Origin of the sequence: Rhizobium sp. Rhizsp82, assembly GCF_047325115.1 — a bacterium.
GTDB lineage: Bacteria > Pseudomonadota > Alphaproteobacteria > Rhizobiales > Rhizobiaceae > Rhizobium.
Map to the genome: position 1 here is coordinate 2,114,181 of NZ_CP168570.1, position 54,937 is coordinate 2,169,117.

Here is a 54,937-nt window from a genome sequence, read left to right on the forward strand (position 1 = left end):
AGACCTTCATGATCTCGGCCGAAAACGGCTCGGGCTGCGACGATGTCATGGACTATCTCGCCAAGACGCTTCCTGAAGGCCCGTGGTACTATCCGGAAGACCAGATCTCCGATCTGCCGATGCGCCAGCTCGCCGCCGAAATCACCCGCGAAAAGCTCTTCCTGCGCCTGCACCAGGAACTTCCCTATTCGTCTCACGTCGAGACCGAGAAGTGGGAAGAGCGCAAGGACGGCTCGGTACGCATCGAGCAGGTCATCTATGTCGAGCGCGACAGCCAGAAGAAGATCGCGCTTGGCAAGGGCGGCGAAACCATCAAGGCGATCTCGTCGGCATCGCGCCGCGAGCTCTCCGAAATCCTCGAGCAGAACGTCCATCTCTTCCTGTTCGTCAAGGTACGCGAGAACTGGGGCGACGACCCCGAGCGCTTCCGCGAAATGGGACTGGATTTCCCGCACTGACGGGGGTGGGGCGGTGCAAGAACTTTGATTGCAGCGCCCGTAGCCCCCTCATCCGCCTGCCGGCACCTTCTCCCCAAGGGGAGAAGGGACTAGCCGCAACGTTCCCGTTCCCTTCTCCCCTTGGGGAGAAGGTGGCCCGATAGGTTTCAGGCGCAACTTGTTGCGCCGGGGATGAGGGGGCTCCAAGAACCCAGCGGCAAGAAATCCCGCTCGCTCTCCTCACGCCATTGTTTTTCAATAAAAAATCCCGGCCGTTCGCGGAACAAAATCCCCGCCGTCGCATTTCCAGCATCGAACGGCGCTGCGGACCGGCGGCGCCGATTTTTGCGGGCTCGGGCAGGGATGGCAACGGCAAAACCAGCGCATTCGTTCAAGACACCATGCGAGCAATGTCCCTTGCGGCCATTGCCGCATTTCAGGGAATTCAGCGGTGACGAACTGGATTTCGTCAGCCGTTTCAAGAAGGGCGAGCTTGCCGCCGATGCGGGGGCGACGATCCTCGTCGAGGGTGCCAACAGCGCCCATCTCTTCACCGTGCTCTCCGGCTGGGGCTTTCGCTACAAGACACTGGAAGACGGCCGCCGCCAGATCCTGAACTATGTGATGCCCGGAGACCTGATCGGCCTGCAGGGCACGATCATGGACGAGATGCAGCATTCGGTCGAGGCGCTGTCACCCGTCTCGCTCTGCGTCTTCGAGCGCGACAAGCTGATGACGCTTTATAACAAGCATGCGTCGCTCGCCTTCGATATCACCTGGATCGCCGCGCAGGAGGAGCGAATCCTCGACGAGCATCTGCTGAGTATCGGCCGCCGCACCGCGCTGGAGCGCGCCGCCTATCTCGTCGCTTTCCTTTACGAGCGTGGCAAGCGGCTCAACCTGTTCAACGGCAGAAAATTCATCCCGATCACCCAGCAGCACATTGCCGATACGCTCGGCCTGTCGATCGTCCACACCAACAAGACGCTGAAGAAACTGGCCGAGCGCGGGCTGATCCGCTGGCAGGAGCGCGGCTGCGAGGTGCTGAACGGCGAGGGCCTCTTGGAGATCGCCGGCTGGGAAGGGCTTGCGGAGGGCCGGCGCCCTTTTATATGAGCGTTTCAACAACTATGTCTTTTTTAAATGCAAATCGGTGATATGGAAAATAAGGTGCGGACATGCCACTTTTCCTCCCGGTTTGCTTTCTATCGAGCAGGTGGGGAAGTTAGGGTGTGGACCGCGAGATTTTGCAATCGCGGCGGCCAAGAGGGGCATCAGAGGTAGAAATGCGGTTTGAGAAGACGGTGCGCGCCGTCAGCGGCGCACAGCGAGGGGCATAAATCATGAACGCAACCCGTGTTCTGGTTCTGGAAGACAGTCTCATCATTGCGATGGAAGCGGAAGATATCCTGCGCGCCGTCGGCCTTGAGACGATCGACATTGCCAACAGCCTGGATCAGGCGATGGAGGCCGTCAGCGCCGAGACCTATGATTTCGCGCTGCTCGACGTCAATCTCGGCGAGTCGATGAGCTTCGGCTTTGCCCGTCATCTCAAGGAGCGTTCGATCCCCTTCGGCTTCGTCAGCGGCTATTCCGACACCACGGATTTTCCCGCCGACCTGCAGCAGGTGCCGCTTCTCGTGAAGCCTTTCGACGAAGGCGCCATGCGCGATTTCCTCGCCAAGCTCTTCCCGGGCGAATAACGCCATTCAATGACTTTTGCGGGCGGTTGCTCTAGGATCGATTCCTGAAGTTTTTGGGATTTTGCCGATGCAGTGGCAAGGCAATGCAATCGTTCTGGGCGTGAAGCGTCACGGCGAGACAAGCGTCATCGCCGAAGTGATGACGCGCGACCGCGGCCGCCATCTCGGCCTCGTGCGCTCCGGCCGTTCGCGCAGCATGCAGCCGGTGCTGCAGCCCGGCAACGAGGTCGATGTCATCTGGCGCGCCCGCCTCGACGAGCATCTCGGCGAATTTCGCATCGAGCCGCTGCAACTGCGCGCCGCGAGATTGATGGAGAGCGCCACCGCCGTCTACGGCGTGCAGGCGATGGGCGCGCTGCTGCGGCTGCTGCCGGAGCGCGACCCGCATCCGCATCTCTACGACGCGCTCGAAGTCATCCTCGACAATCTCCACAATCCGACCGATGCCGGCGAGCTCTTCGTCCGCTTCGAGCTCGCGGTGCTGAACGACCTCGGCTACGGCATCGATCTGACCGAATGTGCCGCCACCGGCGTTCGCAACGATCTAGCCTATGTCTCGCCGAAATCCGGCCGCGCCGTCTGCCGCGCGGCGGGCAAGCCCTATGCCGACAAGATGCTGGTCCTGCCGACCTTCCTGTCGGAGGAGGGCAATCACGCCGCCGATTACGACAGCCTGCTCGCCGGTTTCCGGCTCACCAGCTTCTTCCTGCACCGCCATGTCTACGAGCCGCGCGGCATCGATGCCGTCTCGGCCCGCGATGGCTTTATCCAGGCGGCCCTGAAGGCACTCGACCCCTCCCTCAGGGCGCTGCCACCCGGTGCGGCGCATCCCCTCGCGGCAGGCGGCAAGCTGCCGGCCTGAATAGCGGTTTTTCACCCGTGAAAGATATCCTGCAGCCGTGGCGGTTTACGCCGCACTCGGCGCTGCCTATCTCTGCCTGCAACGGCAGATGATCGAGGAGGATGACATGCTGACGAAACCCGATAACGCGACGACGATCACGCTATGGAACGGCCGCGAGATCCCGCGCCTCGGCATGGGGTGCTGGGCGATCGGCGGTCCATTCTACGCCGGCGATGTGCCGCTCGGCTGGGGCGAGGTCGATGACGCCGAATCGCTCCGCGCCATCGCGCGCGCCGTCGATCTCGGCATCCGCTTCTTCGATACCGCATCGAATTACGGGGCAGGGCATTCCGAGGAGATCGTCGGCCGTGCCATCGGCAACCGCGACGACATCGTCGTCGCCACCAAGTTCGGCCACGCGACCGACGAGAAGACCAGGCAGGCGACCGGCGCCTTTGCCGATCCGGCCTTCATCCGTGCTTCTGCCGAGACATCGCTCCGCCGCCTGCGCCGCGAGCGGCTGGATCTCCTGCAGTTCCATCTCAACGATTTCCCGCTGGAAGCATCCGATGAGGTCTTCGAGACGCTGGAGCGATTGAAGGCGGAGGGCAAGGTCGACGCTTTCGGCTGGAGCACCGACTACACGGACCGTGCCGCCCGCCATGTCCATCGCAATGGTTTCGTCTCGATCCAGCATACGATGAACGTCTTCGAGCCGGCGCCCGATATGATCGATGTCATCGAGAAGAACGGCCTGATCTCGATCAATCGCGGCCCGCTCGCCATGGGTCTGCTCAGCGGCAAGTTCACGCCGGGCAAGACGGTTGGCGAGAAGGATGTCCGCGGCGCCAGCCTCGACTGGATGGTCTATTTCAAGGATGGCAAGATCGCGCCGGAATTCGCGGCCCGCCTGGAGGCCGTCCGCAACCTGCTGACCGATGGCGGCCGCACGCTGACGCAGGGCGCGCTCGCCTGGCTCTGGGCGCGCTCGCCGCGCACGCTGCCGATCCCCGGCTTCCGCACGGTGGCGCAGGTCGAGGAAAATGCCGGTGCGCTGGCGAAAGGGCCGCTGCCCGTAGATGTGATGAACGAGATCGACCGGGCGCTTGCTGGCCTTTAGGCGCGGTTGCGCACCTTCAGCGGCCAGCCCTCGGTGCGTTCTTCTATCACCTTGACGGTGTCGCCGACGGCGATCTTGCCGCTGCCGCGCGGCGTCACGTTCCAGCCGAAGAGCGGGCCGGGCACGCGCCGGTCCGCCGACATGCGCAGGCGCCCCATGGCGGGCATCGGGTTTGGCACGTCGCGCGAGCCCGTCTGCTGGTCCTGCGTGGTCATGATGCAGCGGGCGCAGGGTTTGACGAGATCGAAGCGGATGCCGTTGATCTCGATCGCCGCCCAGCGATCCTCCGGCCAGGGCTCGTCGATGTCGACGACGATATTCGGACGGAACCGCTCCATGCCGACGGCGCCTTCGCCGTGGGCCGCAAGATCGGCATTCAGCGCCTTCAGCGAACCGGTTGTCGTCACCAGGATCTGATAGCCGTCGGCAAAGGTAACAGGCGTCTCACCGCCCGCCCATTCGGTGCTGGCGATGCGCTTTGCCTCGCCGTCGAAGAACACCAGCTTCACTTCGCGCCCCAGCCATTCGGAGAGACGGCGGTTGCTGTCGTCGTCGGCAACGGCGGCGTTCACCGGCTCTTTCCAGACCGACACATCCATGCGCCGGCCAGGCTGTAGCGGCGGCACGGCGATCTCGCCCTTGCCATCCATCAACAGGCGGAAGGCGGACGCTTCGGGGCGCACCTCGATGCGCGCCAGATCCTGCAATTCGCGCTGGGTGATGAAATGCCCCTGAGCATCGGTGATCATCGCCCGGCGGTCGCCCGGCAGGCCGAAAGCGTCGATATCGGAGAAGGGGATGGCAATGCCGCGTGCGCTCTTGAGCGGATAGATGAAAAGATCGCTGATGCGCATGCCCGTCTCCTAAATCTCGTCCATGAAATCCGCGAGGAAATCGCGAAGCCGCTTGTCGCGCTCGGCTGCAAGCGTACGGCCTGCTTCCGTCTGGAAGCCGTCAGCCAGTTTGAACAGCTTTGTCTGGAAGTGGTCAATGGCATAGCGCTTGTCGTCGAGCGGGCGCTCCCTGGCATCGGGATCGAAGGGATCGTAAAGCCCCGAGACCATGCGTCCGGCAATGTAGAAACAGCGCGCCGCGCCGACAGCGCCGATCGCGTCCAGCCGGTCGGCATCCTGCAGCATCTTCGCCTCGAGCGTCTCGGGCGTCACATTGGCCGAGAAGCTGTGCGCGGTGATCGCATGGGCGACGGCGGCGATATCCTCTGCCGTCCAGCCCATCTTCTGCAGGATCCCCGATGCCTTCTGGGCGGCGAGCGCCGATGCCTTGGAGCGCAGCGGCGAGCTCTTCTCGACGGCGACGCAATCGTGCAGCAGCACGGCGGCTGCCAGGATCCGGGCGTCGCCGCCCTCGTTCTTCTGGATACGCATGGCGTTCTTGAAGACGCGCAGCACATGCGCCAGATCGTGCGAACCGTCGTCGCCTTCCGTGGCGAATGGAATAAGCTCTGCCGCAAGGCTTTCGAAGGGGGCAAAGGCTTCGGCCTGATGCATTCTCGTCACCGCAATTGTTGGTATGGACGCCCGAGATAAGGCCTCGCGCCGCCAGTTGCAATGAGGCTTTTGGCGAAGGCGGGAAGCCGTGGAAAACGGCGCCCGGGCCACAGGTGAAAACTCTTTGTCAACCTTCCTTAATGCGAAGTTAACAGCTTATTGACCCGACTCACTAAGCACGGTATTCACCGAGTCAGTTTTGATCGTCCAACATTTTGTATTGCGTACAGCCATCACCGGACAGAGACGGTGAACGGAGGTTTGCATGAGCAATGTTTCATCAGTTTCAGACACGGCCTATGCCTATTTGGCAACGCTTTCGCGGCTCGACACCAATGGCGACGGCGTATTGAGCCGTGGCGAGCGTGCTGCCGATGAAAAGCCTGGAATTCTCGCTCAGCTGAGCGAAGACGAACCGCAGTCCGAGCCGCGCTCGACGGCGACCGACAATGTTCTCGCCCTGATGATGGGCCTTCGCGGTGGCGTAAGCGACATGGCGATCAGCGCATCCAATGACGACGGCCTTCCGGATGTTTACCGCAACACCTACGGCCAGTACGATCTCGATATCGCCTCCTGAGGCGCCGGGAATGGCGATTGTACGAAGCCGGTCCTCGTGGCCGGCTTTTGTTTTGCAGGAACCCCTTCCGGCTTGAGACGTTGGACAACGAACAGCCAAGCGGAAGGAAACCCTCATGAAAAAGACAATCGCGCTCGCGGCCTTCGCCTTCGCCGCGGCGGCCTTTGCCGTCAATGCGCAGGACAAGCAGACGGCGACCGCCAATTTCGTCGATGCCAAGGGCAAGGAAACCGGCCGGGCGACGCTGACGGCAGCCGCCAATGGCGGCGTCTTCATCGAGGCCGAGATTGCAGGTCTCCCGGCCAACAAATGGGTCGCCTTCCACGTTCACGAAACCGGCAAATGCGATCCGGCAACGCATCACGAATCGGCCGGCAAGCACTTCAACCCCACCAAGGCCGAGCACGGCTTCCTGGCGGCCAAAGGCCCGCATGCCGGCGACCTGCCGAACCAGTATGTCGGTCAGGACGGCATTCTGCGCGCCCAGGTCTTCGACAGCATGGTGACGCTTGACGGCAAGGAAGACGGCATCCGCGGCCGGGCGCTGATGATCCATGCCAATTCCGACGACTACCGCAGCCAGCCGGCGGGTGATGCGGGCGAGAGGTTGGCTTGTGGAGTGATTGAGTAGGGCTGGGCTGTGGGGTGATTGATTTGCCCTCCGGCGCGCGGGGCCCCCTCATCTGCGCTCCGGGCAGGGCTTGGCCCAACGCTCAGCTGTAATAATACCGCTCGGCATACCATTCCGTCGATGCCATTGGCTTCTCCTGCGCCACCCAGCGGGCGATGTCGCTTTCCTCCAGCAGGTCGGCGGTCATCTGGTCTTCCAGTCCGACGAAGATCAGATTGGTGTTTTCGCGAAGCCGGGGATCGCGAGCAAATCCCATCTTGCTGTCGCTTGCGGTGTGCAGCAGGTTCATCCGCACGTAGAAGAACTCGGGATGGTAATCCATCTCGCTCGCCTCGTTGAAGGCATGGGCTACCTCGATCACTGATTTTTGCGGGCCGCTATAGGCAGTAATCGCTTCGTTCAGCCCGAAGGTCGCGCCATAAAGCCCGACGGAGCGGGCGGGGATGATGCTGACCTCGCCATTCGTCAGGTCGATCTGCTGGCCGGAAAAGCCGATGCTGGCGCCATCGAGCGCACCGCGGAAGAAATAGGAGAACCGGCCGCGGGTCAGATAGATCGCCTGCCAGCGAAACCGGACATACTCCTCCGATTGCGCCGTGAGCCCTTTCAGCGTCGTCAGGCATTGGAGGAATGTGTCCCGGTAGTTCGGCAGCGGCATGGTCAATCTCCTTGAGAGATTAACCGGCAGGGAGTCAAAACGTTCCGCCCTGCGTCACTGACGCGTCGTCTGGTCCTTGGAGGAGGCCCTGCGGCGGGCCGGTTTCTGCGCTTCCTCCGGCTCGGGTTCCGGAACCGCATTGCCATTGGCGGCCGAGACCGGGATCAGGTGGCCGCCTTCGTCGAAGCTCAGCTTGACGCGTTTGACCATGTCGCGGCTCAGCGCCCACCAGTCACCGGTCTTCGCCCAGTAACGCAGCGTCAGCCCGAGCGTCGCGCCGCCGAGCGTATCGATGAACACCGCCGGCGCCGGCGATTTCAGCACGCGCGAATCCTGCCTGGCGATCGACAGCAGCCGGTCCATCGCCGCGTCGATGTCGTCGGCATAGGCGACCGTCACCTTCAGCTCGTTCTGCCGGGTCGGTTCGCGGCTGTAATTGGTGATCGGTGTGTTCCAGAGGATCGAGTTCGGCGCCAGCCGGTATAGACCGTCGCCGGTCTTGAACTCGGTGGCGAAGAGGCCGATCTCGCGCACAGTGCCCGAAATACTGCTGGTCTCGATATATTCGCCGACCCGGAAAGGCCGAAGAATCAGCAGCATGATGCCGGCCGCGATATTCTGCAGCGTCCCCTGCAGCGCCAGGCCGATCGCCAGGCCGGCAGCGCCGAGAGCGGCGATGATCGAGGCCGTCTGCACCCCGAACTGGCCGAGCACGGTGATGAAGACGAGGATGAGGAGTGCGTAGCGCAGGACATTGGTGAAGAAGCGCGCCAGCGTTTCGTCGATGCCGCGCACCCGCGAAATCCCTTCATAGGCCCAGCGGCTGACGAAGCTCGCCATCGCCCATCCGACGATGAGAAGAATGATCGCGCCAAGGATCGAGAAGGAATACTGGACGGCAAGCGCGCTTGCCTGGCTGAGTGCTGTCCGGGTTGCTACGATGACGTCTGTTGCCTGTTCCATGCCTGTTGCCACACCTCGAATTTCCATTGCACTTGGCTAGATGGGGCAGGGTGTGGGAGCGTCAACCGGCTTTTTCGGGCGCGATCGCAAACATGAAAGGCGCATTGCCGTCGGCTTCGGCGCCTCGCCCGATGGCGCGCACGGCATCGACAAGCCTGCCCTTGCGATCGAGCAGCGCATCGCCGATCTCGATGATCCGGGTGTTCGGCGTGGCATAGGGGGAGGCGGCGCGCAGCCGCTCTGCAAGCGCCGTCTCATCCTGATCGGGCACCAGCGAAAGGGCTGCGACAAGGGCAGCCGCCGGTGATCGAGACACGCCCATCCAGCAATGAACGAGCAGCGGCGCGCTCTGGTCCCAAGCGGCGGCAAAGCCGATGATCTCGCGCACATGCGCTTCGCCGGGCGCTACCAGGTTGCCGGTACCCTTGACGGCGATGTCGTTCATATGCAGCAGCAGATGGCGGCTGGCGGAAATGACGCCCGGGCGGTGGAACGCCTGTTCCTTGGCCATCAGGCTCACCATTTCGCGGGCGCCGTGGCGCACGGCCATCTCGGCGATGCGGGCAAGCGGCGAGACGACGATCCGCGTCACGGCTTGGCGCTCCTGAGGGCCTCGATCGCCGCAAAGCGATCGCAGAACAGCTGCTGCGCCTCGGTGGCCGGCAGCGGCTCGATCAGCAGCATTTCCTTGGTGATGCCGCGCGGCTGGCCGAAGAACTTCTGCGCTTCGACGGAGGTAAAACCGGCAAGGCAGGTCGCCTCGAAATAGGCGGCGATGGTGTCGGCCTTCTTGATCTTGTCCTTGAGCTCGCGCGAGGCATGCGGCGGCAGGCCGAAGCGCAGATGCACCGCCGCCTCCAGCCGCTTCTCGACGGTCTTATAGCCGCCGCCGACGACGGATTTGAACGGCGAGATCATGTCGCCGATCACATATTCCGGGGCGTCATGCAGCAGCGCCATCAGGCAGTCGCTGGCGCTCGCCTCGTTGAGGCGGCGGAAGATGTCCTCGACGACGAGGCTGTGCTGCGCAACCGAGAAGGCGTGATTTCCCGAGGTCTGGCCGTTCCAGCGCGCCACACGGGCAAGACCGTGGGCGATATCGCTGAGCTCGACATCGAGCGGCGACGGATCGAGAAGATCGAGCCGCCTGCCGGAGAGCATGCGCTGCCAGGCGCGGGGCGGCTTCGTCACGCGCTGGCCTCGTCGGATGTGGACGGGAAGGCAAGGCCGCTCCAGCCGGGCAGGGCGAGCGTGACAGGCACGTCACCGGCAAGCAGCGGCGTTTCCGCCGCCATCGCTTCGCCGGCGCGGTCGATGCGCACGATCGCCAGTCCGCTCTTGCCGCTGACCGTGCCGAGCGTGCCGACCGGCTTGCCGCCGGCGGTGATCTCGGTGCCCGGCGCGGGCAGTTCCGTGCCAGCGGAAACCGTCACCACGCGCCGCCGCGCTGTGCCGCGATGCTGCATGCGGGAGACGACTTCCTGGCCGACATAGCACCCCTTCTTGAAGGAGAGCCCGCCGTTCAGATCCATCAGCACGTCATGCGGGAAGGCGTCCTGCAGCGCGAAGTCGGCGCCCGAGGTGACGATACCATGCGCCGCGCGCAGGCCGTCATAGAGCGCCACATCGTCAGTGCCGTGCTTTCCGGCCTGGCGTCGAAGTGTGATTCCCGCCCTGGCAAAGCGGCTATCGGCAGCGCCATCGGCCGCATCGCTGTCCCAGGAAACGGTCACGCCCTCGGCGTCCACCGGCGCAAGCGTCACGGCGGCGCGCAGCTTGTACATGGTCAGCCGCTTCGTCAGCGCTTCGAACTGCTCGCGCTCGGTCTCGATGACGAAATCCGTGCCATCGCGCCAGATCATGAAATCGAAGAGAATCTTGCCCTGCGGCGTCAGTAGCGCGCCCGGGCGTGCCTCATCCAGCGCCATCGAGACGATATCGGTGGTGATGAGGTTCTGCAGGAAGGACTCGGCGTCCGCGCCACCGATCCTGAGAAGGGTGCGGTGCGGAAGAAAGACGGAGGGCATGGCGAAACCTGTCGCGTTCGTGATCGCTCAGAGTTAAGTCTTCCGCGCCGCCGCTGCAAGCGGCGGGCAGGGGCGATCAATCGCCGGCGGTGAAGAACTTCCACTTGCCGTCGGGCGCAATGCCGAGGCGGTAAAAATTGTAGCCGCCGAATTCCTGCATGTCGGAAAGATCGCCTGCGGTGACGATGCGCAGCAGCTCGACGCGCTCCGGCGGCGTCAGCGCCTTCAGGTCCTTCTCGGCGAAATAGGGCCAGACATAGGCCTCATCGGCAGTACCGGCGCCGACATGCACGAAACCGGTGGAGATGACGTCGAGGATGATCGCCAGGATCTCGTCGCCATCAGGATCACCGGAAAGGTCCTTCAGCGTGCCGATCGGATCGTCGGTCGGCTGGCCGACGCTGACCTGCGTCTGCTGTGCGCCGGTGCCCATCAGCGGGCGGAGACGCTCGAGGTCGCCGGAAGCCGCCGCTTCGACGATCTGTTCGCGCATCTTGCGCACGGGTTCGGGAACCTTGGTGATGTCGTAGATCACGTCGACGGGCTTGCCGCTGTCGGATGCGCCTGGCGTCTTGTCGGTGCTCTGCGCCGCATGATCCTTGGTCACCAGCGGATCGGGCATCGGCACGCCGGGCGTCGCGGCCGGCGGTGTCTGCGTCTGCTGGGTGTTCTTCTGGTCGGTCGCCTGCGGATCAGGCTGTCCGGGTGCCTTGTGCAGCTCTGAAAGCGCAAAGGCTGCGGGTGCCGCGAAAATGCCGGCGCCAGCGCATAGAGCAACGAGAAGCGGCGCGATCAGCCGCCGCGGGGCCTTGTCCTTACCGGTGTGCATCCGACTCTCTAATTTTTACTGCAGTCTGCGGTTCGGAGAAAACTCGCCAGCAAGCATACGTTCACGCAGCGAATCGAGCAGGGCTTCCGCGCTGTTTTCGCCATGCAGGCGGATCGTTTCGCGAAGGGCGTGAATGATGGCGGTGTCGGCGATGATCTCAGGCTCGATGCCGTCGGCCATGCCGTCAGCCCAAGCTTCGTTGTGGTACTCCAAAGCCGCCTGCATCTTTTCATGGACGATCATGTCGTCGATGTCGTTGAGGCTCGGTTCCATTTTCTTTTCCTCGAACTGCATGCCTTACTGCCTGGTTAACAATTCTATCAGCCTTTTCCCAAAACGACACGCGCGGGAGTGAAAACAGGTTAATTAAACGTCAATTTCCAAACCGCGAAGTAATTTCTGTGGCAAGTGTTGCACCTTCGTTACGGTAGCGCTCTTCTGCCACGATCGCCGATGCGGTGCAATCGGTATAGACGGATGCGAAGGCACGGTATCCACGGTTGAAAGCAGCGGTCAGCTTCTCTTTGCGCTGAGGCTCGTCTTTCGCTTCGGAATCAAGTAGTTGCTGCATGCTGTTGCGCCACTCGTCGCCGCCTGGCGCCTTGCAGAGCGTGCGCAGGTAATGCACCGAACCGATCACTTCCGCAAACCGCAAAAGCTTGTCGTCGTAGGGTACGGCAGCCGGTGGAGGCGGGGGTGCCTCGGGTGCCGCAGGCGCTGCCGCATTCTTGCCCTGTGCCCAGACGGGCGCGCTCATCGCTGCACCGGCGCACAAGAACAGGGACAAAACAACGCGTCGTACGGGAATCATGTGAACAGTTGATACGCAAGCCGTGTCGGGAACAAGGCGCGTGGCGGAGTTTCCACGCCGTTATTGTCGAAGCGCCAGCCGCTCGGCGCATTCGAGAACGGATTGCGGCACCGGCATCCGGCGGATCTCCTCGACGCTGTACCAGCCGAGATCGGCGGCGTCATCGGCAGCTTCCGCAACGGCATCGGCATCCGCCTCGACGGTGAAGACCGACAGGAAGAAATGGCTGGTGACGCTGCCATCAGGCGCATGGGTCTTCAGATCGTAGACCGAAAAGAGTTCAGGGTTGCGCGCCGCAATGCCGGTCTCTTCCCGGAATTCCCGCAGCGCGGTCTCAGCGGGCGTCTCACCCTCTTCGGCACGTCCGCCCGGAAAGGCATACATGTCGGCGGATGGCGGATTGCGGCGCAGCACCAGCAGATATTTGCCGTCGCGTTCGAGGATGGCGGAGGATGCTGCCTTGGCCGTCGAAGTCATTTCTGCCGTTTCCGTGGCTCTGCCGGTTGCGAATTGCTGGCCGATCGCCGAGCGTATCGATGAACCTGACTAACGCAGCATCGATTCGAAGAGAAGCCCGCTGACCTATCTGATCTATGCCTTTGCCGCGCTCTTCGAGATTGCCGGCTGCTTCGCCTTCTGGGTCTGGCTGAAGATGGGCAAGTCCGTCTGGTGGCTGGCGCCGGGCATGGTGTCGCTGGCGCTCTTCGCCTGGCTGCTGACCTTCGTGCCGAGCGAGGCTGCGGGGCGCACATTCGCCGCTTACGGCGGCATCTATATCGTCGCCTCGCTCCTCTGGCTGTGGCTCGTGGAAAACCGCATTCCCGACCGCTGGGACATCGGCGGCGCCGCGATCTGCCTTGCCGGAACAGCGATCATCCTCTTTGCGCCACGCAGTTGAGCCCACCCTTGACCGTTGCCCGGCAGGGTGCAAAGACAGGGGCATGTGCGGACGCTACGCCCTGACGATATCTCCGGAAGAGCTGCAGGATCTGCTCGGGCTTTTTGAGCTCGAGGACTTTCCGGCGCGTTACAATATTGCGCCGACGCAGCCGATCCTCGTCGTCGTCTCCGGAGAAACGCCGGAGAAGGGCAGCAACCTTCCGGATCGCCGCGCCGTCCTGGTGCGCTGGGGCTTCACGCCCTCCTGGGTCAAGGATCCCAAGGAATTTCCGCTGCTGATCAATGCGCGGGCCGAAACGGCGATCGGCAAGGCGTCCTTCCGCGCCGCCATGCGCCACCGCCGCGTCCTGATCCCGGCAAGCGGCTTCTACGAATGGCACCGCCCGTCAAAGGAAAGTGGCGAGAAATCGCAGGCCTACTGGATCAAGCCGAAGCATGGCGGCATCGTTGCCTTTGCCGGGCTGATGGAGACATGGTCGTCGGCCGATGGCTCGGAAGTCGATACCGGCGCGATCCTGACGACGGCGGCCAATGCTGCGATCGCACCGATCCACGACCGGATGCCAGTCGTCATCAAGCCCGAGGACTATACCCGCTGGCTCGACTGCAAGACGCAGGAGCCGCGTGAGGTTGCCGACCTGATGAAGCCGGTCGAGGAAGACTTCTTCGAAGCCATCCCTGTTTCCGACAAGGTCAACAAGGTGGCGAATATGGGCGAGGACCTGCAGACGCCCGTCGTTCTCGAAAAGCCCCCGAAGGCACCTGCCAAGAAGCCCGGCGACGGGCAGCTCAGCTTCTTCTGATTTCCAATCTTCTCATTCCCGGACCATCTTCATGATCTCGATTTCGGCTGCCCTTTCGGGCTTCTTCCTTGGCGCATCCCTGATTATCGCCATCGGCGCTCAGAATGCCTTCATTCTCCGCCAGGGCCTGCTGCGCTCGCATGTCTTCATTCTTTGCCTGATCTGCGCGCTGTCGGATGCGCTGCTGATCGCCGCCGGTGTCGGCGGTCTCGGCACGCTGGTATCGCAGTCGCCGGTGCTGATCTCGGTGGTAACGCTCGGCGGCGCCGTCTTCCTCGGCTCCTATGCCTTCATGGCCTTTCGCCGCGCGCTGCATCCGGGCGCCATGCAGGCCGGGGCGCCGCAGGCGCTGGGATTGAAGGCGGCGGTCGCCACGTGCCTGGCCTTCACCTTCCTCAATCCGCATGTCTATCTGGATACGGTGGTGCTGCTCGGCAGCCTGTCGGCGGCCTATCAGGGCGCAGATCGCCTCGCTTACGGCATCGGTGCTGCCGTTGCGTCATTCGTCTGGTTTTTCGGGCTGGGATATGGAGCGCGGCTGCTTCAGCCGGTCTTCGCGAAACCCGCCGCCTGGCGGGTTCTCGACGTCATCATCGGTGTCGTCATGAGCCTGCTGGCGATCAGCCTGCTCATCCGCTTTTTCGCGGCCGCTTAGGCGGGCTTCTTGATGAGGGCGGGCTTCTTCAGCATCAGTGCTGCTGCCAGAACGGCCTTCAGGCCGAGCGGGCGGTAGTGGGTGCTGAGGTCATGCTTGGCCGGCTGTTCCGCGGAGCCAGTCTTCTTCGAGGTCACGATACTCTCCTTACGTGTTCCCTGGACATGTTCTGATTTGCTCATTCGTCGGCAATAGCGACAAAATAGAGGCGTCGGTTATCAGGAAGTGTGTAAGGCGAAAACTTTGCGCGAGGCTTGATGCAGAAAAGCACGCATGAGTAGCGTGCTAATCAAATCAGATATGGCGGCCCATGTCGTCTTCGCCGACGCCGGGTTCCTCGATCGTCAGCGTCCCGTACTTCTTCTTCCAGCGCCGCGCGCCGAAGGGCAGCGATATCAGATAGATGACCACGGTGAAGACCATGATCTCCCAGGTGTAGCTCATCAGCAGCGCGACATAGAGAACGACACCGAGCATCAGCGGCAGCACCAGATCGCGGCGCAGCTTGCTGCCCTCCTGCTTGCCCGACCAGACCGGCAGGCGGCTGATCAGCAGGAAGGCGATGAGAACGGTGTAGGCGGACGACAGGAGCGCGAAGAGGCGGTCCGTCTCCAGGCCGAGGAAACCGAGATAGACGGGCGCCAGCACCAGCATGGCGCCTGCAGGCGCGGGCACGCCGACGAAATATTCCGACTGCCAGGGCGCCCGGTTCTCGCGCTCCGACATGACGTTGAAGCGGGCAAGGCGCAGGCCGGCGGCGATCGCATAGATCAGCGCCGCGATCCAGCCGATCGAGCGGGCCTGGTCGAGCGCATATACATAGCCGACGAGGGCAGGGGCCACGCCGAAATTGACGATGTCGGCGAGCGAATCCATCTGCGCGCCGAACTTCGACGTCGCCTTCATCAGCCGCGCGATACGGCCGTCGATGCCGTCGAGGAAGGCGGCGAGCAGCACCATCATCACGGCAAGCTCGTAGCGGCCCTCGAAGGCGAGGCGGATGCCGGTCAGGCCCGCGCAGATGGCAAGAATGGTGATGAGATTGGGAACGACCAGCCGGAGCGGGATTTCACGCAGTCGCGGACCACGCGCCGAATCGTTCGGTCCGTTGGGCTCGAAAGGTGGGAAAGGCGTCTCCATCTGTCGCTCCTGATCGTCTTAGCTGCGGCGGCTGATGACCGGACCCTTGGCGGAGGCGAATTCGGCAAGCACCGTCTCGCCGGCAATCGCCGTCTGGCCGAGCGCGACGCGGGGCGCAGCACCGGCAGGCAGGAAGACATCGAGGCGCGAACCGAAGCGGATCAGGCCGAAGCGTTCACCGGCATCGAGAGGCTCGTTGGTATTGGCCCAGCAGAGAATGCGCCGGGCAACGAGACCGGCGATCTGCACGACGCCGATATTGCCATGCGCGGTCTCGATGACGAGGCCGTTGCGCTCGTTGTCTTCGCTGGCCTTGTCGAGCTCGGCATTCACGAAGCTGCCGGAGCGGTAGTTGATGCTGACGATGCGGCCGCGCACCGGCGAACGGTTCACATGGCAGTTGAAGACGTTCATGAACACGGAGATGCGCAGCATCGGCTCGCTGCCAAGATTGAGCTCGGCCGGCGGCGTCACCATCTGGATCGACGAGACCTTGCCGTCTGCAGGCGAGATGACGAGATCGTCGTCCTGTGGCGTCATGCGCTCCGGATCACGGAAGAAATAGGCGCACCACAGCGTCAGGATCAGGCCGACCCAGAACAGCGGCTTGAACAGCCAGCCGAGCAGCAGCGACGCGACGAAGAAGGCGGCGACGAAAGGATAGCCTTCCTTATGGACCGGAACGATGGTGTTTCGAACGGTATCAAGCAGGCTCATATGCGCCGGTCTCCTCGGTTTTTTCGTTACCGCTGGTTATAGAAAAACTCCGGCCGCGGCAATGCCGTGGCCGCTGCGGCGGCCTTTGTGTCAAGGTTCTAAACAGCAAAACGGCAAATCGGCCGTTTTGTTCAGATGGTCAGGTGGCGGGCGCAAGGCGCGTGACAACGCCCATTTCGTCGCTCTCGCGCACCTGCTTCAGGTGTTCTTCGGCCGCGGTTGCCTCGCGCTGGCGGTTCCACATCGAGGCGTAGAGGCCGTTCCTGGCAAGCAGTTCGCCATGCGTGCCGCGCTCGGCGATCTCGCCGCTCTTCAGCACGATGATCTCGTCGGCGCCGATGACGGTCGACAGCCGGTGGGCGATGACCAGCGTGGTGCGGTTCTTCGACACGGCATCGAGAGCGGCCTGGATTTCGCCTTCGGTCGTGGTGTCGAGCGCCGATGTCGCCTCGTCGAGGATCAGGATCGGCGGCGCCTTCAGGATGGTCCGGGCGATCGCCACGCGCTGCTTCTCGCCGCCAGAGAGCTTCAGGCCGCGTTCGCCCACCTTGGTGTCGAAACCTTCCGGCAGCAGCTCGATGAAATGGGCGATCTGGGCGATTTCGGCGGCCGTCTTCACGTCTGCCTCGCTGGCCGACGGGCGGCCGTAGCGGATGTTATAGGCGACGGTGTCGTTGAAGAGCACGGTATCCTGCGGCACCATCCCGATCGCCGTTCGCAGGCTCTTCTGCGTGAGGCCGCGGATATCCTGGCCATCGACGGTGATCGCCCCGCTCTGGATATCATAAAAGCGGTAGAGCAGACGCGACAGCGTCGACTTGCCGGCCCCGGACGGGCCGACGACGGCGACCGTCTTGCCGGCGGGCACGTCGAAGGAAATCCCCTTCAGGATCGGGCGGGCCGGGTCGTAAGAGAAATGCACGTCCTTGAAGCTGATCGCGCCCTGGCCGATCGCCAGCGGCTTGGCATCGGGTGCGTCGGTCACCTCGGCCTTCACTTCCAGAAGATCGAACATCTGCTCGATGTCAGTCAGGCCCTGGCGGATTTCGCGATAGACGAAGCCGATGAAATTCAGCGGCACGGCAAGCTGCAGGAGCATGGAATTGACGAAGACGAAATCGCCGACCGTCTGTTCGCCGCGCTGGACGGCAAGACCGGAGAGCACGAGCATGATCGTCGTTCCGATGCCGAAGATCACGCCCTGGCCGAAGTTCAGCCAGCCGAGCGAGGTCCAGACGTCGGTTGCCGCCTTCTCGTACTTCTCCATCGACTTGTCGAAGCGCTTGGCCTCCATCTCCTCGTTGCCGAAATATTTGACGGTTTCGAAGTTGAGGAGCGAATCGATCGCCTTGGTATTGGCGTCCGTGTCGCTGTCGTTCATCGAGCGGCGGATGGCGATGCGCCAGTCGCTGGCGCGGATCGTGAACCAGATATAGGCCCAGACGGTGAAGGCGGTGACGGCGAGATAGGAGAAGCCGTAGCCCCACCAGAAGATGAAGGCCGTCAGCAGGAATTCGATGACCGTCGGTACCGAATTCAGGATCGTGAAGCGGACGATCGTTTCGATGCCCTTGGTGCCGCGCTCGATAATGCGCGACAGGCCGCCGGTCTTGCGCTCCAGATGGAAACGCAGCGACAGCTCGTGCATGTGCACGAAGGTCTTGTAGGCGAGCTTGCGCACCGCATATTGGCCGACGCTGGCAAACAGCGCATCGCGCAGCTGGTTGAGCGCCAGCTGGATCAGGCGGGTCAGGTTATAGGCGATGATCAGCGCGATGGCACCGGTCAGCAGCGGCGGAAGGCTGGTGTGGAGATCGGTCTTGCCGTTCAGCGCATCGGTCGACCACTTGAAGAAGTAGGGGACGAGCAGCAGCACGAATTTCGAGACCAGCAGATAGACCGAGGCCCAGACGACGCGCATCTTCAGGTCGGGCCGCTCGTTCGGCCACATATAGGGCCAGAGATTGAACAGCGTGCGCATCAGGTTGGAATCAGAGACCGTCTTGTTTGCCATGTCTATCTCCAAGCCCGGGGGCAGGGCTTTGATCGTTTTCGATAGCGGCAAATTGCAAAAGGCGGATCGGCTCTTTTCAAGCCTCCGCCAGACAGTCTCGCCGTTTCCCGGCACATAGGATTTGCAGCGCCCGAATGCAACGGCAAACCGCCAAAGCAAAAGGCCGGGCGAGAGGTTCGCCCGGCCTTTTCGTCATAATGACATAAAGCCTAGAGGTGCTCGCCGGCTTTCAGCTTGCGATGCAGCTCTTCCGAGTTCGGCAGCGCGTCCTTCGGAACGCCGAAGATCTGGCCCGGCAGGATGCGGTCCGGGTTTTTGATCTCGTCCTCGTTGGCCATGTAGATCGTCGTGTAGCGGACACCGGCGCCATAGACGCGGCGCGAAATCTGCCAGAGCGTATCGCCACGGCGGATGATGACGGTGTTGTTGCTCGTCGTCAGCGGCGCCTGCTCGATCGTCTTCGGCTCGCTGCTGTTGCCCGAAGCGACTTCGTTGGTCGCCGGTGCGGGTGCAGCCGGAGCGGCCGGTGCCTCGGGTGCAGCCGGAACGGTCGTCAGCCCGTCGATGATTGAGGCGAGCTTGTCGATCGCCGCACCAACGGACTTGGCATCACGCGGCAGCGCCTGCAGCGTCGTCAGCGCGCTTGCTGCCGACTGCGAGGACTTGGCAGCGGTTTCCTTGAACTCGGCGCGGGCATCCACCGACGGGCGGAATTCCGAGATCGAGCGCAGAGCAAACTCGGTCGCCGAACGGGCGGCGGCGAGCTGTTCGTTGCCGGGAAGCTGGCCGTTGACGAACAGGCCCTTCAGCAGCGCGAAAGCCTTGCCGGCATCCGTCTTCAGCTTGGCGAGTTCGCCTTCCTCAAGCGGAAGCATCGAGGGCGTTGCCGCGGCCGGCGCAGCAGTCGGCGCAGAGGTCTGTGCAGCGACGGTGACCTGATCGCCTTCCGGACGGTTGAAGTTGACGGCGGCGCGCACGAGAACCTTGCCGGCGCCATCGACGACATCGACGCGGATCTTGTGGTCGCCGACGGCCAGATCCATGGCGCCGTCGATGACGAAATGGCCGTCGCCACCGGCGCGTGCCTTGCCGATCAGCTTGTCGTCGGCATAGGCGAGCACGTTGGCATTGGCCTTGGCCGTACCGGCAACGAAGATCTTGTTGCCTTCGATTTCGACGGCATTGACCATGACCTCAGCCGGCGCCGCGGGAACGGCCGGTGCGGTGTTGGCGATATCGGTGGAGGCTGCGGGCAGGGCGGGCGTCGCACCGTTCGCGGCAGGCGTTGCCGCGGCAGTCTGCTGCTCGGCCTTCGGAGCGGTGATGATGCGGCTTGCTTCACCCGGCTTGGAAACCATGGCGAGGAGTTCGGCGCCGCTGCCGTCCTTCGGCACGGAAACGGTCGCGACTTCTTCCGAGGTCTGAACCTTGCCGTCCTTGCCGGTAACCTTCAGCACCAGCTGGTGATCGCCGGGGCCGAGCGGATTGTCGAGCACGGCTGCAAAGTCGCCGGAGGGGCCGACATCGGTGGTGGTGACGACGGTGTCGCCGTCCATCACTTCGAGCTTGCCGTTCGGCTCTGCAGAGCCGGCGATAACGGTGGAGCCATCGGGCTCGACGCGCAGGACGTCGAAGGCCGGAAGCTTCGGACCGGCATTTGCCTGGTCGGCGGCGGGCGCCGTTGCGGCCGGAGCGGTGGCATCGGCTGCTGCCGGCGCCTGGGCCGTCGTGTCAGCCTGCGGCTGGGGAGCCGTGCCGGGCTGAGCTGCCGGTGCGCCGGTCAGTTCGGATTCTGCCTTGAGGAGCGCGGCCAGCGCATCGGCGGCATTTTCAGGAAGCGCCTGGATGGTGGCGAGCGCCTTCGAAGCGCCGCCCTTGGCCTTGGTGATGATAGCAGCCGTCGCCGGGTCGATGCCGTCAGGTGCTGCAAAATCGGCAATCGCCTGCAGCGCGCCGGTCGCCTTCGTCTTGGCAGTCGCAAGGGCATCTGCAGCCGGGGTCTTGCCGTCGGCGAAGAGCGCCTTAAGTTCGGTGAGAGACTGTCCGGCGTCAGCCGTCAGGCGGCCGACCTTCTCTGTGGTGGCGGCAGCATCGGCAACGGCGTTGCGGGCGGTCTTGCCTGCTTCTTCGACCGTATTTTTGACTTCGTTGCTTGCCTGGTTGATCGCATCGCCGACCTTGGACGCGTCTCCGCCGATCCGGGGCATGACCACGAAGACCATAAGAAGGATTGCAATTGCAAGCACTGCGAGGGCCAGCAAGCCGGCGCGGTTTCTCATCATTCATTCTCCCCAGGCGGCAAATGTGCCGTAGTATCAGAAATTGCTAGCGATTCCCGTCGCTCTTCACAAGCATCCAAGGCGATCACCTACGCTTAAGACGTAGGTTTTGCCTCATTTTTCTTGACTGCCCAGCCCCGGAATAGTTGTTTGGCCCCATGACTGATCAATCGCACTCGATAAAATCCATCTGCGTCTACTGCGGCTCCAGGCCGGGACGCGACGCTGCATACATGACTGCCGGCCGCACGCTCGGCAAGGAAATTGCCGAATATGGGTTAAGGCTCATCTACGGCGGTGGCACGAAAGGCATCATGGGGGCGGTTGCCAGCGGTGTGCTTTCGGCGGGCGGCCAGGTCACCGGCATCATCCCGGAATTCCTGATCGACATGGAAGCGACGCGTCACTCGCTCGGCCAGCTCAACGAGCTAATTGTAACGCCTGATATGCATGCGCGCAAACACATGATGTTCGAGCGTTCGGACGCTTTCGTGGCGCTGCCGGGCGGCATCGGCACGCTGGAAGAGATCGTCGAGATCATGACCTGGGCACAGCTCGCCCGTCACGAAAAGCCGATGGTTTTCGCCAATATCAATGGCTTCTGGGATCCGATGATGGAGCTGATGAAGCACATGACGGAAGAAGGCTTCATCCACACCGCCCACCGGGTCCAGCCACTCGTCATCGACGACGTCTCCGGCATCATTCCGGCGATCATGGCGCAGGCAGCCGAAATCGCCGCCGATCGCGGCGGCGAGGACGAAGTTCTCTCCAAGATGTAAGACGTGAGGCGGGCGCCTAAAGCATGTCGCGCAAAAGTGTGCAGCGGTTTTGCGACAACGACATGCGAAAGGACAAAAAGCTAAAGCGCAGAAAGCGATCTGAAAGATCGCGATACGCTTTAGCGCCCGCGCGTCGCCTTCAGCATCGACAGCGTATAGAGCACCAGACCTGCCCAGATGAGCGGGAAGGCGATCATGCGCGCCGTGCCGAGCGGCTCGTGGAAGGCGAAGATGGCGATCAGGAAGATCATCGTCGGCGCGATATACTGCATGATGCCGATGGTCGAGAGCTTCAGGAGCTTGGCGCCATTGGCATAGATCATCAGCGGCAGGGCGGTGACGAGGCCGCAGCCGAGCAGGAGGGCGGTATCGCTCCAGCCGGTCTCGATGAAATGGCCTTCGCCGGTCACGAGTTCCAGGTAGAGGATGTAGAGGATCGCCGGCACGCTGAGGATCAGTACCTCGAGCAGAAAACCCTGGTTCGGCCCGAGCGGTAGCGTCTTGCGGAAGAAGGCGTAGAAGGCCCAGCTGAAGGCGAGCGTCAGCGCAATCCACGGCATGCCGCCGCCATCGACGATCAGCACGACGACCGCAATCGCCGCCAGCCCGATCGCCGCCATCTGCATCGGCCGCAGCTTTTCCTTGAGCAGTACGGAGCCCATGAAGATGCTGATCAGCGGATTGATGAAATAGCCGATCGCCGCATCGAGCGAATGCCCGGCGCCGATCGCCCAGACATAGGTGCCCCAGTTGACGGTGATCAGCGCTGCCGTCAGCGTCGCCATGGCGATCATCCGCGGTGAACGCAGCGCATCGCGGATTTCCTGCGTGCGGCCGAGCACCAGAAGCACGAGCCCCGCGATCGGAACCGACCAGAGAACACGGTGCGCGATAACCTCTGCCGGCGAGATATGCGCCAGCGCCTTCATGTAGATCGGCAGAAAGCCCCAGAGCAGATAGGCGGTCAGCGCGAAGGCAAATCCTCGCGGACTATCCTCGTTCTTGATGATCGGCGCGGTCGCATCGACGGACATGGGGGCGTTTCCATATTTTATCTTTATGGAACCCGCTCTAACCTAACGCATATGAATAGGCCAATTCATTTCCGTGAATGGATGTGAAGGACTTTTGATTTGCCAGATGTGGAATTCCACATCCGCTCACTCCGCCGCGATCTTCCCCGCCAGCTGCCGGTTCTTCATCAGCTTGTAGATAACCGAATCCATCAGTGCCTGGAAAGAGGCGTCGATGATGTTTTCGGAGACCCCGACCGTCCACCAGCGCACGCCGCTGGAATCGATCGATTCGATCAGGACGCGGGTGATGGCCTCGGTGCCGCCGTTGAGGATACGCACCTTGAAGTCGGCGAGCACGAGGTCGTCGATCTCGTGCTGGTACTTGCCGAAATCCTTGCGCAGCGCCAGGTCGAGCGCGTTGACCGGGCCTTCTGCCTCGGCGACCGACATCAGCGTCTGGCCGTCGATGGTGATCTTCACCACGGCTTCCGAAACGATCTTGACGCGGCCGAGACTGTCGAACCGGCGCTCGATCATCACGCGGAAACCGTCGATGCCGAAGAATTCCGGGATGGTGCCGAGCGTGCGGCGGGCGAGCAGCTCGAAGCTCGCATCGGCGCCCTCATAGGCATAGCCCGAAGCCTCGCGCTCCTTGACGATGGAGATCAGGAGGTCGAGCTTCGGATCGTCCTTGCCGACCTCGATGCCGCGGCGCTTCAGGGCATTGATGAAATTCGCCTTGCCGCCCTGGTCAGAGACCATGATCTTGCGGAAATTGCCGACACTTTCCGGCTTCACATGCTCATAGGTGCGCGGATCCTTGAGCAGCGCCGAGGCGTGGATGCCTGCTTTCGTCGCAAAGGCGGAGGCGCCGACATAAGGCATCTGGTGATCGGGCGAGCGGTTGAGGAGCTCGTCGAAGGCATGCGACAGGCGGGTGAGATTGACGAGCCGCTCCTCGTCGATCGCCGTCTCGAAACGGGTCGAATAGGCATCCTTCAGCGCCAGCGTCGGGATCAGCGTCACTAGATTGGCATTGCCGCAGCGCTCGCCGATGCCGTTGAGCGTGCCCTGGATCTGCCGCACGCCAGCCTCGACGGCGGCGAGCGAATTGGCGACCGCCTGGCCGGTATCGTTATGGGCGTGGATGCCGAGACAGTCGCCGGGAACGCCGGCCGAAATCAGCGCCTCGACGATCGCGCGGATCTCCGGCGGCTGCGTGCCGCCATTGGTGTCGCAGAGCACCACCCAGCGCGCGCCGGCATCATAGGCGGCCTTGGCGCAGGCGGTGGCATATTCCGGATTGGCCTTGTAGCCATCGAAGAAATGCTCGCAATCGACCATCGCCTCCTTGCCGGCAGCAACCGCGGCCTTGACGCTTTCGGAGATGGATTCGAGGTTTTCCTCGTTGGTGCAGCCGAGGGCCACCTTCACATGGTAGTCCCAGCTCTTGGCGACGAAACAGATCGCATCGCTCTTGGCCTGCAGCAGCGTGGCGAGGCCCGGATCGTTGGAGGTCGAGATCCCCGGCCGCTTGGTCATGCCGAAGGCGACGAAGCGGGCGGCCGTCGTGCGCTTCTCGCTGAAGAAGGCGGTGTCGGTCGGGTTGGCGCCGGGATAGCCGCCCTCGACATAATCGAGACCGAAATCATCCAGCATCGCCGCAATCGCAATCTTGTCCTCGACCGAAAAATCGATCCCGGGCGTCTGCTGCCCGTCCCGGAGCGTCGTGTCGAAGAGGTAGATGCGTTCTCTGGTCATTGCGATGCCTCCAAGGCGGTCACTGCTTCATGCGTTGTGTTCGGGGAGGCGCCTCCCCTCTGCCCTGCCGGGCATCTCCCCCACAAGGGGGGAGATCGACTTGCGGCTCGCATCTCCCGAAACAATTCAGGTTGGAGCGAGCGGCTGCGCCCAGCGGATCTCCCCACCTGTGGGGGAGATGCCCGGCAGGGCAGAGGGGGGCTGGCACCCACTGGGCCAGCCTATTTCCCCGCAAACTTATCCGTAGCCCGGATCAGCTGATCCAGTATCCCCGGCTCCGAAAACGCATGCCCCGCGCCCTCGATCAGATGGAACTCCGCCTTGGGCCAGGCCTTGTGCAGCTGCCAGGCATATTTGGCGGGGCAGGGCATGTCGTAGCGGCCGTGGACGATGACGCCCGGAATGTCCTTCAGCTTGTGCGCGTCGCGCAGCAGCTGTCCCTCATCCATCCAGCCGGCATTGACGAAGAAATGGTTCTCGATGCGGGCGAAGGCATAGGCGAACTCGGCTTCCTCGAACTTGCCGCTGGTGGATTTCTCCGGCAGCAGCGTGATCGTCTCGCCTTCCCAGATGCTCCAGGCATGCGCTGCCTCAAGCGCCGCCGCCCGGTCGGGGCCGGTGAGGCGGCGGTTATAGGCCTGCATCATCTCATGGCGTTCTTCCGGCGGGATGGGTGCGATGAAGCGCTCCCACTTGTCCGGGAACATCTCGGAGACGCCGAACTGATAGTACCAGTCGAGCTCGGCCTTGGTGAGCGTATAGATGCCGCGCACGATCAGTTCGGAGACCCGTTCCGGGTGCTTTTCGGCATAGGCAAGCGCCAGCGTCGAGCCCCAGGAGCCGCCGAAGACCTGCCATGTCTCGACGCCCGCCATTTCGCGCAGGCGCTCGATATCGGCAACCAGATCCCAGGTCGTGTTGGCCTCGAGATTGGCATGCGGCGTGGACTTGCCGCAGCCGCGCTGGTCGAACAGCATGACGTCGTAGAGCTTGGGATCGAAGAGACGGCGATGAACCGGCGAGAAGCCGCCGCCCGGTCCGCCATGCAGGAAGACGGCCGGCTTGGCGCCCGGCGTGCCAGAGCGTTCCCAATAGATCCGGTGGCCGTCGCCGACATCGAGATGGCCGGAGGCATAGGCCTCGATTTCGGGATAGAGCGTGCGCAACACTTCGGTCATGCCCTGAAGCCTTTCGCGGGCCATGTTTCGGTATCGTGATCGGGATGCTGGAAGGAGATGATCGCTTCCTGGCGCGAATAGAAATCCGGGTCGGTATGCACAGGGGCGTCAAAGATCTTCTCGACCCAGGGCAGGCGTGCCTCATGGTTCACCTGGATCTGCGGCTGCAGGTCGATGCGGTCGTCGAATGTGCCGATCGCCAGCTCCAGTCCGCCGGGATGCCGGTAGGTCATCGGCGTGCCGCAATTGCTGCAGAAGCCGCGGTCGATATTGATCGACGACTGGAAATAGCTGAGCTCGCCGCGCGTCCATTCCATGCCGTCTTCAGGGGCCGTCACCAGCGCCGAGAAGAAGCCGCCGAACTGCTTCTGGCACATCCGGCAATGGCAGATCGACGGGCGGCCGATCTTTCCCGAGATGCGGAAGCGGATCGCGCCGCACTGGCAGCCGCCTGTTCGAATGGGTTCACTCATCTTGCTGCTCCATGGGGCCACTGAATGGTATCGTGATCGGGATGCTGGTGGTTGCTGGATGCGATCGCGTCTTCGCGCTCGCTGCTTTCTGGCTCCGGCTCGACGGGCAGGGCGTCGAGATCATGGAACCAGCGCATGCGGCTGCCCATGTTCGACTGCGCGACGGGCTTGACGGACTGCGGATCGTCGAGCGAACCGAGCGTGATGTTGATGAAATCGGCTTCCGGGATATCGTAAAAGAGCGGCGTGCCGCATTCGGCGCAGAAGCCGCGGCGCACGAGATCGGAAGAGCCGAACCACTTCGGCTCGCCGCGCGTCAGCGTAAAATCGGCGCGCGCTACACCGGCAAGCGGCAGGAAATAATTGCCTGCCGCCTTCTGGCACATGCGGCAATGGCAGAGATGCGGATAGCCGAGCTCGCCCGAGGCCCGGTAACGCACCGCGCCGCATTGGCAACCGCCGCTTCTATCCGCGCTTGCGCTCACGCCTTCTCCTCCGGCGGCCAGGCCGCGGTGTCGTGATCGGGGTGCTGGTAGGAGACGATGTCGTTGATGAACTCCGCCGCCTCGACATCATCCTCGGTTCGGATGCCCGGCAGCGCATGCAGCCGGTCGGTGAACGGCAGCTTCGCCTCGATGCCATACTGGATCGTCGGCGGCAGTGCTGCGGGATCGTCGAAGGCACCAGCCGCAATCGCCAGCCCATCCGGCGCCTCATAGGTCAGCGGCGTACCGCAATCGCCGCAGAAGCCGCGGAAGGCGAAGTTCGAGGACTTGAAACGCTTGCGCTCGCCGCGCGTCCACGCAAGCTCCGCGCCGCGGACGGACACCAGCGGCGCATAGTATCCTCCAGACGCCTTCTGGCACATCCGGCAATGACAGATCGACGAATGCGTCAGCTCGCCTTCCACCCGGAAGCGAACGGCACCGCACTGGCATCCGCCGGTGTAAACAGTCATTGGGCCTTCCTCCGTGATCCCGGGTCTTGGAAAAAGACCCCTCCCAACCCTCCCCACAAGGGGGAGGGCTTACCCGTGGCACCGCTTGCCGACACTGTCGACGCGTCGGCGCAAACTGCAAGGTCCAAAGCAGGCAAGGCGGCCGCTAAGCCCCTCCCCCTTGTGGGGAGGGGTTGGGGAGGGGACTTGGTCAAGACCCGTAGGCTCACCGCTTCAACTCCCAGGTCGTCACGCGTTCCCCGGTCGCCGCATCCTTGCCGTCCTTCAGCTGCACGCTTTCGGAAAGCAGTTCATCACGCAGCTTGTCCGCCTCGGCAAAGTTCTTCGCCTTCAGCAATTCAAGCCGCGCCGCAACGCGCCGGTTGATCTCAAGCGCCACGGCCTCGTCGACCTCCGTCTTCTCCGGCAGCACGCCGAGCAGCGCCGCGCTTGCCGCAAACACCGCGGCATCGCCGGACTGCGCCAGCGCATGCAGCGCCTGCACGGCGGCGACCGTGTTGAGGTCGTCTGCCAGTGCCGCAAGCACTGCGGCATCCGGTGCCGCATCGCCGGCTTCGGCTGCCGGCCACTTGGCGAGTAGGCGTTCAGCCTCCTCGAGTCGCTTGATCGAGAAATCGATCGGCTCGCGGTAATGCGTCATCAGCATCGCCACGCGCAACACTTCGCCCGGCCACTTCCGGCCGCCGAATTTCTCGGTGTGCAGCAACTCGTAGATGGTGACGAAATTGCCTTCGGACTTCGACATCTTGCGGCCTTCGACCTGCAGGAAGCCGTTATGCATCCAGACATTCGCCATCACCTCGGTGCCGTGGGCGCAGCGCGACTGGGCGATCTCGTTTTCATGGTGCGGGAAGATCAGGTCCAGCCCGCCGCCGTGAATGTCGAAGACCTCGCCGACATAGCGCTGGCTCATCGCCGAGCACTCGATATGCCAGCCCGGACGGCCGCGGCCCCAGGGGCTCTCCCAGCCGGGTTCGTTATGCGAGGAGAGCTTCCAGAGCACGAAATCGCCGGGGTTCTTCTTGTGCGCATCGACGGCGATGCGGGCACCCGCCTGCTGTTCATCGAGATTGCGCTTCGAGAGCTGACCGTAATCGGCCATCGAGCGCGTATCGAAAAGCACTTCGCCTTCGGCCTGATAGGCATGACCGTTCGCCAGCAGCTTTTCGATGATCTCGATCATCCCGGCGATGTTCTCGGTCGCCCGCGGCTGGTGCGTCGGCTCCAGGCAGCCGAGCGACTTGGCGTCGTCGAGAAACTGCGTCTCGGTCTTCTCGGTGACGCGGCGGATCGCCTCGTTCAGCGGCAGCCCGGGATAGTCGCGCAGCGCCCGGGCGTTGATCTTGTCGTCGACGTCGGTGATGTTGCGCGCATAGGTGACCTTGTCTGCGCCATAGACATGGCGAAGCAGCCGGAACAGCACGTCGAAGACGATGACCGGGCGGGCATTGCCGATATGGGCGAAATCGTAAACGGTCGGGCCGCAGACATACATGCGGACATTGTCGCGATCGATCGGTTCGAAAGCCGTCTTTTCGCGCGTCAGCGTGTTGTAAAGCTTGAGTTCAGCCGGGCCGGCCATGTCCTGTTCTCCCAATGCAATGATCCGAAAAATACTGCCACCGGCGGGCCGGGGCGTTTCTCATCTTTGCGTATTTGGGAGACGAAAACGGCCAGGCCAGCGAGCGCGCTAGCGAATAATCTTCCGGCAGTTAATGCAGATAACCGTTTTCATGGCGCGTTTTATGGCGCGGGAACGGCCATCGGTCAAGTGGGGGTGAGGCCCGATGCGGCAAAGCCGCAGCAATCGATCCGGTGAATCGATCGCAGGGCCGAACGCCCGCAGCGAAAGCAAAGGGCCGGGCGTCAAAGTTACGGTATTTCCATGCTATCACCACAGCCGAAACAGATGAGATCAACCCCGTGCGCCGCGTCCTCCTCCTGCTCATCACCGCCATCATCCTGACGGTTGTCGCCTGCGGCGCCTATCTGGCATACGATCGCGCCATGACGCCGTTCTCTCCGCCATCCCTCGCAGATTATCCGATCCAGGGCATAGACATCAGCCATCACCAGGGCGACATCGACTGGGCGCGCCTCAAGGGCCAGCCCAAAGTCCGCTTCGCCATCATGAAGGCGACCGAGGGCGGTGATCACCGCGACCGGAAATTCGCCGAGAACTGGCAGGCAGCAAAGCAGGCCGGGATCGTCCGCGGCGCCTATCACTTCTTCACCTTCTGCCGCCCCGGCGCCGAGCAGGCCGATAACGTCATCGCCACCATCCCCGCCGAAGCCGACGCCCTGCCGCTGGCGCTCGACCTCGAATTCACCGGCAATTGCGGCAAGGTGCCGACATTGGACGAGCTCAGCGCCGAGATCGCGGCTTTCTACGCACGGCTGAACGGCCGCTATCCCGGCCAGCCGGTCTTCTACATGAACGAGAGCTTCTTCGAGCAGTATTTCAAGGGCAACGAAACCCGCTTCCCGCCCCACACCCTCTGGATCCGCAGCATCGCGCAGCGCCCGAATTGCCAGAACTGGTCGCTCTGGCAATTCGCTGACGACGGCTCGGTGGAGGGCATCGAAGGCCCTGTCGATCTCAACGCGCTCTGCCCGGGAAGCGCGCTCGAGTCGTATTTTGCGGAAACCTTGAGCTAGCTTACGCCGGCAGGTGGTAATCCACCAGCTTGTTTTCGCGCACGATGAACAGCTTGCCGGTTTCGGTGACGCCGGGGCCGAGGAGGGGGAGGATCGCCTTGGCGACTTCGGAGGGGTGCGGCAGCGAGGCCGGGTCTTCGCCGGGGACGGCCTGGGCGCGCATCGCGGTGCGCGTGGCGCCCGGATCGACGCTGGTGATGCGCAGCGGCGTCGACTGGCTTTCGCCGGCCCAGGTGCGGGCCAGCGCCTCGACGGCGGCCTTGGAGGCGGAGTAGGGGCCCCAGAACGGACGGCATTTGTGCGCGGCAGCCGACGAGAGGATGACGGCGCGGCCGGCTTCGGCGCGGGTCAGCAGCGGATCGACCGAACGGATCAGCCGCCAGGTGGCGTTGACATTGATGTTCATCACCTTCTCGAAGGTCTTCGCCTCGACATGGCCGATCGGCGAGATGACGCCGAGCACGCCGGCATTGGCGACGAGAATGTCGAGCTTGCCCCAGCGTTCGAAAATCGAGCCGCCGAGACGGTCGATGGCTTCCATGTCGGCGAGATCGAAGGGAACCAGCGTGGCGCTGCCGCCGACGGCCTTGATCGCATCATCGAGGTCTTCGAGGCCGCCGACGGTGCGGGCGCAGGCGATGACGTGCGCGCCGGCCTTTGCGAGTTCGAGCGCGGTGAAATAGCCGATGCCGCGGGAAGCGCCGGTCACGAGCGCGATCTTGCCTTCAAGATTGATGTTCATACTGCCGTCCTGATGCCGCGCCGGGCTGGTCTTTGAGTTCTTTGTGGGAACGATTGAATGGTCGCTTTTGGCGAGCCGCCAACCTCGCCTTCCTCATCCCTGTGCTTGTCACAGGGATCCAGCGCGCGCAAGTCTTTGCGCGCAGGAGAGTCTTTCTTGATGCAAGAGGGAGAGGTCTGCGGTTGCGGCCCCCTCATCCGCCCTTCGGGCACCTTCTCCCCGCTGGGGAGAAGGGACGACTGTGGCATCCGGTTGCGCTGACTTCCCCTCTCCCTTCGGGGGTCCGAAGGACGGGTCGAGACTGTCGGCTCGACCCCGGTGGGCAGGATGAGGGGCTCCGGGTGCCGGAAGGAATTACCCGTTCGTCGCCAACAGTGAGACCTTGCGGCCCATCTTCTCGCCGTCCTTGTCGAGGAGGCGGGTCGGGTAGTCGCCGGTGAAGTAGTGGTCGGTGAATTGCGGGCGGGCGTCGTTGCGGTCTTCGCCGCCGACGGCGCGGTAGAGGCCGTTGATCGACAGGAATTCCAGCGAATCGGCGCCGATATATTTGCACATCGCTTCCAGGCTTTCGTACTGGTTGGCGAGCAGCTTTTCACGATCAGGCGTGTCGATGCCGTAGAAGTCAGGGTAGTAGATCATCGGGCTGGCGACGCGCAGGTGCACTTCCTTGGCGCCGGCATCGCGGATCATCTGCACGATCTTCAGCGAGGTGGTGCCACGCACGACGGAATCGTCGACCAGCACGACGCGCTTGCCTTCGATCATCGCCCGGTTGGCGGAATGCTTGAGCTTCACGCCGAAGGCGCGGATCTGCTGCGTCGGCTCGATGAAGGTGCGGCCGACATAGTGGTTGCGGATGATGCCGTATTCGAACGGGATGCCGCTTTCCTGCGCGTAGCCGAGTGCAGCAGGCGTGCCACCATCGGGAACGGGAACGACGACGTCGGCTTCGACGGGCGCTTCTTTGGCAAGGTTGATGCCCATGTTCTTGCGGGCAACGTAGACGCTGCGGCCGCCGACGACGGAATCAGGACGGGCGAAATAGACATATTCGAACAGGCAGAGGCGTTCCGGCTGGCCATTGCCGGCCTTGCGCGCGTCGATGGTGATCGAGCCGTCGGACTGGATTTCGCAGATGATGACTTCGCCATTTTCGACATCGCGGATAAACTTGGCGCCGATGATGTCGAGCGCGCAGGTTTCGGATGCGAAGATCGGCTTGCCGTCGAGCTCACCCATAACAAGCGGGCGGATACCGGTGGGGTCGCGGGCGGCGATCAGCTTGGTGCGGGTGATTGCCACCATCGAGTAGCCGCCTTCCATCTGGCGGATGGCGTCGATGAAGCGGTCGGCGGTCGAGGCGTAGCGCGAGCGGGCGATCAGGTGGAGGACGACTTCGGTGTCCGACGTCGACTGACAGATGGCGCCACCGGCGATCAGCTGGCGGCGAAGGGTCAGGCCGTTGGTGAAGTTGCCGTTGTGGGCGATGGCGATGCCGCCGACTTCAAGTTCGGCAAACAGCGGCTGAACGTTGCGCAGCGCCACTTCGCCCGTCGTCGAATACCGGTTATGGCCGATCGAGATATTGCCGGGCAGGCGGGCCAGCGTCGTCGGGTTGGTATAGTGGTCGCCGACCAGGCCCATATGGCGCTCGGAATGGAACCGCGATCCGTCGAAGGAGACGATACCGGCGGCTTCCTGGCCGCGGTGCTGCAGGGCGTGAAGCCCGAGCGCCGTCAGCGTTGCCGCATCGTCATGGCCGAGAATACCAAAGACGCCGCACTCTTCATGGAGCGTATCCCCATCGAGTTCGTCATTGAGCGTCAGGGAATAGGACTGGTTCATCGATGCGGGCCTTTGCTCTCACAAGAATGGATCGGCTTTCCATAGCATGACGCCGTCATCATGCGTTTTAAACGGCTGAGGCCCGGCAGAGCGGATGCCCGGCCGGACCTTTACTGTACGTCCCGCTCAAATGGCAATTGCCATCGTGCAGGTCAAGCTGTTGAACACTGTGTCAATTCGACTGCGGTTGCGCGCCGCCTGCAGGGGCGGCCGGTGCTGCATCGTCTGCCGGCGCCTGGTCTGCTGCCGGCGCATTGGCATTGCCCGTATTCTCGCCCTGCGGCTGAATTTTGTCCATCACGCTGGTGCGTATCATTTGGGCGAACTCTTCCGGCAGGACCGACTGCAGTTTCACGACCATCGAGTCGAGGAACGGCTTGGATTTGGCGTTGTTGACCCATGCCGGACGGTGATCGGCATCGACCAGCCAGTTCCAGAATGCGACGGCCACGACCAGCAGAAGGATGCCGCGTGCGGCGCCGAACAGGAAGCCGAGCGTGCGGTCGAGCGCGCCGATGCGGCTGTCGATGATGAAATCGGCGATCTTCATGGTGATGAAGGAGATGACGATCAGCGCGATCAGGAAGACGACGGCGGCCGAGCCGACGATCGCGATGCGGTCGTCGTCGGTGTACTTCTTCGCGTAGGGCACCAGGTAGTGGTAGAGGTAGTAGGCTGCGGCAGCCGAGCCGCCCCAGCTTGCGATCGACAGGACCTCACGGGAAAAGCCGCGGACCATCGCCAATACGGCGGAGAAGAGCACGACGCCGATGACAATACCGTCGAAAATCGTAATGGGCATATAAATTCAACTCCAGGGCTGCTGCGTTTCCGCAAGCGGGCCGCGCCTCATTCGTGTGCATCCTATATCACTACCGTTTACGGCAATGAAAGGATCAACCGTCGTCTTCCACACGTCGTAGCGCACCCTTCGATCCGGCGATGCGCGCCACCAGGTCCGGCAGGCTCTCTATCTCGTTCCAGCGTCCCCCGGTGCCCTTCGGCAGATCGGCGGTCGCTGTTGGAAGCAGCGCTGCAGAAAATCCCAGCTTCTCGGCTTCTTTGAGGCGCTGGGCGGTGTGCGCAACCGGTCGGACGGCCCCCGACAGGCTGACTTCGCCGAAATAGACGCAATCGGCCGGGAGAGCAATACCGGCAAGCGAGGAAACAAGGGCCGAAGCGACGGCCAGATCGGCTGCCGGCTCGGAGATCCGGTAGCCGCCGGCGATGTTGAGATAGACGTCGTGCTGGCCGAGCTTCACGCCGCAATGGGCCTCGAGCACGGCAAGGATCATCGAAAGCCGCGCCGAGTCCCAGCCGACGATGGCGCGCCGCGGCGTACCGAGCGAGGTCGGCGCCACCAGCGCCTGCACTTCGACGAGGATCGGCCGCGTGCCCTCCATGCCCGCAAACACCGCAGCCCCCGGGGATTTCTCGTTGCGCTCGCCGAGGAACAGCTCGGAAGGGTTGGCGACTTCGCGCAGCCCCTTGTCGGACATTTCGAACACGCCGATCTCGTCGGTTGGTCCGAAGCGGTTCTTGACGGTGCGCAGGATGCGATAGTGGTGGCCGCGGTCGCCTTCGAAATAGAGCACGGCATCGACCATGTGCTCGACGACGCGCGGACCGGCGATCTGGCCGTCCTTGGTGACGTGGCCGACGAGCACCATGGCAGCACCCGTCTGCTTGGCAAAACGGATCATCGCCTGCACGCCGGTCCTGACCTGGGTGACGGTACCCGGCGCCGATTCCGCCAGATCGCTCCACAGCGTCTGGATGGAATCGATGATGACGAGATCGGGGCGTTTTCCCTCGGCAAGCGTCGCGAGGATGTCCTCGACATTGGTTTCGGCAGCCAGCATCACGTCGGTATCGGCCGCACTCAGCCGCTGCGCGCGCAGGCGAACCTGAGCAACGGCCTCTTCACCCGAGACATAGATGATCTTGTGGCCGCGGCGCGAGAGCGCGGCGGCGGCCTGCATCAAGAGCGTCGACTTGCCGATGCCGGGATCGCCGCCGACGAGCACGGCGGAACCGCGCACGAAGCCGCCGCCGAGCGCCCGGTCGAGCTCGGAAATGCCGGTATGGATGCGCGGCGCTTCCTCGATCTCGCCCGAGAGCGCGGTCAGGGCAACGGGACGTCCCTTCTTCGGCGTCTTGGCCGGTCCGCCGCCGATGCCGCCCATCGGATCTTCCTCGACGATGGTGTTCCACTCGCCGCAGCCTTCGCACTTCCCGGCCCAGCGGTTATGAACCGTGCCGCAGTTCTGGCAGGTGAATTGAGTTCTGGCCTTCGCCATCAGGTTGGACTTTCGATGCTGGAGTTGGCGGCATCATCCGGTCGCGGATGATTCGCTCTTTCATCCATATGTCGGTCCGTTCGGGCGCCGACGCAACAGGGGATAGGCACACGGCGCAAGCAGCACACGCGCATGCGACTTTAGTTTCATGATCTGCTGATTTATTGGCAAATTCTTAATGAGAGAGGGCCATTTATGACACGCGGAGACGGCATAGGCCGGCTCGCATCTACGGTGGAGATTGACTTGAGAAATGCCTACCTTGCTGTTCGCGCGCTGGTCATTGCCGCGAACATCGCTTCGCCGCTCGCAATATATCCCGCAGCCGCTGCAACGCCCCCTGCAGACGGAATGCCGGCACCTTCCATTTCCAAGGCTCTGGATGCGCTTCTGCTGCCGGTCAACAAGGCCGTCGCCAGGAAGTTCAAGCTCGCCAAGGGAGAGCATGGTGTGCTGGTTCTTTCCGTCAAGCCGGGTGGTGTTGCCGACAAGCAAGGGATCAAGCCGGGCGACGTTCTCTCCGAGGTTCATGGCCATGAGGTTCATAAACCTGTCGACGTCGATGTCGCGGTCCGACGCGACCTGAAGGCCGGTCATTCGGATATCGCGCTTTCCCTTCAGCGGGACGGTACGCCGGTGGCTGTTGCCGCCGTCATCACGATGGAATCCTACAGCGAAGCCGTCTCGGTGACCGAGGTGGCGACGTGGGAAAGCGACACGTCGGATGCCTCGTTCTCCTACTCGGAATATGTCTCCGAGGAAACGGAGACCATCGAGTCGTCCTACGAGAGCGAAGAGACCACCGTCGAGGAAGCGATGACGCAGGAGGAATCGGCGACCGACGAAGAGACCAGCGCCGATGAAGCCGAGGACAGCGACGATAGCGCTGATGACGGCGACGGAGACGGCGGCTCCGACGAAGATTAACCGAATTGGGGTGGCCGCTCGTCATAGCGGCCGCCCGTCCATTGCGCCTGGGCGCATCAATCAAAACTAGTGATTTTCCTATCATCAGCCGCAGTGGCAGGCTGCGTTGTATATTCATAGGAACATTGCCCATGCTCGATTATTCGCTTGCCCACTGGATCACCTTCCTGACCGCCGCCGTGCTTCTGAACCTGTCGCCGGGTCCGGATATGGCGTTCATTCTCGGCCATACGATCAAGAGCGGCACGCGGGCCGGGTTTTCGGCGGTCTTCGGCGTCTGGACCGGCGCCTGCCTGCATGTACTCTTCGCAGCCTTCGGCCTGTCGGCAGTGCTGGCCGCCTCTGCCTTCGCTTTCTCGGCGGTGAAGTGGGCGGGTGCCGCCTATCTGGTCTGGCTCGGCATCCAGGCTCTGCGGTCGGGCGGCGAGGGCGGTTTCATCAAGGCTGCGGCGGAGACGATGAGCTGGCGCCGGATCTACCGGCAGGGCGTGCTCGTCTCGCTGCTCAATCCGAAGGTGGCGATCTTCTTCCTCGCCTTCCTGCCGCAATTCGTCGTCGAGGGTGCAGGCGCGGTCTGGCTGCAGCTTGCCGTGCACGGCCTGCTGATCGTCGTGGTCGCCGTCTTCATCGAACCGCCGTTGATCCTGGCGGGCGGCAAGCTCGCCGAACTCGTCAAGGGCAACCGCAAGATCGGTCTGTGGCTCGATCGCGGTCTCGGCGCGCTGCTCGTTGCGCTCGGCGTTCGCCTGGCGCTGACGACGCGCTGAGACCTATTCCTCGTCGACCACGTATTTCCGCTCGTGGCGCAGCCCGATGCTCGTCAGCATCTCGTAGCCGATCGTGCCGGCGGCGCGTGCCGCGTCGTCGACAAGAATGTTCTTGCCGAAGAGCTCGATGTAATCGCCGGCGCGGATCAGGTTCTCGGGCAGGTCGGTGACGTCGAAGATCGTCAGGTCCATGGTGATGCGGCCGGCGACCGGCACATGATATCCCTCGAAGAAGCCCTGACCGCCCTGCGGCAGCGCATTGCGCAGCGGCACCCCGCCGCTCGACTGGCTGCGCATGTAGCCATCGGCATAACCGGCCGCAACGATCGCCAGGCGGCTGTCGCGCGTCAGCTTCAGTGCCCGCCCGTAGCTGACGGATTCGCCGGCGCGCACCGTCTTGACCTGGATCACCCGGGCTTCGGCGGTGGCGACAGGGCGCATCGGGTTCTTCATGCCGTGGACGGCCTCGGCGCCATAGATGGCGATGCCCGGACGCGTCAGGTCGAAATGATAATTTTCGCCGAGAAACACACCGGCGGAGGCCGCAAGGCTTGATTCGATACCTTCATAGGCGGCGGTAACCCTGCGGAATGATTCAAGCTGCTGCTTGTTCATCGGCGACAGCTGGTCGTCGCCGCAGGCAAGATGGCTCATCACGAGTACAGGCGCAAAGCTTGCCGGGCGCGAGACGTCATCGGCGAGTGCGAGTGCCTCGTCGATGTGAAGACCGAGCCGGTTGAAGCCGGTATCGACATGCAGCGCACAGGGGTAGTCGCCATAGTCCGAAAGCACCGCCATCCAGAAGGCGAGCTGCTCCTCGGACGAGATGACGGGCACCAGATCGTTCTCGAAGAAACGCCGCTCGGTTCCGGGCCAGATACCCGACAGCACGAAGATCCGCGCATCGGGCGCATAGAGCCGCAGCGTCACGCCCTCATCGACGGTCGCGACGAAGAAGTCGCGCGCCCCCGCCAGATACAGCGCCTCGCCGGAATCCTCGATCCCCATGCCATAGGCATCCGCCTTGACGACGGCAGACGCCCGCGCCTTTCCAGAACGCCGCGCCATGTCCTGCCAGTTCTGGGCGAGGGCGGAGAGATCCACCGTCAGCCGCAGTCCCGCGGATTCAAAATGATCGTCTTCGAAGGCGTCGGAAATATCGGTCATCGCACACATCAAAAATAAAGGCCGGAGAGGAGTCTCCGGCCAGTCTAAAGCTCATGACCTGCGAGGGGAAGCCCGTCGCTGCATTGCAGCAATGCCATTCTTGTCAGGCAACACAAGATCCCATTCGATGAGCGGCACGGTGTCCTCGTGTATTCTCTGCATTTCTCAAAAAATCATGGCTCAGTTTGTTGACTGTCGTGAGTTGGTAGGACTCTTCCCGCTCATCGAAGTGGCGTTCACATCGCGGCTACAGCGGATACCCTGGCTTCCGGAGAGTTGCGGGCATGATTGTGACGGCGGCGAACATTGCTGTCATCAGAGAATGCTTCTCAGTAGGAGGAAGTTTACTACGCCAGCAAAGACCGATTGCATGGGCGGCCGGAAAGCCTTTAGTTGTGTTTGCTCCAGAGTTAATCCTCGAGTTGCGAAATGATCGCCAACAAGATCAGAAATGTCATCAGTGGCAGCCTGGCAGGCTACGGAATCGCGTCTTTTATCTGCTTGCTATTCTTGCAATCACGATGGGTCGATCTCGCCCCGCGATCTCCCGACCTCGCTTTGAACTTGTATTTAAAACACAACGAACACGGTTCGACCGTCTTTTTCTCGCCGTTCCAAGCCACAAGTTGCGCACTTATGTTTGCGACTTCTATTCCGTTGTTCTTTTTGAGTGGCGTGGTCGCGCCGAAGAAAAATACCAAGTTTGAGGCAAATTATATCGCGGCCAGAGCAATATGGGAGGAAGACGACCCCTCGCACATCCGCAAGCCGGCATTCATTTTTGGCGCAACTGGAGCGCCGTTTATAATCTATTTCGCGGGCAGCTGGTTAGTTCACTGGCTAAACGCCAACGGCATAGTCTTCGATCTTGGATAGTCTGCGCGGGACTACAAGCTGTCGGCGAAAACCTTGCAGCGCTGGCCGTGGCCGTGTGGGTAGATTAGGGGGATCGGAGAGGTGACGGTCGTGCGAGGCGACTACGCTACGGCGTCGATAAGAAAGCCTCATGTTGGCGATGATGCCAACAAGAGGGCTCGGTGTCAAACTGCAGCAATGCTGCTCAGTGTTCTTCGTACTGCGTGAACGATGGCTCGGCGAGGTCGGCGAAGCGGGTGAACTCCGACTGGAAGGCGAGCTTGACGGTGCCGGTCGGTCCGTGACGCTGCTTGGCGATGATGACGTCGGCCGTGCCCTTGACCTTTTCGAACAGCGCTTCCCATTCCGCATATTTCGGATCGGCGGGATCGCGCGGCTCGAGGTTCTTGACGTAATATTCCTCGCGGAACACGAAGAGCACGACGTCGGCGTCCTGCTCGATCGAGCCCGATTCACGAAGGTCGGAGAGCTGCGGGCGCTTGTCGTCGCGGCTTTCGACCTGACGCGACAGCTGCGAAAGGGCGATGATGGGAACGTTAAGTTCCTTGCCGAGCGCCTTCAGGCCGGTGGTGATCTGGGTGATTTCCTGAACGCGGTTGTCGCCCTTGCCGGCGCCGGTCATCAGCTGGATATAGTCCACCACCAGGCAGTCGAGCCCGCGCTGGCGCTTCAGGCGGCGGGCGCGCGCCGAAAGCTGGGCGATCGAGATACCACCGGTCTGGTCGATATAGAGCGGCACCTTCTGCATCATCATCGAGCAGGCGACCAGCTTTTCGAAATCGGCATCGTTGATGTCGCCGCGGCGGATCTTCGAGGAAGAGACTTCCGTCTGCTCGGAGATGATACGCGTGGCGAGCTGTTCGGACGACATTTCGAGCGAGTAGAAGCCGACGACGCCGCCCTGCTTCGCCTTGAAGCTTCCATCCGCCTGCACTTCGCCTTCATAGGCGGCAGCGATGTTATAGGCGATGTTGGTGGCGAGCGAGGTCTTGCCCATACCCGGACGTCCGGCGAGCACGATCAAGTCGGAGCGCTGCAGACCGCCCATCTTGCCGTCGAGCGAATGGATGCCGGTGGAGATACCGGAGAGACCGCCATCGCGCTCCTTGGCGACGGCAGCCATGTCGATCGCTAGCGCCACGGCATCGTTGAACGACTGGAAACCGCCGTCGTAGCGGCCGTTTTCGGCGAGTTCGAACAGCCGGCGTTCGGTGTCTTCGATCTGCGCCTGCGGCGGCATGTCGAGCGGCGCGTCATAGGCGATGTTGACGACGTCCTCGCCGATGGTGATCAGCGCGCGGCGCAGCGCCAGATCGTAGATCGCGCGGCCATAGTCCTCAGCATTGATGATGGTGACGGCCTCGCGGGCGAGACGGGCGAGATATTCCGACACCGTCATGTCGCCGACCTTCTCGTCGGCCTTCAGGAAGGTCTTGATCGTCACCGGATTGGCGATCTTGCCCATGCGGATGATATCGCCGGCGACCTCGAAGATCTTCCGGTGCAGCGGCTCATAGAGATGGATCGGCTTGAGGAAGTCCGACACCCGGTAATAGGCGTCGTTGTTCATCAGGATAGCACCCAGAAGCGCCTGCTCCGCTTCGATATTGTTGGGTGCTTCGCGGTAATGCTGCTCGGCAGGAGCAACGGCGGCAATCTTTCGCGCGGCGTCGTTCATCGTCATCCGTTCTGTCGTTTCTATCCCGGATTTGAAGACTGCCACCTGCAAATGCAAGTGCATGGCGGCAACAGCGCCTGCCGGTCTTCAAAATCCACTGCGCTTTGCACGTTGTTCGACTTGTCCACAGCGCTTCAAAGCCTGTGGACAAAAAATGCTATCGTGTCACCTTGGGGACACGGGCCCGGCTGCGACTCAGCCTGCATTTTTACTGATGGCTATTTTACCCGTAAGCCATCCGAGTTAGCACTTGAAAAAATGCCAAATCTGCTTTAGATAGTAATAATATAATTAGCACACTAACGAATTGGACTGGAATCTATGGCGAATAAGCTGCTCGGCCGCGAATTGATCGAAGACATTGCTGCCTTCACCCGCAAGCTGAGAGCGACTTTCGATGCCAGGGTCAGGGAGCGCAACATGACGCTGCCGCGCGCCCGGGTTTTCTTCAATCTCAACAAGAAGGACGGCATCAACCAGCGCGAGCTCGCAGACCGCCTCGAGCTCGAAACCCCGACGCTCGTGCGCATCCTCGATGCGATGGAGGGGCAGGGCTATGTCGAGCGCCGTGTCGCCGGCTCCGACCGCCGCGCCAAGGAGATCTACATGACCGACGCGGGCAGGGTGGTCGCGGCCGAAGTCGAGGGTCTTGCGGAGGAAGTGCGCGGACAGATCATCGCCGGTATTCCCGAAAGCGATCTCAGGACTACCTTGAATGTTATCCGCGCGATGCAGGCGAACCTGGCGGCTGTTCGCGGACAATGAGGACGCGTGAATGAGCCTCGCCGAGACAGCAAACGACAATGCTGTAGTCGCCCGCAAGGGCGAGGAAGAGGCCGTCACGCCGCCGCCCGCAGCGCCGCCCTTGCCGGTGCCGCTGGCGCGCTGGAAGGTGCCACTCTACATGGCCTCCTCGGTGCTGTTCTTCCTGACCCAGGGGTTGGGAATGAACCTGATCACCGCCAATATCTACCAGCTGCAGGGCTCGTTTTCGGCAACCACGATCGAGGTGTCCTGGCTGTCTGCCGCCTATATGGCGCCCTATGCCAGCCTTGCCATCGCGCTCTTCAAGATCCGCACGCAATATGGCCTGCGCCGCTTTGCCGAGTTTAGCATCATCTGCTTCCTCTTCGCCTCGATGATGAACCTGCTGATCACCGATCTGCATTCGGCAATCGTCGTGCGCGCCTTGAGCGGCATGGCCGCCGCCCCGCTCTCGACGCTCGGCTTCCTCTACATGCTGGAAGCCTTCCCGCCGGAGAAGAAGCTCTCGGTGGGCCTCAGCCTGGCGCTGATGAACACGCTGTTTGCCGCGCCCATCGCCCGCATCATCTCGCCGTCGCTGCTGGATCTCGGCGGCTACAGCGCGCTCTACACTTTCGAGATGGGGCTGGCGCTGATTGCCCTGCCGGTCATCTACCTGCTGCCGCTCACGGCGCCGCCGCGCGCCAAGGTCATCCAGCGGCTCGATATCCTGAGCTACCTGCTGCTCGCCATCAGCTTCGGCTGCCTGGCCGTCGTCCTGACGCTCGGGCGGCTCTACTGGTGGTTCGAAGTATCCTGGCTCGGCATCGTGCTTGCCGTCTCGATCGGCGCGCTGACGCTGATGTTCCTGATCGAGCTGCCGCGCGCCAATCCGATGCTCGACCTGCGCTTCGTGTTTTCAGGGGCGAACATGCGCATGGCCGGTCTCCTGCTGTTGTTCCGCTTCGTCTCCTCGGAGCAATCGACGACGGCTGCGAATTTCTACCAGCAGCTCGGCCTGCTCAACGACCAGACGATCCATCTCTATGCAATCATCCTGCTCTCGTCGCTCGCGGGCGGGCTGTTCTGCGCCTATCTGATGATGACCCGCTATGTGGAGACCGCGCATGTGCTGGCGCTGATCCTCATCGCGGCGGGCGCCTATATCGACAGCCAGTCCACCAGCCTGACGCGGCCGCCGGAAATGTATCTGAGCCAGGCGATGGTCGCGGCGGGTGCGGCGATGTTCCTGCCGCCGGTCATGTCCAAGGGCTTTGCGGCCGTCCTCGCCAAGGGTATGCCCTATATCGTCAATTTCCTGGTGATCTTCCTGTTCACCCAGTCGATCGGCTCGCTCTTTGCCTCGTCGGTGCTCGGCACTTTCGTCGTCATCCGCGAGAAGTTTCATTCCAACGTTCTCGTCGAGCATATCCTGCTGACGGATCCGATCGTTGCCCAGCGCGTCTCGCAGCTTTCGGCCGCCTACGGAAAGGTCATCACCGACAAGACGCTGCTGAATGCCGAGGGCCTCTCGCTGCTCAGCCAGCAAGTGACGCGGGAAGCCTATGTGCTCGCCTATAACGACGCCTTCTACGTCATCTTCCTGTCCTGCCTGGCAGGTCTCGTCGTCCTTCTTCTCCATCTCGCATGGAAGCGCCGGCCCTGGCAGAACGGGCCGGAGGCCGCCCTTGCGCAATCCTGAGCCAGAGGCCCCGCTCGCATGTTCAAATCCCTCCGCTCGCCCACCTCTCTGATCGTGCTGATCGCCGGTGCCGCCGGCATCCTGCTGGTGCTCTATGCCTGGCGCCTGCCACCCTTCGTGACCTCGGTGGAAACGACGGACAATGCCTATGTCCGCGGCTACGTCACGCTGATGAGCCCGCAGGTCAGCGGCTATGTCGTCGACGTCCCGGTCAAGGACTACGAGCATGTGAAGCAGGGGCAGGTTCTCGCCAAGATCGACGACCGCATCTATGCGCAGAAGCTGGCGCAGTCGCGCGCCGCGCTCGATGGTCAGAAGGCCTCGCTCGCCAATTCGCACCAGCAGGAGCTCTCGGCACAAGCCAACATCGCCTCCAGCCAGGCGCAGATCGATAGCGCCACCGCGGCGCTGAAGCGTGCCCAGCTTGCCTGGGATCGCGTCGATAATCTGAGCAACCGCGGCATCGCTTCGGCCAGTGAATCCGAAGCCGCCCAGGCGACGCTCGAGCAGGCGAAGGCGGCGCTCAATCAGGCGCAGGCCGCCCTCGAAGTCTCGAAGCAAAGCCTGGCGACGATCATCGTCAATCGTGCCTCTCTGGAAGCCAATGTCGCCGGTGCTGAGGCGGCGGTCCAGCTCGCCGAAATCGACCTGCAGAACACCTCGGTCGTGGCACCCCGCGACGGCCATCTCGGAGAGATCGGCGTGCGGATCGGTCAATACGTCACATTGGGCACGCAGATGATGGCGGTGGTTCCCGAGGACGTCTGGGTGATCGCCAATTTCAAGGAAACCCAGCTCGATGGGATGCAGGTCGGCCAGCCGGTTTCTGTCTCGGTCGATGCGCTCGGCCATCACCGGCTGACTGGCCGCGTCGAACGCTTCTCGCCGGCCGCCGGCTCGGAATTCGCCGTCATCAAGCCCGATAACGCCACCGGCAATTTCACCAAGGTCGCCCAGCGCCTCGGCGTGCGCATCAGCATCGATCCCGGCCAGGATCTGGCCAAGGACCTGTCGCCCGGCCTCTCGGTCGTGGTGCGGATCGACAAGAGCGCAGCACCTCTGAAGAACGTTGCCGAGAACCAGTAGGCCCCTGAAACGAAAAAGCCCGGCACGAGGCCGGGCTTTCCGTATGCGGTATCGGAGAGAAGCTTATGCTTCGTCTTCGTCGAGGCCGTCAGCTTCCGGATCGAAGAAGTCTTCCGGACGCAGAGCGTCTTCGTCAACGCCGTAGATCGCGTCAACCGAGGTCAGGGTCTCGCCCTTGGCCTGGCGCTCAGCTTCTTCAGCCGAACGGGCAACGTTGAGCTCAACGTGGATTTCGACTTCAGAGTGCAGCTGGATTTCAACCTTGTGCAGGCCGATTGCCTTGATCGGCGTGTTCAGGTGAACCTGGTTGCGGCCGATGTTGAAGCCTTCTGCGCCGAGGATGTCGACGACGTCGCGAGCAGCGACCGAGCCGTACATCTGGCCGGTTTCGCCAGCCGAACGGACGACGATGAAGGACTTGCCGTCGAGAACGTCGGCAACCTTCTGGGCTTCCGACTTGCGCTCGAGGTTACGGGCTTCGAGCGTTGCACGCTCGGCTTCGAAGCGCTTCTTGTTGGCTTCGTTGGCGCGCAGAGCCTTGCCGAGCGGCAGGAGGTAGTTACGAGCAAAGCCGTCGCGAACCTTTACGGTTTCGCCCATCTGGCCGAGCTTGGAGATACGTTCGAGGAGAATGACGTCCATGTTAGAGTTCCTTTCTTAGATGTTCGAATCTGTTTGTTTGGGGGCATCCGCATCCTTGTTGGGGGTCAGTGCGATCGCTTTGCGCGTATCGGACAGGCCGACGACCAGGATGAAAAAGGCTGGCAGCATCAGGATGAGCGATGCCAGGTAGAGCAGGATCAGCGCCGGCAGGCGCCAGTCCTTGCCGCGCGTGCGGAAATGCAGCGAGGCGAAGCCGGAAAGCAGGAAGCCGGCGCCGAACGTGCCGACGACGGTTGCTCCGATCATCGCCGGAACGCCGCCGAAGAAGGTGGCGGCCAGACCGGCGAGGAAGACGAAAATCGAATTGCGGTTCATCCGAAGCGCGGACGGAATGTCTTCGCGCGGACGCAACGCCCGGCCCGAAGCGTTCACGATGCGGGTCGCGATGTAATAGGCAGCAAACAGGAGCACCACCCACATGGCGCCCTGGATGGCAGGCAGCATCAGCAGCAGCAGCGACTTGGTCTGCGCCGTCGCCGCCGGATCGAGGCTCACTTCCGGCTGCTGCTGGGCAAAGGACGTGAACAGCGCATCGACCATCTGGCTGACGAGATCCGGGCCGTAGCCGATCATGAAGCCGGTGACGATGACGGCGAGCGTCACGAGTGCGCAGAGATGCAGCAGGATATCGGACAGCGGATACCAGGCCATCAGATGATCCGGGCCGCCGAGCTCGGAAGCGGGGCGCGCCAGATTGGCGAGATGGCTGAGCCAGCCGGCCGGCAGCAGCGTCACCAGCGTCATCATCAGCGCGAAGGTCGGCGAGATGGCGATGGCGCCGAGCACGGCGGCAGTCACGACGGCGGAGATGGCCGCAGCATTGCCCCAGCCGAGGCCGACGAGAAGAATGGGAAGCGCGGAAGCCGCGTAAAGGACGGCGCTGAACGACAATTGAACGCTCGCGCCGAGCACCAGCAGTGCGGCGGTAATGCCGGCAAGGGCGCCGGTCAAAAGCGTTTTAAAGTCCAGTTTGTTCACGGTCGCTGTCCTGCTTCATCAAGCAGTTAGAGGGCGTTTTCTGAATCAGTTTCAGAAAGGCCTCAACATGGGTTTTAAGAGTTCCGATCCGCGCCCATCGCGAAAGGGAGAAGGGAAGGCATTGCTGCCTTCCCTCGATTTGGTCTCGTCAGCCGATTAGGCGACGACGTACGGCAGCAGGCCGAGGAAGCGGGCGCGCTTGATCGCCTGAGCGAGTTCGCGCTGCTTCTTCTGGGAAACAGCCGTGATACGGGAAGGAACGATCTTGCCGCGCTCGGAAATGTAGCGCTGCAGGAGACGAACGTCCTTGTAGTCGATGCGCGGAGCGTTTGCACCAGAGAAGGGGCAAGTCTTGCGACGGCGATGGAACGGGCGGCGGACCGGTGCGGAGGAAGCTTCAGACATTATCAGATCTCCTTAAGCGCGGTCTTCGCGGGGAGCGCGGTCCGGACGCGGGCCACGCTGGAAGTCGCCGTCACGGCGCGGCGGACGGTCACCGAACTCGCGGCGCGGGCCACGGTCGCCACCTTCGCGCGGGCCGCGGTCGTCGCGGTCGCGCTTCTGCATCATGGCAGACGGGCCTTCTTCGTGCTTTTCAACAGCGATCGTCATGTAGCGCAGGACGTCTTCGCTGATGCGCATCTGACGTTCCATTTCCTGGATCGCAGCTGCCGGTGCATCGATGTCCACGAGGACGTAATGTGCCTTGCGGTTCTTCTTGATGCGGTACGTGAGGGACTTGAGGCCCCAGTTTTCGACGCGCCCGACCTTACCGCCGTTAGCTTCGATCACACCCTTGTACTGTTCTACGAGGGCGTCGACCTGCTGAGCGGAAATATCCTGCCGGGCAAGGAATACATGTTCATAAAGAGCCATGACAGCTTTGCCTTTCTTGCGTTTGGTCAACCCGGTATTCGGCGGCTAAGCCTCAACGACTGCTCCTGATTGGGCGGACCCAGGCAAGAAAAGCGTTTCCGAGACGGTCGAGAGCGGAGACACGGGAGGCTGGAACGCTTCCGTTCCGAACGATTCCCCTAAAGGAAACCGGCCCTCCGTTCAGCCACCAGCCAGAAGACCGGGTTTCGAACAGGGGCGCTTATACGGATTTTTCGACAGAAGGCAAGGGCTGATGGACCGGCCGTGTTATATCTATCCGAAGCGCATCTTTAGAGGGGAGGCACGCTTGGAAGAACCGGAGCATTCCGAACACGGTAGCACTAGGCCGGATGGTCGGCCTCAACGCGAGCCTGCCGGGCAATTTTATAAGCGCCTCGCAAAATCTAGTGAGGCCGACATCGACCTTGAGCAGGTTATCGCAGAACACAGAAAGCCTCATAAGGGGATCGATCTGCGATAACCTAGCGTGTGTTTTACAGCGGCATCGGATACTGGCGGTGCACCTTCTCGATCTCGGCAAGCACGTCGCCCGACAGCTTCACATCGACCGAGCTGAGATCGGTCGTCAGCTGTTCCATCGTCGTCGCGCCGATGATCACCGAGGCCATGAAGCGGCGGGTGAGGCAGAAGGCGAGTGCCATGGCCGAGGGGTCGAGGCCGTGGTTGGCGGCAATCTCGAGATAGGCCTTGGTCGGTGCTTCCTGCAGCGGCTGCAGGCGGCCGCCGAGGTCTCCGTTGATCGAGGCGCGCGATCCCTCAGGCTTCACGCCACTCTGATACTTGCCGGAGAGAATGCCGGCGGCGAGCGGCGAATAAGCGAGCAGGCCGACATCTTCGTGATGCGAGAGTTCGGCGAGATCCAGATCGAAGTGACGGTAGAGGAGATTATACTCGTTCTGCACGCTGGCGACGCGCGGCAGGCCCTTCTGCTCGGAGAGCGTCAGGTACTTCTGGATGCCCCAGGTCGTCTCGTTGGAAAGACCAAGCGCGCGCACCTTGCCTTCCTTCACCAGGATATCTGTCGCCTCGAGAATATCGAGGATGTTGGCGACGGCCTTGGCGCGGTCCTGCTTGAAGGGGTCGTAGTGCCAGTTCTGGCGGAAATGGAAATGGCCGCGGTTCGGCCAGTGGATCTGGTAGAGGTCGATATAGTCGGTCTTCAGGCGCTTGAGGCTGGCTTCGACGGCAAGCTTGATGTTCTTCGCGTCTGCGCCTTCGCCGCCGCGGATGTAGGAGCGCCCGTGACCGGCTACCTTGGTCGCCAGCACGATGTCCTTGCGCTTACCGGTCTTTGCGAACCAGCTGCCGATGAACTCTTCGGTGTGGCCATATGTTTCCGAGGAAAGCGGCGTCGTCGGATAGAGTTCGGCGGTGTCGAAGAAGTTCACGCCCTTTTCGACGGCGTAATCCATCTGCGCGTGGGCTTCTGCCTCGCTGTTCTGCGAGCCCCAAGTCATGGTGCCGAGGCAGATTTGCGATACCGATATGTCTGTACGGCCTAATTTGTTGAACTTCATTGGAAAACCTTGAAAGCAAGTGTGCGGCGGAACCCGCGCTGGGGCGGCGCAAATTTAAGTGCGAATTCGGCGAGCGCAAGTGCAAAAAGCCCGGTTTTTCGCACCTGCAAAAGGCTCTGGAGACCGCGAACGGGCTATTGACTCCTCAGGAAAGAACGTCAATTGGAGGCGAAATCGCCCAAATGACATAATAGGGATATAGAAATGACGGTCGCTTTTACATTTCCGGGCCAAGGCAGCCAGGCTGTCGGCATGGGCAAGGAGCTTGCCGAAAACTTTGCTGAAGCCCGCGCGGTATTCGATGAAGTCGACGAGGCGCTCGGCGAAAAGCTGTCCTCCATCATGTTCGAAGGTCCCGAAGAGACGCTGACGCTGACGGCAAACGCCCAGCCGGCGCTGATGGCCGTCTCCATGGCCGTCATTCGCGTCCTGCAGGCCAAGGGCCTCGATCTCAAGTCCAAGGTTTCCTACGTCGCCGGCCATTCGCTCGGCGAATATTCGGCACTCTGCGCCGCCGGCACATTCTCGCTTGCCGATACCGCCCGTCTCCTGCGCATCCGCGGCAATGCCATGCAGGCAGCCGTTCCGGTTGGCGTCGGCGCCATGGCCGCGATCATCGGCCTCGAGCAGGCTGACGTCATCGCCGTCTGCGAAGAGGCATCCGCTCTCGGTTCGGTCCAGATCGCCAATGACAATGGCGGCGGCCAGCTGGTTATCTCCGGCGAGAAGGCAGCCGTCGAAAAGGCTGCAGCGCTCGCGACCGACAAGGGCGCCAAGCGCGCTATCCTGCTGCCGGTCTCCGCGCCCTTCCATTCGAAGCTGATGGCGCCTGCGGCAGACGCGATGCGCGAAGCGCTCGCCGGCGTTGCCAAGTCCAATCCGATCGTTCCCGTCATCGCCAATGTCCGCGCTGCACCGATCAGCGATGCCGACGAGATTGCCAAGCTTCTCGTCGAGCAGGTCACCGGCCAGGTCCGCTGGCGCGAGACGGTCGAATGGTTCGCCGCAAATAACGTCACGACGCTCTACGAGCTCGGCTCCGGCAAGGTGCTGACGGGCCTCGCGCGCCGCATCGACAAGACGGTCAATGGCATTGCAGTCAATACGGCCGCCGATATCGACGCAGCCGTCGCCGCCCTCATGGCCTGATCGGCCCCACCAGACATAAGGAACGCATCCATGCTCGATCTTACCGGCCGCAAGGCTCTCGTCACAGGCGCATCCGGCGGCATTGGCGAGGAAATCGCCCGCATCCTCCACAAGCAGGGCGCCATCGTCGGCCTGCACGGCACGCGCGTCGAAAAGCTCGAAGCGCTGGCCGCCGATCTCGGCGACCGCGTCAAGATCTTCCCGGCGAACCTGTCGAACCGTGACGAAGTCAAGGCGCTCGGCGCCAAGGCCGAAGAAGAGCTCGGCGGCGTCGATATTCTCGTCAACAATGCCGGCATCACCAAGGATGGCCTCTTCGTTCGCATGAGCGACGAGGACTGGGACGCCGTCATCGAAGTCAACCTGACCTCGATGTTCCTGCTGACCCGCGAGCTGACCCATCCGATGATGCGTCGCCGCTTCGGCCGCATCATCAACATCACGTCGATCGTCGGCGTTACCGGCAATCCGGGCCAGGCAAACTACTGTGCCTCCAAGGCCGGCATGATCGGCTTCACCAAGTCGCTGGCGCAGGAGATCGCCACCCGCAACGTCACCGTCAACTGCGTCGCCCCCGGCTTCATCGAGTCTGCCATGACCGGCAAGCTGAACGATAAGCAGAAGGACGCGATCATGGGCGCGATCCCGATGAAGCGCATGGGCACGGGCGCCGAAGTTGCCTCTGCTGTTGCCTATCTCGCTTCCAACGAAGCAGCCTACATGACGGGCCAGACGCTGCACGTAAACGGCGGCATGGCCATGATCTGAAACAGGAAACCGGCCCCGTCACCGTTTTTCACGTCAATAGCGTGTTGACCAATCTGGCGGGGTTGATTTTCTGGCTTTGCGGCAGACATAAACCGTGTTAAGCGGGCCAATGACTGTGAACAGTCGTCCCGAGAAACAAGGCGAACCGGCAGGCTTTGAGCCAGCCTGGTACACCTGGAAGCCGGGCCAACGAGTTTGCTGAAGGCGTCGAGAGGGCGCCGTAGGCTGAAACAGGGTAGGGGTGCCAGAAGGCACTCTGATCAGGACATAAGGTCGAGGAAACCGACATGAGCGATATCGCAGAACGCGTAAAGAAAATTGTTATTGATCATCTTGGCGTCGATGCCGACAAGGTTGTCGAAGGCGCAAGCTTTATCGACGATCTGGGCGCAGACTCGCTCGACACCGTCGAACTGGTCATGGCGTTCGAAGAAGAATTCGGCGTTGAAATTCCTGACGACGCAGCTGACTCGATCCTGACCGTCGGCGACGCAGTCAAGTTCATCGAAAAGGCCCAGGCTTAATCCTGAGCGATTTTCAAAGGGCGGGCCACGAGTCCGCCCTTTTCATTTGGGGCTAAGCCCAATTTCAAGAAGACTATAGGCGGGGACACTCGATGAGACGGGTCGTTATCACCGGTACCGGTATGGTATCACCCTTGGGATGCGGAACTGAAATCACCTGGAAGCGTCTGCTCGAAGGCAAGAACGGTGCCCGCCTCGTAACCGAGTTCGAAGTCGAAGATCTTCCCGCCAAGATCGCCTGCCGCATTCCCGTCGGTGACGGCACTGAAGGCACCTTTAATCCCGATGACTGGATGGAGCCGAAGGAACAGCGCAAGGTCGATCCCTTCATCATCTACGGCATGGCTGCCGCCGACATGGCGCTGAAGGATGCAAACTGGCATCCGCAGACCGACGAGGACCAGATCGCCACCGGCGTGCTGATCGGTTCCGGCATCGGCGGCATCGAGGGCATCGTCGAGGCGGGCTATACGCTGCGCGACAAGGGCCCGCGCCGCATCTCGCCGTTCTTCATTCCCGGCCGCCTGATCAACCTGGTCTCCGGCCAGGTATCGATCCGTCACAAGCTTCGCGGCCCGAACCACTCCGTCGTTACCGCCTGCTCGACCGGCGCGCACGCCATCGGCGATGCTGCCCGTCTGATCGCACTCGGCGATGCCGATGTCATGGTTGCCGGCGGTACCGAATCCCCGGTCAGCCGCATTTCGCTCGCGGGCTTTGCCGCCTGCAAGGCGCTGTCGACCCAGCACAACGACGACCCGACCAAGGCTTCGCGTCCCTACGACAAGGACCGTGACGGCTTCGTCATGGGCGAGGGCGCCGGCATCGTCGTTCTCGAAGAGCTGGAACATGCGCTGGCGCGCGGCGCCAAGATCTATGCCGAAGTCGTCGGCTATGGTCTGTCGGGCGACGCCTATCACATCACCGCACCGTCGGAAGACGGCGAAGGCGCACAGCGCTGCATGGCGATGGCGCTGAAGCGCGCCGGCCTGACGCCTGCCGATATCGACTACATCAACGCCCACGGCACCTCGACCATGGCCGACACGATCGAGCTCGGCGCCGTCGAGCGCCTCGTCGGCAATGCCGCTTCTAAGATCTCGATGTCGTCCACCAAGTCGGCAACGGGTCACCTTCTCGGTGCCGCAGGCGCTATCGAAGCGATCTTCACGACGCTGGCGATCCGCGACAACGTCGCCCCGCCGACGCTCAACCTCGACAACCCCGAGCGCGAAACGGCCATCGATCTCGTTCCGCACAAGGCTCGTCAGCGGGAAATCAATGTGGCACTGTCGAATTCCTTCGGATTCGGCGGTACCAACGCATCGCTGGTTCTGCGCCGCTACGCCGCCTAACAGGCGGGCGCCACGGCGCATTTTGGCAGAGCACGAAGGCAGGGCCGGCACCTCGTGGCGGCGGCCCACCTGTTTTTTGCCGTATTGCTTCTTAAAAAGCAGACGGGGCCAAATATAGAGGAATGCCGGGTGAGCGACACGAACCAGAGCAACGAAACGCCGGGTCAGGGCGAGCAGCAGGCACAGAACGGCCGGATCATTCCGAAATCGCCGACTGAAGCGCTGCGCCCGGAACGCGTTCCGGAGCCGCCGAAGCGCTCCAAGAAGGCGCGCAGCCAGGTCGTGATTTTCCTCAATTTCGTGATGACGCTGGTGGTGCTCGGCTGCGCCGCGGCGGTCTTTGCCTTCTACTATGCGATCTCAAGCTATCAGGATCCGGGCCCGCTCGAGACGAACACCAACTTCATCGTTCGCAGCGGCGCCGGTCTCTCCGAGATTTCGAGCAATCTCGAGCGCAACAACATCATCTCCGACGCCCGCATCTTCCGCTATCTGACGGCCACCCATCTGAACGAAGGCGAAAGCCTGAAGGCCGGTGAATACGAGATCAAGGCCAAGGCTTCCATGAACGACATCATGGAACTGCTGAAGTCGGGCAAGTCGATCCTCTATTCTATTTCCTTCCCTGAGGGCCTGACGGTCCGCCAGATGTTCAATCGCATGAACGAGGATCAGGTTCTGGAAGGCGAGCTGCCGACCGTGCTTCCTGCTGAAGGCAGCCTGCGGCCGGATACCTACAAGTTCTCGCGCGGTACCAAGCGCGGCGAGATCGTTGACCAGATGGCAGCCGCCCAGACCAAGCTCGTCGAGCAGATCTGGGACAAGCGCGATCCGGCGCTTCAGCTGAAGTCGAAGGAAGAGCTGGTGGCGCTCGCCTCGATCGTCGAGAAGGAAACCGGCGTGCCGGATGAGCGCGCCCATGTCGCCTCCGTCTTCCTCAACCGTCTTGGCAAGGGCATGCGCCTGCAGTCGGATCCGACGATCATCTACGGTCTCTTCGGCGGCGACGGGAAGCCCGCCGATCGGCCGATCTACCAGTCGGACCTGAAGAAGGACACGCCCTTCAACACCTATATCATCAAGGGCCTGCCGCCGACGCCGATTGCCAATCCGGGCCGCGACGCGCTGGAAGCCGTGGCCAATCCCTGGAAGACCGAAGACCTCTATTTCGTTGCCGACGGCACCGGCGGTCACGTCTTCGCGGCAACGCTCGACGACCACAATGCCAATGTCAGGCGCTGGCGCAAGCTGGAAGCCGACAAGGGCGCCGACCCGAATATCGCGGTGGACGGCCAGCCCGAAGCACAGGCGGATGCGCCTGCCGCCCAGAAGAAAAAGAAGACCAACTGATTTCGGAGGCTCGCATGGCTTTGCAGTCCATGACCGGTTTTGCACGGCGTGAGGGAACGAGCGGCCGTTGGCGTTGGGCATGGGAACTGCGCTCGGTCAACGGCAAGGGTCTTGACCTGCGCCTGCGCCTGCCGCCCGGCCTGGAGCGGATGGAAGTGGACGTGCGCCGCATGGCGGGCGAAACCTTCAGCCGCGGCAACATGCAGGCGAACCTCTCGGTTTCTGCCGGCGAGAACCGCTTCGAAACAGTTCTCAATCAGGATGCGTTGGCGACCGTTCTTGCCCTGCGCGACCAGCTGGCAGGCATCATCGATCCGGAGCCGCTGAAGCTCGACACGCTGCTGTCGATCCGCGGCCTCGTGGAGTTCCGCGAGAGCGAAGACAGCGAAGACGCACTCGCCGCCCGTGATGCCGATGTCGTCAGCGGCCTCGTCGGCGCGCTTGCCGATCTGAAGCTGATGCGCGAGCAGGAGGGGGCGGCGCTGTCGCGCGTGCTTCTCGACCATGTCTCGACAATCGAAACGCTGACGCAGACCATCGAGCGCGATCCATCGCGCTCGCCGCAGGAGATCGCCGAGCGCCTGAAGACGCAGGTGGCGATGCTGCTCGATGGCACCGCAGCGCTCGATCGCGATCGCCTTCATGCCGAGGCGGCACTGCTTGCCACCAAGGCTGATCTTCGCGAGGAAATCGACCGGCTGAAGGCACATGTCGCCGCTGCCCGCGAATTGCTGGCAAAAGGCGGCCCTGTCGGCCGCAAGCTGGATTTCCTTGCACAGGAATTTAACCGGGAATCGAATACCATCTGTTCGAAATCGAATGCCTCGGCCGTGACTGCCGCCGGCATTGAACTGAAAGTCGTCATCGACCAGTTCCGCGAACAGGTCCAGAATCTGGAGTGATCCATGCAACCGACGAAAACGTCGCCCATTCAGATCGCGCGTCGCGGCCTGATGCTTGTCATCTCGTCGCCGTCGGGCGCCGGAAAATCGACGATTGCCCGCACGCTTCTGGCGCAGGATAGCCAGATCGGTCTGTCGGTCAGCGTCACAACGCGCCAGCGCCGCCCGAGCGAGGTCGAGGGCATCCACTATCGCTTCGTCAGCATCCGCGAATTCGAGGTGCTGCGCGATTCCGATTCGCTGCTGGAGTGGGCCGAGGTTCACGGCAATTTCTACGGAACGCCGCGTGCGCCCGTCGAGCAGGCGATGAGCGAAGGCCGCGACATGCTGTTCGACATCGACTGGCAGGGCGCCCAGCAGCTGCAGGAGAAGATGTCGGCTGACGTCGTCTCGATCTTCGTGCTGCCCCCGACCATGACCGAGCTGCAATCCCGCCTGCACCGCCGCGCCGAAGACTCCGAAGAAGTCATCGCCCAGCGGCTGGCCAATTCCCGCGCCGAAATCGGCCACTGGCGCGAATACGACTATGTCATCGTCAACGACGATCTCGAGAAAGCCTTCGACTCCGTTCAGTCGATCGTCAAGGCCGAGCGTCTCCGCCGAGACCGCGGCCACGGCGTCTTCGACTTCGTCACCAAGCTGCTGGAAGAAACGCCGGTTCTTTAAGGGCCGGGCGGGGGGCTCCGCGAGCTTCCCTGGTTCCTGTGCTCTTCACAGGAACCCAGCCGCCGCACGTCCGCGCGGCGAATGACTCTTTCGCCTGAAAAGAAAAGTCGCGCGCGCCTAAGGACTTGGTCGCCCCACGCCCAATGTCCGCACAAGTCCCCTAGAGACTATTCGCCAGCAAGCAAAACTCATCCACCGAAAGCGTCTCGGCCCGCCGCTGCGGATCGATCCCCGCCTTCTGCAGCAGCGCCTCGCCGCCGATCGGCTTCAGGCTCTGGCGCAGCATCTTGCGGCGCTGGCCGAAGGCGGCATGCGTGACCCGCTCAAGGTTGGCGACGGAGCAGGGGATCGGGTTTTCACGCGGCGTCAGGTGCACGACCGTGGACGTCACCTTCGGCGGCGGCGTGAAGGCCTGCGGAGAAATGTCGAAGGCCATATGCGCTTGAGTCCGCCAGCCGGCGAGCACGCCGAGGCGGCCGTAGTGATCGTCGTCCTGTTCGGCGACGATCCGCTCGCCGACTTCCTTCTGGAACATCAGCGTCAGCGACTCCCAGAAGGGCGGCCATTGCTTCGGCATCAGCCAGTTCACCAGAAGCTGCGTGCCGACATTATAGGGAAGGTTGGCGATGATCTTGACCGGACCGTTAGCCGCCATCGCCTCGAAATCGGTCTTCAGCGCGTCGCCTTCGATCACTTCTAGACGGCCGGGATAATGGTCGGCGATCTCGGCGAGCGCCGGCAGGCAGCGCGGATCGCGCTCGACAGCGATCACCTTCTTGGCGCCGAGCGCCAGGATCGCACGCGTCAGGCCGCCAGGACCCGGGCCAACCTCGAACACAGTCGCATTCTCAAGACTGCCGGCAGTGCGGGCAACCTTCTGCGTCAGGTT

At 62.5% G+C, this 54,937-nt stretch carries 59 protein-coding genes and 1 pseudogene (2 of these 60 only partly in view); 25 read left to right on the top strand and 35 right to left on the bottom strand.

Going from position 1 to position 54,937, the window contains the following annotated elements; all coding sequences use genetic code 11:
• The 5 genes from era to ACEN84_RS15290 all read left to right on the top strand — a co-directional run.
• A protein-coding gene (gene era / locus ACEN84_RS15270) for a GTPase Era (protein WP_413709162.1) crosses the window boundary here: on the top strand, nt 1-458 show its end. The gene continues 484 nt to the left of window position 1, outside the view; the window shows 458 of its 942 coding nt (coding positions 485-942); its start codon lies off the left edge, out of view; the stop codon is at nt 456-458.
• A gap of 342 nt (nt 459-800) precedes the next feature.
• Complete coding sequence (locus ACEN84_RS15275) at nt 801-1,553, top strand: Crp/Fnr family transcriptional regulator (RefSeq protein WP_112719577.1); 753 nt, start codon at nt 801-803, stop codon at nt 1,551-1,553.
• 227 nt (nt 1,554-1,780) lie between these two features.
• On the top strand, nt 1,781-2,140 hold the full coding sequence (locus tag ACEN84_RS15280; RefSeq protein WP_130282870.1) for a response regulator: 360 nt from the start codon (nt 1,781-1,783) through the stop codon (nt 2,138-2,140).
• Between the two features lie 67 nt (nt 2,141-2,207).
• Nucleotides 2,208-3,002 carry a DNA repair protein RecO gene (gene recO, locus ACEN84_RS15285; protein ID WP_112719575.1) on the top strand — a complete coding sequence of 265 codons (795 nt, stop codon included), beginning with the start codon at nt 2,208-2,210 and terminating at the stop codon, nt 3,000-3,002.
• Between the two features lie 106 nt (nt 3,003-3,108).
• Nucleotides 3,109-4,104 (top strand): aldo/keto reductase, encoded by a 996-nt coding sequence (locus ACEN84_RS15290; protein WP_413711311.1) that lies wholly within the window; start codon nt 3,109-3,111, stop codon nt 4,102-4,104.
• Here the strand turns inward: ACEN84_RS15290 and ACEN84_RS15295 are convergent.
• A complete protein-coding gene (locus tag ACEN84_RS15295; RefSeq protein WP_413709163.1) occupies nt 4,101-4,958 on the bottom strand; it encodes an MOSC domain-containing protein in 858 nt (285 codons plus the stop codon). The genes ACEN84_RS15290 and ACEN84_RS15295 overlap by 4 nt on opposite strands.
• Before the next feature lie 9 nt (nt 4,959-4,967).
• Entirely contained in the window at nt 4,968-5,612 is a 645-nt protein-coding gene (locus ACEN84_RS15300) for an HD domain-containing protein (RefSeq protein ID WP_413709164.1), read from the bottom strand.
• A gap of 265 nt (nt 5,613-5,877) precedes the next feature.
• On the opposite strand from ACEN84_RS15300, the gene ACEN84_RS15305 reads away from it, so the two are divergent.
• On the top strand, nt 5,878-6,192 hold the full coding sequence (locus ACEN84_RS15305) for a hypothetical protein (RefSeq protein ID WP_413709165.1): 315 nt from the start codon (nt 5,878-5,880) through the stop codon (nt 6,190-6,192).
• A gap of 115 nt (nt 6,193-6,307) precedes the next feature.
• Nucleotides 6,308-6,823 carry a superoxide dismutase family protein gene (locus ACEN84_RS15310; protein WP_413709166.1) on the top strand — a complete coding sequence of 172 codons (516 nt, stop codon included), beginning with the start codon at nt 6,308-6,310 and terminating at the stop codon, nt 6,821-6,823.
• 82 nt (nt 6,824-6,905) lie between these two features.
• Here ACEN84_RS15310 and ACEN84_RS15315 read toward each other — a convergent pair whose 3' ends face one another.
• The 9 genes from ACEN84_RS15315 to ACEN84_RS15355 all read right to left on the bottom strand — a co-directional run bounded on the left by ACEN84_RS15315 (nt 6,906) and on the right by ACEN84_RS15355 (nt 12,588).
• Nucleotides 6,906-7,481 carry a hypothetical protein gene (locus tag ACEN84_RS15315; protein WP_413709167.1) on the bottom strand — a complete coding sequence of 192 codons (576 nt, stop codon included), beginning with the start codon at nt 7,479-7,481 and terminating at the stop codon, nt 6,906-6,908.
• A gap of 54 nt (nt 7,482-7,535) precedes the next feature.
• Nucleotides 7,536-8,444, bottom strand: coding sequence for a mechanosensitive ion channel family protein (locus ACEN84_RS15320; protein ID WP_199628867.1), 909 nt, complete (start codon nt 8,442-8,444; stop codon nt 7,536-7,538).
• Nucleotides 8,445-8,505: 61 nt separating this feature from the next.
• Complete coding sequence (locus tag ACEN84_RS15325) at nt 8,506-9,036, bottom strand: tyrosine phosphatase family protein (RefSeq protein WP_413709168.1); 531 nt, start codon at nt 9,034-9,036, stop codon at nt 8,506-8,508.
• Entirely contained in the window at nt 9,033-9,605 is a 573-nt protein-coding gene (locus ACEN84_RS15330; RefSeq protein ID WP_112719679.1) for a YfbR-like 5'-deoxynucleotidase, read from the bottom strand. The genes ACEN84_RS15325 and ACEN84_RS15330 overlap by 4 nt, the downstream gene beginning before the upstream one ends.
• A 26-nt stretch (nt 9,606-9,631) precedes the next feature.
• The gene (locus tag ACEN84_RS15335; protein ID WP_413709169.1) at nt 9,632-10,471 is read right to left on the bottom strand and encodes a YgfZ/GcvT domain-containing protein; all 840 of its coding nucleotides are present in this window, start codon (nt 10,469-10,471) and stop codon (nt 9,632-9,634) included.
• Nucleotides 10,472-10,547: 76 nt separating this feature from the next.
• Nucleotides 10,548-11,300, bottom strand: a complete 753-nt coding sequence (locus ACEN84_RS15340; RefSeq protein WP_413709170.1) for a hypothetical protein — start codon at nt 11,298-11,300, stop codon at nt 10,548-10,550.
• Nucleotides 11,301-11,315: 15 nt separating this feature from the next.
• Nucleotides 11,316-11,573: a hypothetical protein gene (locus tag ACEN84_RS15345; RefSeq protein ID WP_112719678.1), complete on the bottom strand. Its 258-nt coding sequence runs from the start codon at nt 11,571-11,573 to the stop codon at nt 11,316-11,318.
• Between the two features lie 100 nt (nt 11,574-11,673).
• On the bottom strand, nt 11,674-12,111 hold the full coding sequence (locus ACEN84_RS15350; protein ID WP_130282856.1) for a TIGR02301 family protein: 438 nt from the start codon (nt 12,109-12,111) through the stop codon (nt 11,674-11,676).
• 60 nt (nt 12,112-12,171) lie between these two features.
• The gene (locus tag ACEN84_RS15355; protein ID WP_413709171.1) at nt 12,172-12,588 is read right to left on the bottom strand and encodes an NUDIX hydrolase; all 417 of its coding nucleotides are present in this window, start codon (nt 12,586-12,588) and stop codon (nt 12,172-12,174) included.
• Between the two features lie 100 nt (nt 12,589-12,688).
• Between ACEN84_RS15355 and ACEN84_RS15360 the strand changes: the two genes are divergently transcribed.
• Genes ACEN84_RS15360 through ACEN84_RS15370 form a run of 3 tightly spaced genes read left to right on the top strand, consistent with a single transcriptional unit; the run spans nt 12,689 to nt 14,469 of the window.
• On the top strand, nt 12,689-13,009 hold the full coding sequence (locus ACEN84_RS15360) for a YnfA family protein (protein ID WP_413711312.1): 321 nt from the start codon (nt 12,689-12,691) through the stop codon (nt 13,007-13,009).
• 43 nt (nt 13,010-13,052) lie between these two features.
• Complete coding sequence (locus ACEN84_RS15365) at nt 13,053-13,814, top strand: SOS response-associated peptidase (protein WP_130282852.1); 762 nt, start codon at nt 13,053-13,055, stop codon at nt 13,812-13,814.
• A 31-nt stretch (nt 13,815-13,845) separates the two neighbouring features.
• A complete protein-coding gene (locus tag ACEN84_RS15370) occupies nt 13,846-14,469 on the top strand; it encodes a LysE/ArgO family amino acid transporter (protein ID WP_130282850.1) in 624 nt (207 codons plus the stop codon).
• On the opposite strand, the gene ACEN84_RS15375 is transcribed toward ACEN84_RS15370, so the two are convergent.
• From ACEN84_RS15375 to ACEN84_RS15395, 5 genes and pseudogenes are all read right to left on the bottom strand, one after another.
• Nucleotides 14,466-14,606 carry a hypothetical protein gene (locus ACEN84_RS15375; RefSeq protein ID WP_165402740.1) on the bottom strand — a complete coding sequence of 47 codons (141 nt, stop codon included), beginning with the start codon at nt 14,604-14,606 and terminating at the stop codon, nt 14,466-14,468. The two genes, ACEN84_RS15370 and ACEN84_RS15375, sit on opposite strands and share 4 nt — an antisense overlap.
• Before the next feature lie 157 nt (nt 14,607-14,763).
• Nucleotides 14,764-15,609 (bottom strand): CDP-diacylglycerol--serine O-phosphatidyltransferase, encoded by an 846-nt coding sequence (gene pssA, locus ACEN84_RS15380; protein ID WP_112719561.1) that lies wholly within the window; start codon nt 15,607-15,609, stop codon nt 14,764-14,766.
• Between the two features lie 18 nt (nt 15,610-15,627).
• Nucleotides 15,628-16,329 (bottom strand): annotated as a pseudogene (locus tag ACEN84_RS15385) (phosphatidylserine decarboxylase); the annotation flags it as partial.
• Between the two features lie 136 nt (nt 16,330-16,465).
• Nucleotides 16,466-18,340 (bottom strand): ABCB family ABC transporter ATP-binding protein/permease, encoded by a 1,875-nt coding sequence (locus tag ACEN84_RS15390; protein WP_413709172.1) that lies wholly within the window; start codon nt 18,338-18,340, stop codon nt 16,466-16,468.
• Nucleotides 18,341-18,549: 209 nt separating this feature from the next.
• Nucleotides 18,550-20,622 (bottom strand): LysM peptidoglycan-binding domain-containing protein, encoded by a 2,073-nt coding sequence (locus ACEN84_RS15395; protein WP_413709173.1) that lies wholly within the window; start codon nt 20,620-20,622, stop codon nt 18,550-18,552.
• A gap of 155 nt (nt 20,623-20,777) precedes the next feature.
• On the opposite strand from ACEN84_RS15395, the gene ACEN84_RS15400 reads away from it, so the two are divergent.
• The gene (locus tag ACEN84_RS15400; protein WP_112719557.1) at nt 20,778-21,401 is read left to right on the top strand and encodes a TIGR00730 family Rossman fold protein; all 624 of its coding nucleotides are present in this window, start codon (nt 20,778-20,780) and stop codon (nt 21,399-21,401) included.
• Between the two features lie 119 nt (nt 21,402-21,520).
• On the opposite strand, the gene rarD is transcribed toward ACEN84_RS15400, so the two are convergent.
• The 7 genes from rarD to cysS form a co-directional block, all read right to left on the bottom strand.
• The gene (rarD, locus tag ACEN84_RS15405; protein ID WP_413709174.1) at nt 21,521-22,435 is read right to left on the bottom strand and encodes an EamA family transporter RarD; all 915 of its coding nucleotides are present in this window, start codon (nt 22,433-22,435) and stop codon (nt 21,521-21,523) included.
• A 126-nt stretch (nt 22,436-22,561) separates the two neighbouring features.
• Nucleotides 22,562-24,178, bottom strand: coding sequence for a citramalate synthase (gene cimA, locus ACEN84_RS15410; RefSeq protein ID WP_413709175.1), 1,617 nt, complete (start codon nt 24,176-24,178; stop codon nt 22,562-22,564).
• A 221-nt stretch (nt 24,179-24,399) separates the two neighbouring features.
• Complete coding sequence (gene pip, locus ACEN84_RS15415) at nt 24,400-25,356, bottom strand: prolyl aminopeptidase (protein ID WP_413711313.1); 957 nt, start codon at nt 25,354-25,356, stop codon at nt 24,400-24,402.
• Nucleotides 25,353-25,829 (bottom strand): GFA family protein, encoded by a 477-nt coding sequence (locus ACEN84_RS15420; protein WP_413709176.1) that lies wholly within the window; start codon nt 25,827-25,829, stop codon nt 25,353-25,355. The genes pip and ACEN84_RS15420 overlap by 4 nt, the downstream gene beginning before the upstream one ends.
• Complete coding sequence (locus ACEN84_RS15425; RefSeq protein WP_413709177.1) at nt 25,826-26,314, bottom strand: GFA family protein; 489 nt, start codon at nt 26,312-26,314, stop codon at nt 25,826-25,828. Before ACEN84_RS15425 ends, ACEN84_RS15420 begins: the two co-directional genes overlap by 4 nt.
• Nucleotides 26,311-26,787 carry a GFA family protein gene (locus tag ACEN84_RS15430; RefSeq protein WP_413709178.1) on the bottom strand — a complete coding sequence of 159 codons (477 nt, stop codon included), beginning with the start codon at nt 26,785-26,787 and terminating at the stop codon, nt 26,311-26,313. Before ACEN84_RS15430 ends, ACEN84_RS15425 begins: the two co-directional genes overlap by 4 nt.
• A 205-nt stretch (nt 26,788-26,992) precedes the next feature.
• Nucleotides 26,993-28,369: a cysteine--tRNA ligase gene (gene cysS, locus ACEN84_RS15435; RefSeq protein ID WP_413709179.1), complete on the bottom strand. Its 1,377-nt coding sequence runs from the start codon at nt 28,367-28,369 to the stop codon at nt 26,993-26,995.
• A gap of 341 nt (nt 28,370-28,710) precedes the next feature.
• Here cysS and ACEN84_RS15440 point away from each other — a divergent pair, with 341 nt between their 5' ends.
• Nucleotides 28,711-29,445, top strand: a complete 735-nt coding sequence (locus ACEN84_RS15440; protein WP_413709180.1) for a GH25 family lysozyme — start codon at nt 28,711-28,713, stop codon at nt 29,443-29,445.
• A gap of 1 nt (nt 29,446) precedes the next feature.
• Here ACEN84_RS15440 and ACEN84_RS15445 read toward each other — a convergent pair whose 3' ends face one another.
• The 4 genes from ACEN84_RS15445 to radA form a co-directional block, all read right to left on the bottom strand.
• Complete coding sequence (locus tag ACEN84_RS15445; RefSeq protein ID WP_112719546.1) at nt 29,447-30,187, bottom strand: SDR family NAD(P)-dependent oxidoreductase; 741 nt, start codon at nt 30,185-30,187, stop codon at nt 29,447-29,449.
• 354 nt (nt 30,188-30,541) lie between these two features.
• Nucleotides 30,542-32,032, bottom strand: a complete 1,491-nt coding sequence (gene purF / locus ACEN84_RS15450) for an amidophosphoribosyltransferase (protein ID WP_112719545.1) — start codon at nt 32,030-32,032, stop codon at nt 30,542-30,544.
• A gap of 172 nt (nt 32,033-32,204) precedes the next feature.
• On the bottom strand, nt 32,205-32,834 hold the full coding sequence (locus ACEN84_RS15455) for a CvpA family protein (RefSeq protein WP_112719544.1): 630 nt from the start codon (nt 32,832-32,834) through the stop codon (nt 32,205-32,207).
• Nucleotides 32,835-32,928: 94 nt separating this feature from the next.
• Nucleotides 32,929-34,332, bottom strand: coding sequence for a DNA repair protein RadA (gene radA / locus ACEN84_RS15460; RefSeq protein WP_112719543.1), 1,404 nt, complete (start codon nt 34,330-34,332; stop codon nt 32,929-32,931).
• 246 nt (nt 34,333-34,578) lie between these two features.
• On the opposite strand from radA, the gene ACEN84_RS15465 reads away from it, so the two are divergent.
• The gene (locus tag ACEN84_RS15465) at nt 34,579-35,259 is read left to right on the top strand and encodes a PDZ domain-containing protein (protein WP_413709181.1); all 681 of its coding nucleotides are present in this window, start codon (nt 34,579-34,581) and stop codon (nt 35,257-35,259) included.
• Between the two features lie 131 nt (nt 35,260-35,390).
• Nucleotides 35,391-36,026 carry a LysE family translocator gene (locus ACEN84_RS15470; RefSeq protein WP_413709182.1) on the top strand — a complete coding sequence of 212 codons (636 nt, stop codon included), beginning with the start codon at nt 35,391-35,393 and terminating at the stop codon, nt 36,024-36,026.
• Between the two features lie 3 nt (nt 36,027-36,029).
• On the opposite strand, the gene alr is transcribed toward ACEN84_RS15470, so the two are convergent.
• Nucleotides 36,030-37,193, bottom strand: a complete 1,164-nt coding sequence (gene alr, locus ACEN84_RS15475) for an alanine racemase (RefSeq protein WP_413709183.1) — start codon at nt 37,191-37,193, stop codon at nt 36,030-36,032.
• Nucleotides 37,194-37,622: 429 nt separating this feature from the next.
• Here alr and ACEN84_RS15480 point away from each other — a divergent pair, with 429 nt between their 5' ends.
• Nucleotides 37,623-38,069 (top strand): hypothetical protein, encoded by a 447-nt coding sequence (locus ACEN84_RS15480; protein WP_203429176.1) that lies wholly within the window; start codon nt 37,623-37,625, stop codon nt 38,067-38,069.
• A 184-nt stretch (nt 38,070-38,253) separates the two neighbouring features.
• Here ACEN84_RS15480 and ACEN84_RS15485 read toward each other — a convergent pair whose 3' ends face one another.
• On the bottom strand, nt 38,254-39,747 hold the full coding sequence (locus ACEN84_RS15485) for a replicative DNA helicase (protein ID WP_112719675.1): 1,494 nt from the start codon (nt 39,745-39,747) through the stop codon (nt 38,254-38,256).
• A 321-nt stretch (nt 39,748-40,068) separates the two neighbouring features.
• Between ACEN84_RS15485 and ACEN84_RS15490 the strand changes: the two genes are divergently transcribed.
• The 3 genes from ACEN84_RS15490 to ACEN84_RS15500 are packed head-to-tail and all read left to right on the top strand — an operon-like array spanning nt 40,069 to nt 43,279.
• Nucleotides 40,069-40,512, top strand: coding sequence for a MarR family winged helix-turn-helix transcriptional regulator (locus tag ACEN84_RS15490; RefSeq protein ID WP_112719538.1), 444 nt, complete (start codon nt 40,069-40,071; stop codon nt 40,510-40,512).
• A 10-nt stretch (nt 40,513-40,522) separates the two neighbouring features.
• A complete protein-coding gene (locus tag ACEN84_RS15495) occupies nt 40,523-42,193 on the top strand; it encodes an MFS transporter (protein ID WP_413709184.1) in 1,671 nt (556 codons plus the stop codon).
• Nucleotides 42,194-42,211: 18 nt separating this feature from the next.
• A complete protein-coding gene (locus ACEN84_RS15500; protein WP_413709185.1) occupies nt 42,212-43,279 on the top strand; it encodes an HlyD family secretion protein in 1,068 nt (355 codons plus the stop codon).
• Between the two features lie 63 nt (nt 43,280-43,342).
• Here the strand turns inward: ACEN84_RS15500 and rplI are convergent, their stop codons facing one another.
• From rplI to ACEN84_RS15525, 5 genes are all read right to left on the bottom strand, one after another.
• A complete protein-coding gene (rplI, locus tag ACEN84_RS15505; protein ID WP_112719535.1) occupies nt 43,343-43,921 on the bottom strand; it encodes a 50S ribosomal protein L9 in 579 nt (192 codons plus the stop codon).
• 15 nt (nt 43,922-43,936) lie between these two features.
• Nucleotides 43,937-44,920, bottom strand: a complete 984-nt coding sequence (locus tag ACEN84_RS15510; protein ID WP_112719534.1) for a DUF2232 domain-containing protein — start codon at nt 44,918-44,920, stop codon at nt 43,937-43,939.
• Between the two features lie 156 nt (nt 44,921-45,076).
• Nucleotides 45,077-45,325: a 30S ribosomal protein S18 gene (gene rpsR, locus ACEN84_RS15515; protein WP_004680498.1), complete on the bottom strand. Its 249-nt coding sequence runs from the start codon at nt 45,323-45,325 to the stop codon at nt 45,077-45,079.
• A 12-nt stretch (nt 45,326-45,337) separates the two neighbouring features.
• A complete protein-coding gene (gene rpsF, locus ACEN84_RS15520; protein ID WP_112719533.1) occupies nt 45,338-45,796 on the bottom strand; it encodes a 30S ribosomal protein S6 in 459 nt (152 codons plus the stop codon).
• A gap of 494 nt (nt 45,797-46,290) precedes the next feature.
• Nucleotides 46,291-47,334, bottom strand: coding sequence for an aldo/keto reductase (locus tag ACEN84_RS15525; protein ID WP_112719532.1), 1,044 nt, complete (start codon nt 47,332-47,334; stop codon nt 46,291-46,293).
• 204 nt (nt 47,335-47,538) lie between these two features.
• Here ACEN84_RS15525 and fabD point away from each other — a divergent pair, with 204 nt between their 5' ends.
• The 7 genes from fabD (at nt 47,539) to gmk (ending at nt 54,048) form a co-directional block, all read left to right on the top strand.
• Nucleotides 47,539-48,483, top strand: a complete 945-nt coding sequence (gene fabD, locus ACEN84_RS15530) for an ACP S-malonyltransferase (protein ID WP_413709186.1) — start codon at nt 47,539-47,541, stop codon at nt 48,481-48,483.
• A gap of 30 nt (nt 48,484-48,513) precedes the next feature.
• Nucleotides 48,514-49,251 carry a 3-oxoacyl-[acyl-carrier-protein] reductase gene (gene fabG, locus ACEN84_RS15535; RefSeq protein WP_112719529.1) on the top strand — a complete coding sequence of 246 codons (738 nt, stop codon included), beginning with the start codon at nt 48,514-48,516 and terminating at the stop codon, nt 49,249-49,251.
• A gap of 287 nt (nt 49,252-49,538) precedes the next feature.
• On the top strand, nt 49,539-49,775 hold the full coding sequence (locus ACEN84_RS15540; RefSeq protein ID WP_003502080.1) for an acyl carrier protein: 237 nt from the start codon (nt 49,539-49,541) through the stop codon (nt 49,773-49,775).
• A 92-nt stretch (nt 49,776-49,867) separates the two neighbouring features.
• Nucleotides 49,868-51,130, top strand: coding sequence for a beta-ketoacyl-ACP synthase II (gene fabF, locus ACEN84_RS15545; RefSeq protein WP_112719528.1), 1,263 nt, complete (start codon nt 49,868-49,870; stop codon nt 51,128-51,130).
• 129 nt (nt 51,131-51,259) lie between these two features.
• Nucleotides 51,260-52,480, top strand: a complete 1,221-nt coding sequence (mltG, locus tag ACEN84_RS15550) for an endolytic transglycosylase MltG (protein ID WP_112719527.1) — start codon at nt 51,260-51,262, stop codon at nt 52,478-52,480.
• Between the two features lie 14 nt (nt 52,481-52,494).
• Entirely contained in the window at nt 52,495-53,382 is an 888-nt protein-coding gene (locus ACEN84_RS15555) for a YicC/YloC family endoribonuclease (RefSeq protein WP_112719526.1), read from the top strand.
• Nucleotides 53,383-53,385: 3 nt separating this feature from the next.
• A complete protein-coding gene (gene gmk, locus ACEN84_RS15560; RefSeq protein ID WP_112719525.1) occupies nt 53,386-54,048 on the top strand; it encodes a guanylate kinase in 663 nt (220 codons plus the stop codon).
• Nucleotides 54,049-54,208: 160 nt separating this feature from the next.
• On the opposite strand, the gene rsmA is transcribed toward gmk, so the two are convergent.
• Nucleotides 54,209-54,937: the 3' portion of a 16S rRNA (adenine(1518)-N(6)/adenine(1519)-N(6))-dimethyltransferase RsmA gene (gene rsmA / locus ACEN84_RS15565; RefSeq protein ID WP_413709187.1), read on the bottom strand. 99 nt of this gene lie beyond the right edge of the window; the window shows 729 of its 828 coding nt (coding positions 100-828); its start codon lies beyond the right edge, outside the window; the stop codon is at nt 54,209-54,211.

Bases quoted from the DNA above. Each gene is read 5' to 3' on its own strand.
- ACEN84_RS15275 (WP_112719577.1), top strand. From the start codon at position 801: ATGGCAACGGCAAAACCAGCGCATTCGTTCAAGACACCATGCGAGCAA.
- ACEN84_RS15370 (WP_130282850.1), top strand. From the start codon at position 13,846: ATGATCTCGATTTCGGCTGCCCTTTCGGGCTTCTTCCTTGGCGCATCC.
- ACEN84_RS15335 (WP_413709169.1), bottom strand. From the start codon at position 10,471: ATGCCCTCCGTCTTTCTTCCGCACCGCACCCTTCTCAGGATCGGTGGC.
- ACEN84_RS15290 (WP_413711311.1), top strand. From the start codon at position 3,109: ATGCTGACGAAACCCGATAACGCGACGACGATCACGCTATGGAACGGC.
- ACEN84_RS15390 (WP_413709172.1), bottom strand. From the start codon at position 18,340: ATGGCAAACAAGACGGTCTCTGATTCCAACCTGATGCGCACGCTGTTC.
- radA (WP_112719543.1), bottom strand. From the start codon at position 34,332: ATGGCGAAGGCCAGAACTCAATTCACCTGCCAGAACTGCGGCACGGTT.
- rplI (WP_112719535.1), bottom strand. From the start codon at position 43,921: ATGGACGTCATTCTCCTCGAACGTATCTCCAAGCTCGGCCAGATGGGC.
- rpsR (WP_004680498.1), bottom strand. From the start codon at position 45,325: ATGTCTGAAGCTTCCTCCGCACCGGTCCGCCGCCCGTTCCATCGCCGT.
- ACEN84_RS15490 (WP_112719538.1), top strand. From the start codon at position 40,069: ATGGCGAATAAGCTGCTCGGCCGCGAATTGATCGAAGACATTGCTGCC.
- recO (WP_112719575.1), top strand. From the start codon at position 2,208: ATGCAGTGGCAAGGCAATGCAATCGTTCTGGGCGTGAAGCGTCACGGC.
- ACEN84_RS15345 (WP_112719678.1), bottom strand. From the start codon at position 11,573: ATGGAACCGAGCCTCAACGACATCGACGACATGATCGTCCATGAAAAG.
- alr (WP_413709183.1), bottom strand. From the start codon at position 37,193: ATGACCGATATTTCCGACGCCTTCGAAGACGATCATTTTGAATCCGCG.
- ACEN84_RS15340 (WP_413709170.1), bottom strand. From the start codon at position 11,300: ATGCACACCGGTAAGGACAAGGCCCCGCGGCGGCTGATCGCGCCGCTT.
- ACEN84_RS15400 (WP_112719557.1), top strand. From the start codon at position 20,778: ATGACTGATCAATCGCACTCGATAAAATCCATCTGCGTCTACTGCGGC.
- pip (WP_413711313.1), bottom strand. From the start codon at position 25,356: ATGACCGAAGTGTTGCGCACGCTCTATCCCGAAATCGAGGCCTATGCC.
- ACEN84_RS15445 (WP_112719546.1), bottom strand. From the start codon at position 30,187: ATGAACATCAATCTTGAAGGCAAGATCGCGCTCGTGACCGGCGCTTCC.
- ACEN84_RS15500 (WP_413709185.1), top strand. From the start codon at position 42,212: ATGTTCAAATCCCTCCGCTCGCCCACCTCTCTGATCGTGCTGATCGCC.
- ACEN84_RS15555 (WP_112719526.1), top strand. From the start codon at position 52,495: ATGGCTTTGCAGTCCATGACCGGTTTTGCACGGCGTGAGGGAACGAGC.
- pssA (WP_112719561.1), bottom strand. From the start codon at position 15,609: ATGGAGACGCCTTTCCCACCTTTCGAGCCCAACGGACCGAACGATTCG.
- gmk (WP_112719525.1), top strand. From the start codon at position 53,386: ATGCAACCGACGAAAACGTCGCCCATTCAGATCGCGCGTCGCGGCCTG.
- ACEN84_RS15525 (WP_112719532.1), bottom strand. From the start codon at position 47,334: ATGAAGTTCAACAAATTAGGCCGTACAGACATATCGGTATCGCAAATC.
- ACEN84_RS15485 (WP_112719675.1), bottom strand. From the start codon at position 39,747: ATGAACGACGCCGCGCGAAAGATTGCCGCCGTTGCTCCTGCCGAGCAG.
- ACEN84_RS15395 (WP_413709173.1), bottom strand. From the start codon at position 20,622: ATGATGAGAAACCGCGCCGGCTTGCTGGCCCTCGCAGTGCTTGCAATT.
- ACEN84_RS15305 (WP_413709165.1), top strand. From the start codon at position 5,878: ATGAGCAATGTTTCATCAGTTTCAGACACGGCCTATGCCTATTTGGCA.
- purF (WP_112719545.1), bottom strand. From the start codon at position 32,032: ATGAACCAGTCCTATTCCCTGACGCTCAATGACGAACTCGATGGGGAT.
- ACEN84_RS15480 (WP_203429176.1), top strand. From the start codon at position 37,623: ATGATCGCCAACAAGATCAGAAATGTCATCAGTGGCAGCCTGGCAGGC.
- ACEN84_RS15430 (WP_413709178.1), bottom strand. From the start codon at position 26,787: ATGACTGTTTACACCGGCGGATGCCAGTGCGGTGCCGTTCGCTTCCGG.
- fabG (WP_112719529.1), top strand. From the start codon at position 48,514: ATGCTCGATCTTACCGGCCGCAAGGCTCTCGTCACAGGCGCATCCGGC.
- cysS (WP_413709179.1), bottom strand. From the start codon at position 28,369: ATGGCCGGCCCGGCTGAACTCAAGCTTTACAACACGCTGACGCGCGAA.
- ACEN84_RS15315 (WP_413709167.1), bottom strand. From the start codon at position 7,481: ATGCCGCTGCCGAACTACCGGGACACATTCCTCCAATGCCTGACGACG.
- rarD (WP_413709174.1), bottom strand. From the start codon at position 22,435: ATGTCCGTCGATGCGACCGCGCCGATCATCAAGAACGAGGATAGTCCG.
- ACEN84_RS15365 (WP_130282852.1), top strand. From the start codon at position 13,053: ATGTGCGGACGCTACGCCCTGACGATATCTCCGGAAGAGCTGCAGGAT.
- ACEN84_RS15470 (WP_413709182.1), top strand. From the start codon at position 35,391: ATGCTCGATTATTCGCTTGCCCACTGGATCACCTTCCTGACCGCCGCC.
- ACEN84_RS15420 (WP_413709176.1), bottom strand. From the start codon at position 25,829: ATGAGTGAACCCATTCGAACAGGCGGCTGCCAGTGCGGCGCGATCCGC.
- ACEN84_RS15310 (WP_413709166.1), top strand. From the start codon at position 6,308: ATGAAAAAGACAATCGCGCTCGCGGCCTTCGCCTTCGCCGCGGCGGCC.
- ACEN84_RS15330 (WP_112719679.1), bottom strand. From the start codon at position 9,605: ATGCTCTCCGGCAGGCGGCTCGATCTTCTCGATCCGTCGCCGCTCGAT.
- ACEN84_RS15280 (WP_130282870.1), top strand. From the start codon at position 1,781: ATGAACGCAACCCGTGTTCTGGTTCTGGAAGACAGTCTCATCATTGCG.
- cimA (WP_413709175.1), bottom strand. From the start codon at position 24,178: ATGACCAGAGAACGCATCTACCTCTTCGACACGACGCTCCGGGACGGG.
- rpsF (WP_112719533.1), bottom strand. From the start codon at position 45,796: ATGGCTCTTTATGAACATGTATTCCTTGCCCGGCAGGATATTTCCGCT.
- ACEN84_RS15350 (WP_130282856.1), bottom strand. From the start codon at position 12,111: ATGATTCCCGTACGACGCGTTGTTTTGTCCCTGTTCTTGTGCGCCGGT.
- ACEN84_RS15355 (WP_413709171.1), bottom strand. From the start codon at position 12,588: ATGACTTCGACGGCCAAGGCAGCATCCTCCGCCATCCTCGAACGCGAC.
- ACEN84_RS15495 (WP_413709184.1), top strand. From the start codon at position 40,523: ATGAGCCTCGCCGAGACAGCAAACGACAATGCTGTAGTCGCCCGCAAG.
- ACEN84_RS15295 (WP_413709163.1), bottom strand. From the start codon at position 4,958: ATGCGCATCAGCGATCTTTTCATCTATCCGCTCAAGAGCGCACGCGGC.
- ACEN84_RS15455 (WP_112719544.1), bottom strand. From the start codon at position 32,834: ATGCCCATTACGATTTTCGACGGTATTGTCATCGGCGTCGTGCTCTTC.
- ACEN84_RS15320 (WP_199628867.1), bottom strand. From the start codon at position 8,444: ATGGAACAGGCAACAGACGTCATCGTAGCAACCCGGACAGCACTCAGC.
- fabF (WP_112719528.1), top strand. From the start codon at position 49,868: ATGAGACGGGTCGTTATCACCGGTACCGGTATGGTATCACCCTTGGGA.
- ACEN84_RS15300 (WP_413709164.1), bottom strand. From the start codon at position 5,612: ATGCATCAGGCCGAAGCCTTTGCCCCCTTCGAAAGCCTTGCGGCAGAG.
- ACEN84_RS15540 (WP_003502080.1), top strand. From the start codon at position 49,539: ATGAGCGATATCGCAGAACGCGTAAAGAAAATTGTTATTGATCATCTT.
- fabD (WP_413709186.1), top strand. From the start codon at position 47,539: ATGACGGTCGCTTTTACATTTCCGGGCCAAGGCAGCCAGGCTGTCGGC.